Source organism: Paenibacillus anaericanus, assembly GCF_003994475.1.
Lineage (GTDB): Bacteria > Bacillota > Bacilli > Paenibacillales > Paenibacillaceae > Fontibacillus > Fontibacillus anaericanus.
Genome location: NZ_RZNY01000036.1, coordinates 1 through 41082, shown reverse-complemented (window position 1 = coordinate 41082; position 41082 = coordinate 1). Strand labels below are relative to the sequence as shown.

General features: G+C 42.9%; 33 protein-coding genes. 5 read left to right on the top strand and 28 right to left on the bottom strand.

Annotated features, from left to right (window positions below; all coding sequences use genetic code 11):
* Positions 1–148: 148 nt before the first annotated feature.
* Positions 149–703: a GNAT family N-acetyltransferase gene (locus tag EJP82_RS24975; protein WP_127194788.1), complete on the bottom strand. Its 555-nt coding sequence runs from the start codon at positions 701–703 to the stop codon at positions 149–151.
* Between the two features lie 108 nt (positions 704–811).
* Here EJP82_RS24975 and pdxR point away from each other — a divergent pair, with 108 nt between their 5' ends.
* Complete coding sequence (pdxR, locus tag EJP82_RS24970) at positions 812–2239, top strand: MocR-like pyridoxine biosynthesis transcription factor PdxR (protein ID WP_127194787.1); 1428 nt, start codon at positions 812–814, stop codon at positions 2237–2239.
* A gap of 60 nt (positions 2240–2299) precedes the next feature.
* On the opposite strand, the gene EJP82_RS24965 is transcribed toward pdxR, so the two are convergent.
* From EJP82_RS24965 to EJP82_RS24840, 26 genes are all read right to left on the bottom strand, one after another.
* Entirely contained in the window at positions 2300–2509 is a 210-nt protein-coding gene (locus tag EJP82_RS24965; RefSeq protein ID WP_211350293.1) for an NAD(P)/FAD-dependent oxidoreductase, read from the bottom strand.
* Between the two features lie 162 nt (positions 2510–2671).
* Positions 2672–3013, bottom strand: a complete 342-nt coding sequence (locus tag EJP82_RS24960) for a nitrous oxide-stimulated promoter family protein (RefSeq protein ID WP_127194785.1) — start codon at positions 3011–3013, stop codon at positions 2672–2674.
* Between the two features lie 342 nt (positions 3014–3355).
* Positions 3356–3766: a hypothetical protein gene (locus tag EJP82_RS24955; RefSeq protein ID WP_127194784.1), complete on the bottom strand. Its 411-nt coding sequence runs from the start codon at positions 3764–3766 to the stop codon at positions 3356–3358.
* Positions 3763–4206, bottom strand: a complete 444-nt coding sequence (locus tag EJP82_RS24950) for a LytTR family DNA-binding domain-containing protein (protein ID WP_127194783.1) — start codon at positions 4204–4206, stop codon at positions 3763–3765. Before EJP82_RS24950 ends, EJP82_RS24955 begins: the two co-directional genes overlap by 4 nt.
* Positions 4207–4413: 207 nt before the next feature.
* The gene (locus tag EJP82_RS24945; RefSeq protein ID WP_127194782.1) at positions 4414–5316 is read right to left on the bottom strand and encodes an alpha/beta fold hydrolase; all 903 of its coding nucleotides are present in this window, start codon (positions 5314–5316) and stop codon (positions 4414–4416) included.
* 23 nt (positions 5317–5339) lie between these two features.
* A complete protein-coding gene (locus EJP82_RS24940; RefSeq protein ID WP_127194781.1) occupies positions 5340–5954 on the bottom strand; it encodes a TetR/AcrR family transcriptional regulator in 615 nt (204 codons plus the stop codon).
* Between the two features lie 296 nt (positions 5955–6250).
* Entirely contained in the window at positions 6251–7891 is a 1641-nt protein-coding gene (locus tag EJP82_RS24935) for an extracellular solute-binding protein (RefSeq protein WP_127194780.1), read from the bottom strand.
* Entirely contained in the window at positions 7888–8628 is a 741-nt protein-coding gene (locus tag EJP82_RS24930; RefSeq protein ID WP_170220295.1) for a response regulator transcription factor, read from the bottom strand. Before EJP82_RS24930 ends, EJP82_RS24935 begins: the two co-directional genes overlap by 4 nt.
* Complete coding sequence (locus EJP82_RS24925) at positions 8621–10375, bottom strand: sensor histidine kinase (RefSeq protein ID WP_211350286.1); 1755 nt, start codon at positions 10373–10375, stop codon at positions 8621–8623. The genes EJP82_RS24930 and EJP82_RS24925 overlap by 8 nt, the downstream gene beginning before the upstream one ends.
* A gap of 131 nt (positions 10376–10506) precedes the next feature.
* Positions 10507–11427, bottom strand: coding sequence for a carbohydrate ABC transporter permease (locus tag EJP82_RS24920; RefSeq protein ID WP_127194777.1), 921 nt, complete (start codon positions 11425–11427; stop codon positions 10507–10509).
* Between the two features lie 17 nt (positions 11428–11444).
* The gene (locus EJP82_RS24915; RefSeq protein WP_127194776.1) at positions 11445–12407 is read right to left on the bottom strand and encodes an ABC transporter permease; all 963 of its coding nucleotides are present in this window, start codon (positions 12405–12407) and stop codon (positions 11445–11447) included.
* An 84-nt stretch (positions 12408–12491) separates the two neighbouring features.
* Complete coding sequence (locus EJP82_RS24910; RefSeq protein WP_127194775.1) at positions 12492–14183, bottom strand: extracellular solute-binding protein; 1692 nt, start codon at positions 14181–14183, stop codon at positions 12492–12494.
* Positions 14184–14622: 439 nt separating this feature from the next.
* On the bottom strand, positions 14623–17976 hold the full coding sequence (locus EJP82_RS24905) for a cadherin-like beta sandwich domain-containing protein (RefSeq protein WP_170220293.1): 3354 nt from the start codon (positions 17974–17976) through the stop codon (positions 14623–14625).
* 387 nt (positions 17977–18363) lie between these two features.
* Positions 18364–19107: a MerR family transcriptional regulator gene (locus EJP82_RS24900; RefSeq protein WP_127194773.1), complete on the bottom strand. Its 744-nt coding sequence runs from the start codon at positions 19105–19107 to the stop codon at positions 18364–18366.
* Between the two features lie 9 nt (positions 19108–19116).
* On the bottom strand, positions 19117–19851 hold the full coding sequence (locus tag EJP82_RS24895) for an ABC transporter permease (protein ID WP_127194772.1): 735 nt from the start codon (positions 19849–19851) through the stop codon (positions 19117–19119).
* A complete protein-coding gene (locus tag EJP82_RS24890; protein WP_127194771.1) occupies positions 19848–20567 on the bottom strand; it encodes an ABC transporter ATP-binding protein in 720 nt (239 codons plus the stop codon). The genes EJP82_RS24895 and EJP82_RS24890 overlap by 4 nt, the downstream gene beginning before the upstream one ends.
* A gap of 203 nt (positions 20568–20770) precedes the next feature.
* Entirely contained in the window at positions 20771–21856 is a 1086-nt protein-coding gene (locus EJP82_RS24885; protein ID WP_127194770.1) for a PD-(D/E)XK nuclease family protein, read from the bottom strand.
* Positions 21857–22290: 434 nt separating this feature from the next.
* On the bottom strand, positions 22291–22890 hold the full coding sequence (locus EJP82_RS28950; RefSeq protein ID WP_425464368.1) for an S-layer homology domain-containing protein: 600 nt from the start codon (positions 22888–22890) through the stop codon (positions 22291–22293).
* A 4572-nt stretch (positions 22891–27462) separates the two neighbouring features.
* A complete protein-coding gene (locus EJP82_RS28555) occupies positions 27463–27720 on the bottom strand; it encodes an EamA family transporter (protein ID WP_281278223.1) in 258 nt (85 codons plus the stop codon).
* Positions 27721–27750: 30 nt separating this feature from the next.
* A complete protein-coding gene (locus EJP82_RS24870) occupies positions 27751–28560 on the bottom strand; it encodes a stalk domain-containing protein (RefSeq protein ID WP_170220292.1) in 810 nt (269 codons plus the stop codon).
* A 4-nt stretch (positions 28561–28564) separates the two neighbouring features.
* Positions 28565–28804 carry a stalk domain-containing protein gene (locus EJP82_RS24865; RefSeq protein ID WP_127194767.1) on the bottom strand — a complete coding sequence of 80 codons (240 nt, stop codon included), beginning with the start codon at positions 28802–28804 and terminating at the stop codon, positions 28565–28567.
* 86 nt (positions 28805–28890) lie between these two features.
* Positions 28891–29682 carry a sensor domain-containing protein gene (locus tag EJP82_RS24860; RefSeq protein WP_127194766.1) on the bottom strand — a complete coding sequence of 264 codons (792 nt, stop codon included), beginning with the start codon at positions 29680–29682 and terminating at the stop codon, positions 28891–28893.
* Positions 29683–29834: 152 nt separating this feature from the next.
* The gene (locus EJP82_RS24855) at positions 29835–30689 is read right to left on the bottom strand and encodes a copper amine oxidase N-terminal domain-containing protein (RefSeq protein ID WP_127194765.1); all 855 of its coding nucleotides are present in this window, start codon (positions 30687–30689) and stop codon (positions 29835–29837) included.
* 103 nt (positions 30690–30792) lie between these two features.
* Positions 30793–31698, bottom strand: coding sequence for a M15 family metallopeptidase (locus EJP82_RS28225; RefSeq protein ID WP_211350284.1), 906 nt, complete (start codon positions 31696–31698; stop codon positions 30793–30795).
* Positions 31699–32010: 312 nt separating this feature from the next.
* Positions 32011–33327: a BaiN/RdsA family NAD(P)/FAD-dependent oxidoreductase gene (locus tag EJP82_RS24845; protein ID WP_127194764.1), complete on the bottom strand. Its 1317-nt coding sequence runs from the start codon at positions 33325–33327 to the stop codon at positions 32011–32013.
* Positions 33328–33360: 33 nt separating this feature from the next.
* Positions 33361–34665: an aminoacetone oxidase family FAD-binding enzyme gene (locus EJP82_RS24840; RefSeq protein WP_127194763.1), complete on the bottom strand. Its 1305-nt coding sequence runs from the start codon at positions 34663–34665 to the stop codon at positions 33361–33363.
* Positions 34666–35119: 454 nt separating this feature from the next.
* Between EJP82_RS24840 and EJP82_RS24835 the strand changes: the two genes are divergently transcribed.
* Together EJP82_RS24835 and EJP82_RS24830 are read left to right on the top strand one after the other, a co-directional pair.
* Positions 35120–36130 (top strand): AraC family transcriptional regulator, encoded by a 1011-nt coding sequence (locus EJP82_RS24835; protein ID WP_127194762.1) that lies wholly within the window; start codon positions 35120–35122, stop codon positions 36128–36130.
* A 136-nt stretch (positions 36131–36266) separates the two neighbouring features.
* Positions 36267–37061 (top strand): SDR family NAD(P)-dependent oxidoreductase, encoded by a 795-nt coding sequence (locus EJP82_RS24830; RefSeq protein ID WP_127194761.1) that lies wholly within the window; start codon positions 36267–36269, stop codon positions 37059–37061.
* 363 nt (positions 37062–37424) lie between these two features.
* Here EJP82_RS24830 and EJP82_RS24825 read toward each other — a convergent pair whose 3' ends face one another.
* Positions 37425–39680, bottom strand: coding sequence for a carbohydrate-binding domain-containing protein (locus tag EJP82_RS24825; RefSeq protein ID WP_127194760.1), 2256 nt, complete (start codon positions 39678–39680; stop codon positions 37425–37427).
* Positions 39681–39957: 277 nt separating this feature from the next.
* On the opposite strand from EJP82_RS24825, the gene EJP82_RS24820 reads away from it, so the two are divergent.
* Both EJP82_RS24820 and EJP82_RS24815 read left to right on the top strand, forming a co-directional pair.
* Positions 39958–40428 carry a DinB family protein gene (locus tag EJP82_RS24820; RefSeq protein WP_170220291.1) on the top strand — a complete coding sequence of 157 codons (471 nt, stop codon included), beginning with the start codon at positions 39958–39960 and terminating at the stop codon, positions 40426–40428.
* A 50-nt stretch (positions 40429–40478) separates the two neighbouring features.
* Positions 40479–40925: a YdeI/OmpD-associated family protein gene (locus EJP82_RS24815; protein WP_127194758.1), complete on the top strand. Its 447-nt coding sequence runs from the start codon at positions 40479–40481 to the stop codon at positions 40923–40925.
* Positions 40926–41082 lie beyond the last annotated feature (157 nt).

Below are 41082 nucleotides of genomic sequence, written 5' to 3'. Positions count from 1 at the left end.
TTAATTTTTGGACCTATGCTTTAACTTAATGACATTGCCCTCTCGGGTGTCTTTTCTTTGCTCCATATGGCGTCGTGGGAGTCCTTAAGCCTTCTGAAGGCAACGCCACAAAGGGTGATCCAACATACATTTTCACGAAGGTAACTACTCAGTTTAGCTGATGAATAGCACGGAATTCACTTTCCAGGATACTCATCAGAATAGAGTCATGATAAGCATGATCATAAAAAAGCATCTCTCGCTGCACGCCTTCTCTTTTGAACCCAAGCTTTTCATATACATGAATCGCCCTCTGGTTATAGGAATACACATTGAGCTCGATTCTATGTAGATTCAATACCCCAAAACCATAATTGAGCAACAAGAGCATTGCCTCCGTGCCGTAACCCATTCCCATATACGTACTATTATTAATCGCAATACGTATATAAGCGTTCCGATTCATCGGATCAATGTCTCCAAGCGCAATGTCACCGACCGGAATATCCGTCTCCCTTTCTGCGATCACCAACAGTACGCTGGACTCATCCTGTGCTTTCTTCTCGATATATTGAACAATTTGTTCCTTCGTGTGATGTTTCTGCGTCCCCGTCAGTTTACGTACTTCCGAGTCGTACAAGCTTTCAAAATACCACCCTGCATCCTCCACGTCTATTGGCCGAAGATACACCTTTTGCCCTTCCAGAAATCGAACTGCTTTCATTTTCATAACTCCTTTTCATCGCTAGTTGTTTCTCAATATAGCACCATATTGTATACTTTAAAATATACAGATTACATATATTTGAAATGACAGATGAAAGGACCCCCGATGAACTTATTGCCAAACAGTACACTGAGCAAATCATATCTGCATAAGGAAATTTATGAAAAAATAAAACAAGATATCATTTCCGGCAAACTTAGAGAGCAAACCCGCCTTGCGTCCATAAGGAAGCACGCGGAGTTTCTTGCCGTCAGCACGACCCCGGTCGAGATGGCCTATCGTCAGCTAATCGCTGAAGGGTTTATAGAAAGCAGACCACGCAGTGGTTTTTTCGTCGTCAAATTGTCAGATATGTATCGTAACCTTGATATGACCCAAGTGGTCCAAGGTCCTGATTCTTCCCTACCCACACTACAAGCACAGAAACCAGAATATATTTATGATTTTCACATGTCTAAAATTGACTTCACTTATTTCCCGGTTCAAGAATGGAAGAGACTTTTGAATCAAGTATTTAACCCAGAAAGTGTTGATATACTCTTCTATGGTGATCCACAGGGAGAGCCCGGCTTGCGTAAAGAGATTACGAACTATTTGTACCAATTCCGAGGTGTTAACTGTAAGACAGACAATATAGTGATTGGCGCTGAGCAACATTTACTCATTCACATCTTGGGACAAATCCTCAAGGATCATTCCGACTGCCTTGCTGTCGAGAATCCTGCCTACCCACTCGTATATAACACTTTCCAGACAACGGGCTATCAGATTTATCCGATGCCTATGGATGCAGGGGGGCTTGATCCTACTGCTCTCAAGGCGAGTCATGCTAGGATCGTCAGTATTTCTCCGTCACACCAATTTCCAGTTGGTACAGTTATGCCGGTCTCACGAAGACTGGAACTGCTGGAATGGGCCAAAGAGGTGGATGGGTTCATTATTGAGGATGATTATGGTGGGGAGTTCCGCTATCAGGACAAGCCTGTTCCATCACTGCAAGGTCTTCTTCCCAATGACAATGTCATCTATTTAGGTGGATTTTCTCAAGTGCTGGCACCAGACATTTGCATTCATTATATGGTACTTCCCGATAAACTGGTTCCTCTGTACCATCAATATAGAAGGAAGGTTATGATGGAAGGCTCTTCTTCGCGAATTCACCAGAACACGCTGGAATTGTTCATGAAGAATGGCTCTTTCGAAAGACATATTAGACGGATGAGGAATGTTTACCGCAAAAAAAACCGTGAACTTCTCACGGCCATTCAACAGCACTTCAACAACAAAGCAATAGTGATTGGAGCTAGTGCCGGCCTTCATGTCATCCTACAAATTCACTCTCATTGGTCAGAAGAGGATTTAACCGCTATAGCCAGGAAAGAAGGAATTCGCGTCTCCCCCGCTACTGGTTTTTATTTGGACGAGACACCAGGGCAGAAACAATTCATAGTCGGCTTCGGTGGCATCAAACTCAATTGTATCAATGAAGGGATAGGTCTACTTCACCATATTTGGACACCAATGCTACAGTGAGCGACACTACCCCACGTATCTTTATAATGTGTATTACCAACAGCTGACTGAAACATAGCTCTAAGTGGTCTGAGCCATATGATCGGCAAGCGCCTTTGCTGCAGCATAACCGGAACTCCAAGCCCATTGCAAATTGTACCCGCCGCAATCTCCATCTACATCCATAGCCTCACCGGCCAAATACAGTGCTGGAGATACATTCGGCCATCCTCCAAACTTGTCAACGGAAGTCCGAGCATACAGCTTATGGTGGGCCCAAATTATCCCCATTTCAGCGCGACTCATAGACACATTAGGTGAAATAATTTAGACGATTAGCATATATTCGAACTGGAGATTGGAATCGTGGATATACAAGACATTGCCTCTCCTAGTAAAATAACAGCTAATGCTAGAACTTAAAACGGACATCAAATGATGTCCGTTTTTCACTTATTTTCTCAACTTAGCTGGTAGTGGAATATGCCGAATCGACTCAATGGGATGATATAGTAGCATCCACGGACCAGAAAAACGCATGACTCCTTTAATTCTTTGACGATAATCCGGTTTATAACAATGGACAGGGCATTTTGCACAAGCTGTTTTCTCTTCACCGAACTTACAATAGGCTAGCCTCTTCAGAGCATACTCATTTAAATCCTGACATTCCTCGCAAAGTCCTTCATGACGATGTTGCTTCTTACAATATATACGAATCATTTTGGTAACAATATCTTGTTCTTTTTGAATTTTAGGACCATCATTTAACTTCCACTTTACCTTTGTTGTCATATATGAGCCCCCTTGTGACTTGATCTCATCTAATTATTAAGCATCCTGCCAAACTAGACATCTTCGTGGGAGTCGAATCATTCATAACGAATCATTAAAGCCGGAAAATTCCCAACACTGATCCAGCCTACAGCGACATCGAATACATCCGACCATCCTCCAAACCTGTCGACGGAAGCCCTAGCATGTTAAAAAAGTCGATAGTTTGACGATACCAAATTGCTGTAGGACTAGCAATGGAAAATCAGGCTGATTCAAAAAACGAAAAGAGCCAGCCTCCTTTTCAAGAGGTCATGGCTCTGTTGTTCTGTAAATCATCACGATCTTTAGAATTGGAAACCTCTACTTCAAAATCTTGTTCAACTCTTCAGCCTTCTTCTTGCTATCTATTCTAGCGTAAAAATAAAAGGCAATGGTATGCAATACAACGGATAACAACAACATTCCCGGAAACCAAGGTGCTATGAAATGAAACATCTCTTTTGAAAACAACCAAACAGCGAGGATTCCGCCTAAAGTATTCAAAGTTGAGGAGATAACAATATTCCAAATCGGTTTTAAAGTGAGGTAATTCCATAGGGCATTATAGATAACCCCAAATATTCCGGCTGAAATCAGTGCGATACCTACAACATTCCACATATATCCGATACTGATCGATTGATCCTTAAAAAAGACAGTTATAAGCAAGACTACCCACAATAATGTCACCGTAAATACTTGAAAGAATGAATGTTTTAATTGGTTTATCATGATAATTTCCCCCTGAAATTTTTAATGTAAAAGCGACTAACAAAGTAACTGGAATTGTCATTTAATATCACTTTGATTCGTGCATTATCTGTTGATGAGAACTCCTTTATGTAACTTGTATTAACGATGGTTTGATTATTGATTTTCAAAAAATGTGAATCCAAGCTTTCTTCGACAAACTTCAATCGTTTATTAAGAAGAAACATTTCCCCAGTAATAACACGCACACTACACATTCGATCTTCCGATTCTATAACTGCAATAGAACTTAACAAGATTTGCACGTTACGATTATTTTTGGCGTTGATGACTATAAGCTTTTTTTCAGTGGTGTTTAGTGCTTCTTCAATATGTATCCAATTTTCTTGTTCAGCAGGATTGGTTATGACTTTAGTAACACTTCGATCTATCCCTGCATCAGCTTCAAAAATAACCTTCAATTTGTTTCCCCCTCCCTCTCACAACTCATATTACAGGCCAATTAGAGTTAAAACTACTATAATACGTTTTCTTGCATTATCTTGTAAGTTTGTTACATTGGACGCCGAATTGTAAGTAAGAAGTGCAGCATAGTACACGCTATATGCCTAGTAACAGCAATGTTCTCTAAATAAAAAAGACACCCTCTCAGGTGTCATTTGGTTGCTCTATATGGAGGCGAGGGGTGTATGGTTTCCGTCTCCAAGATATTCAATCATCATGGTGTTGATTTCATTCGCAATCTCATGATTAATGCCGTGCCCGACTTGTTCAAAGAAACGCACGTTCATACCATACCGGATCAGTGCCTCTTTACCGCCCATTTGAGCAAAAGGATCCTCTTCCCCAATCAGATACAACGACTTATCACGTAAGCTAGCAATTTGATGGTCGCTCAGAGGAATAAACTTATGGTAAGACATCGCCATATTATTGAACCCTTTGAGGAGCCATTTGAAATGCTCCATGAGGTTATCATTTTTGAGAAAAGCATCCGAATTCGCACCTAACAACTTATGAACGAGCCTTTCAATATTCCGTTTTGTGGGGAACAACGCTTCGGGCAGAAAAATTCTAAACATCACTTTCATCACATTGCCACCACTTGCTGGCACGCTTCCAGCGAGACATACGATTCGCTTTACCCGCTCAGGACGCGCCACAGCGTAATATTGGATGAGATATGCTCCATTGGATGTACCCGCCATACTGACATCATCAACCGCCAGACCATCAAGCACTTCGTCGATCCAGATCGCACGATCAAAGCCCTTGCCATATTCGGAATTTGGCCGGCTTTTACCAGGACCACCCATAGTATCAATAGCGATAATACGAAAATGCTCCGCTAAGTACTTCGCGTTATAGACCCACATCATGGCACTGTCGTCTCCTACACCGTGAAATAACACTAGAATAGGCTTCTCAGATTCTCCGCATAGAATGACGTGGGTACTCCCATAACGCGTTTGGATATCACACTCCTCGTAATTAACCCCCCACATACCCAGCAATTGATCATAGGTGATAAGAAGGTGTTCCTCCGCTTTTTTGCTTCTGTATATCTTCATAAATCCGTACCTCCGCTCCTGGATTATGTCACGATATATCTGCGATAAAAACGTTGTATTAGCACGGCAAGCTCTCGATTAGCGCTGTCGATATCACTGGGCTGCACTTCACATCCCCCGCAATGCTTCTGAAAGATTGAATACACCAGGGAATGATACTCCATAGCCAACTGATCTGCATCATCCTCGCGAAAGAACCCCTTAACAACCATCTGTGTGAATACTTGGGACTGATGCTCTAACGGCATGGTAAATATCAAATTACGGTATAATTCCGCAGCCTTGGGATTCGATTGCTTCTCAATGAATAGCATGCGGATACATTTCAATACATGGTCTTCTAAAAAATATCGGTTCAAAAAATGTACTGCAGCGCCGACAAATTCCGTTTCCCCCACACTATCAATCTGTGAAAATTGGTTGTTGAAGGCAGCTTTCATAGTGGTGATTAACTCTTCTATCAGTCCTAACAGATGATTCAAAATATCCTGTTTGCTTTCAAAATGATAATAAATCGTACTTTCCTTGATCCCGATGATTTTCCCGATATCACGAATGGATACAGCATTGTATCCATGTACTGCAAATAGCTCCAGCGCCGTTTGCTGGATCATCAGTTTCGTTGGATTCACCTGCATCGTCAACGCTCCTTCCAGTCTATCTAACAGTTGTTAGATAGACTTTATCTAACAATCGTTAGATTGTCAATAGATGGAATGGATGTTGTAGCCATGTGTCGCCTTTTCGTACCATGAAACGCAAAAAAAGACACCCCTGAGGTGTCTATCAACAAATATATCTGGTAAGGATTGATCTATTTGAACACCACATCAAGCTCCTTACTAGGTTTCCATTCACAATACCCACCAAGGATGCTCAGATTTGGAGAATATGCTTGCACAGGAGTATACAGCTATAGAGGCGAGCATCAAGGCTACCACTTGCTTTCCCGTTCAGCAATCTTAGTTTCCAGCTCATTTAACCAGCCTTCAACATCAAGGTTGCTGACTTCGGATACGTATTCCTCCCAATACTTGTGGAACTCATCTTTCGTGTCCGCGACAACCATTTGCGGTGGAATTCTCTTATTAATAGCTTTCAGCTTTTGATCAAATTCTTTGGCGCTGTCAGACAACTCGATGCTCCAAGCGGGAAAATATTTGCGCTTATCGTTCGGCGGTTTAAATAAGTCTTCATAGGTTTGCACTCCGTACGCCTTCAATAATTCACGATCTATCTCGGAATACTCCGCTTCTATTTCTTCGGACTGCTGCATAGGATCGTAACTATTTCCATCGGGCATCGTCCCTATTGATCCAGGCCAGAAGTATAGGATATCTCCGCTCAGACGAACACGATTATCTTTATTCTTTAACCATTCGCGTTGCTCGGATGTACGGTAAAACCGCCCTTGTGCCGTTACGCTGTAATTTTCGTCTTTAAATCCCCAGAATCTCAATGTTTGAATTTCATCGCGCGTCATAAAGTCAGCCATTTCAATCGCACGTACCGGATCCTTGCAATTCACGGAAATGCTGAATCCGAAGCCATAGTTCATTATCGTATGGTCCATATATTCTTCTTCGATATCCTCATCGAAGGTTAACGGAAGCGGCGCGTATAAATCTTCAAATTTTCCTCGCTCCTTCAGAGCTAGCCCGGCCTCTTGAATTTGCCAGGATTGATCGAACATGCCGAGCACTCTGCCGCTCGACAGCTTCTCCAAATATTGCTCGTAATTCATGATGAAAGCTTCCCGATCTATCAGCCCTTCCCTATACATATCATTTAATTTATCGTAATACCGTTTGGTAATGTTCTCGTCCAATTGATAGAAATGAGCCTGATTCGAATTTGGATCGATCATGGCATAAGAATCGTTAGGCCCACCTGCTAGAAATTGCATCGGCGTCGTTAAAGTAAAGTTTCGAATGTCGTAGGTGAGGATTTCAAAAGGAATCGTCCGCTCCCCTTCGTAGTAAGGGTGCATGCGGTAATAATCCTTAAGCAGCTCTACATATTGATCGAAGGTACGAATGACCGGGTATCCTGCTTCCTTAAGCACCTTCTTCTGCACCCAGAACGCAGCATTAATCCATTTACTGCGCTTGCCCGTCGGTGCCGACAAAGGAATAGCATAGATATGTCCATCGGCAGCTTTCATGCGCTCCCAATACGGTTCATACAGCTTGAACAAATGGGGAGCATGCTCCTTGATTAAATCTTCCAACGGAATGAGCGCGCCTGCCTCCAATAACCGGAACGTTCTGTCTCCTCCGTAGATCAGATCTGGGTAATTCTTACTGCCAATCATCACTCCGAGTTTCTGATCGATCTCTCCAACAACTCGTTCATATTGCACCGAAACTCCCGTTTGCTCGGCAATGTAATCCCCGACAATCGAATGCTCAGGAACGATGTCCCCGGGTGAATTTACAAAATACGTAAAGGTAATCGGATCTTTCTTGCCGGAGTCCGCTTTCGAACCCATTTCCGAACAGGAGCTAACCATGCAGAGAGGCAGGCACAGAAGCCATATCAGCCAGCGACTTCTAAATACGGTACGCCGCTTCAAGTCATCCCTCTTGTGTTCATCCGGTATTGGGAAGGGGTCACTCCCGTTCGCTTCTTGAATTGTTGGACAAAATAATCGTTGTCTTTATAGCCGACCTCAAGCGCGATGACATATACTTTTTTCTCAGTTGTATTCAGCAGGCGCTGCGCTTCATCCAGTCGAATCTGATGAACGTAATCATTGAAATATTGACCCGTCGTTTTCTTGAATAATTGACCCAAATATACGGGATGCATGTAAAGTTTGCTTGCGATTTCTTTAATCGTAATACTGTATTGGTATTTTTCTTTGATATAGGCAATTACGTCCCCGACTGCGCCGTTAACTGACAGTTCGGGAGGAAGCGCTTTGGGGAGCAGGGCTTCCCGGTCCAGTCGATCTTTGGCTCGGATCAAAGCGACGATGAGTTGTTCCACATTAAGCGGCTTTAGTAAATAATCCACGGCGCCGTACTTAAGTGCGCTCAAGACATAATCTAATTCGCTGTATCCCGAGATAATGATAAACTGGCAATCGATCCGTCCCGAAACCTCCATCATGAGATCGAGCCCGCTAAGCAACGGCATTCGCACATCGGTAATCACCAAATCCGGCTTTACCTGCTCGATAAGAGTTACACCTTCCCGTCCGTTCTCCGCTTCCCCACAAAGGAGAAAACCATAGCTTTGCCACGAGATGATTTGCTTTAGTCCTTCGCGCATCTTGGGCTCGTCTTCCACAAGAAGGGTTTTATACACTAGTATCCCTCCATTCTGTTTTACTTTCCACATTAGTTATAGCTGGAATAAGCATCGTAACCAAGGTTCCTCTACCAGGCTCTGACCGATAGGTGAGGTCGAAGCCGTCACTATAGTAGAGCTTAAGGCGATTATAAACATTCCTGATTCCAATGTGGTTCCCTTGATTAAACACGTCGCCCTTCATGGCTTCTACGATGTCCTCCAGCTTTTCATCCGATATCCCGATTCCGTTGTCCGAAATCTCGATTTTCACCATGCCATTTTCTAGATGTCCCGTAATTCGAACCATTCCCACACCCGCTAATCGTTCGATCCCGTGAATACAGGCGTTCTCTACGATAGGGAGAATACTCATCTTCGGAATAGATATATCTTTAATCGCATCTTCGATATGAAACTCATAGAGCAAACGATGCTCGAAACGGAATTTCTGAATTTCAAGAAAGTCTATAATAATTTCCATTTCCTCGCTAATCGGCACAAAGTCGTTACCCCACGTAATCGATCTTCTGAAACTTCTTGCCAACCGACTAATCACAAGAGCCGTATCATGCTCATTCTTCACCATGCTGTTCATGCGGATTGTCTCAAGCGTATTGAACAAGAAGTGCGGATTAATCTGACTCTGAAGCGCATTTAGCTGTGCTTGCTTGCGCCCCAATTCCGCCTCGTACACATCTCGGATCAACAGGCTGATTTGACTCGTCAGTCGGTAAAACTCCTCGGTAAGTTGCCCGATTTCATCGTTGGCTTGATCCACTTTTACGAGGTCATAATGCTGGTTCTTTACTTGCTTCATTTGTTTCCATAACACGACAATCCGCGAATTGAGCGAGCTGGACAGCACGATAATGATCAAGCTAGGGAGCAAGAGATTGGCTAGCATTAAATAAATGAAAAGAAGCCTCGAATGATGCAACGCGCTAACGATCTGATCCTTCGGGTAAATGACGATCATCTTCCAACCTTGCAAGTAGCTTATATTATCAAAGGTACTGGTGAGAACCAGGTTCTTATCGCTCTTCATTTCTTCCTGTAAATCCATCGCCTTGTTGTGGGAGGAATATAGGAGGTCCCCGTTATCGTTAATCAGATACAGATCGCCGTTAGAGGAGTCGTCATCCAGCGTTTCCTTAACGAATTCCGGCATAATATCAATTTTAAGAATTTTCGTATAGGAACCGCTCTTCCGAAAATAATCAAGCTTGCGAATAATACTTAGATAAGGCTGATCCGGGCGCTTGATGTCTTTGTTCGTATGCAGATGAAGCTCGCCGATAACCGATTGATTGCGAACAAGATGATACCATTCCTCATTCTCCGTTTGCTTATCGATGAATCTAAGTACCCCTGAGCTGATTAGCGTTTCGTTATTTGAATAGAGGTAGGCATTGTAAAACTGCTTGCGAATCGAGACGAACTGATTGATAGAACTGTTCAATATGGAATCGTAGGCGATAAGCATTTCATTCGTTGTCGAATAATTGTTATCGAGTGCAGCGCTTAATTCACTATCCGTATACAATACAGAAGAAATCTCGACGACCGATTCGATCGCTTTACGATAGGTATCTTTGCTTTTGTCCAAGGCATGCGATAGATCCGTAATTTTCTGCGTACGAACATTATCCGCCGTAATGTTATAGAAGATAAGGTTCGTTATGATCATCGGAAAAAATATAGCAACAACGTATAAGATCAGCAGCTTATTTCGCAAACGAATGTCGTTCCAATGTTTTAACATTCTCCTAATCAATTTTGCCTCCTGCTGGCTTCCATGCCGATTGTATGCGTTTCCAATTATTGTATTGGGATTTAATAGAGATGTAAATAGACAACCTATGATCAGGCTGTCCATTTCATAACTTATATTTGTTATTCTTTCACCCCGCCAAGTGTCATTCCCTTAATAAAATACTTCTGAAGGAACGGATATACCAGAAGAATCGGAACCGTGGCCAACATCGTAATCGCCGCCCGCATGGAAACCGGGGTCACCATATTCGCCTGCGCATTCTGTTGATTGAGAAATGCCGAAGTCGCAGAACCTCCGATACTTAAGTTAGCGGATTGTATTTTCTTTAACAGCTCATACTGCAGCGTAGACAAATTACTGTTCGCCGAGTTGTATAGGAATGTGTCGATCCAGCTATTCCATTGACCGACGGCCACGAACAAAGATACCGTCGCGATTGCCGGCATACATAGCGGTAATACGACCCTTATGAATACCGTGAAATCGTTCGCTCCGTCAATCTTCGCCGATTCCACCAAATCTTCGGGCAGCCCGTCAATGAAAGATCGCATGATGATCAGGTTAAATGCGCTCACTAAGCCCGGAATAATATACACCCAGAACGAGTTTGTGAGACCTAAACTTTTAATCAGCATAAATACCGGAATGAGGCCTCCGCTGAAATACATCGTAAAGACGAAGATCATGGAAATCGGGCTGCGGAGGATGTATTCTTTGCGACTGAGTGTATAAGCAAGCATTGCCGTACAGAATACGCTCGTGAATGTACCGACGACGGTACGAAGCACCGAAATCATAAAAGCTTGATAGATGATTGAATCCTTCAATATGACTTTGTAGTTATATAACGTAAATTTCCGCGGCCAAATAAAATTGCTACCTAGCGTCGTGTCGACAGCTTGATTAAGAGATACTGCCGCCATGTTAACGAAAGGATAGAGAGTCACAACCATCAGTGCCAGCAAAGCTGTAATATTAAGGGTATCGAATACCGAGAAGCGCGATCTTCCCATTCTCCTGTTAAGCATAACCGACTTCATATCTCCACCTCCTGTTACTAATAAAGTCTGGATTGTCCCATCCGTTTGGCGAACTGATTAGCCATAACTAATAGAATGATGCTGATGACGGATTTGAAAATACCCGCCGCTGTAGCAAACGAATACCGTGACAAATTAATACCATATTTCAATACGAAAATATCTATCGTCTGGGCATAATCGACGACCATCGTGTTCATTAATAAATACTGTTGCTCGAATCCGGCATCGAGAATGCGACCGATGTTCATAATCAATAGAATAACGATCAGTGGAAGCATACTTGGTAGCGTAATGCTCCACATTTTGCGGAATCGCCCTGCCCCGTCCATTTCTGCCGCTTCGTACAGCGACGGATTGATCATAGCCATCGCCGCTAAATAGATAATGGCATTCCAACCGACTTCTTTCCAGACGTTGGTTAAGCCGATCATCCACCAGAAGGCCTTTGGTTCCGACATCAATAGGATCGGCTCCGAAATAAGATGAAGCTTTAGCAGGATGGTGTTGACGACTCCATCAAGAGAGAAGATCGTCATAATCAAATTAGCCGCGACCACCCATGAAATGAAGTGGGGCAAATAACTAACCGTCTGTACTATCCGCTTAAAGAAAACCTTGCGTACTTCGTTTAACATTAGAGCAAGCACAATCGAGCTTACAAAACCGAACACGAGGTTAATAATGCTCATCGCAAGCGTATTTCTTAATACGTGCATGAACATGTCATCCTGGAACAGCTCGCGAAAATATTTCAGACCTACCCATTCATTATTCATAATATTGGAGCCAAGCTTATATTTTTGAAAAGCCATCAGCCATCCCCATAAAGGCAAATAGCTAAAAACGATGACATAGATGACAAATGGAATGGACATGAGAAGAAGCAGCTTCTGTCTTCTTAATCTTTTAAGGTCCGCTACAAATTGAGATTGTTTTGGTTTATGTTTCATGCTTGCGCTTTCTATTTTCAGCTCCATGATACTCCTCCAATTGCTTGATCTCTTCGTAGAAGAGAAGAAGGCCAAGCCAAACTACCTGGCCTCCATCTAGTGAAATTTAATTTACCAGTTTTCTTGGCGTTTTTTCACTTCAGCGCTGTGATAATCCATCCATCCTTTTACGTCAAGCTTATTAACAGAAGTGACGTATTCGTCCCAATACTCGTTAAATTGTTCTTTGGATTTCGCGACTACCATTTGAGGCGGATATTTCTTGTTCAAATCGTTCAGCTTCTGATCAAATATTTTCAAATCTTCCGTCAGCTCAATGCTCCAGATCGGGAAATATTTGCGTTTCGTATTCCCAGGGTTAAACAGCTCGGGATAAGTCTTCACGCCGTATGCCTCGAGAATTTTCTTATCCGTTTCCGTGTAGTTTGCGACGATCTCTTCCGGTTGCTCACCAGGCCAGTAATTGTTGCCATCTGGAAGCGTACCTGACGCATTCGGGAAGAACCACATGATTTTGCCATCCCAGCCTAATGCATTCTCGTTCGATTCAAACCATTTGCGCTGCTCTGGAGTACGAATAAATCGACCGTTCTCATCAACCTTATAATCTTCGTCCTTAACACCCCAGCTTCTCAGAATTTGCATCTCATCCGAAGCCAAAGTATCAATGAATTTGATTGTGCGAACGGGGTCCTTGTTGTCAACGGACATGCTCCAGCCGTTACCGTAGTTAATCGACGGAACATCCATATAATCGGCTTTAATGCTCTCATCGAACGTCAATTGAAGCGGAGCGAACATCCGATCCAGCTTATCTTGTTGTTTCAAAGCTGCGGTCGCATCTTGGAACTGCCAGGTTTGATCATGCATACCGAGCACTCGTCCGCTAGACAATTTAGCCAAGTATTGATCGTAGTTCATGACGAAAGCTTCTTTATCGATCAATCCTTCGTTCCACATTTCGTTCAGCTTCTCATAGTAGCGCTTGGAGATTTTCTCATCCGTCTGATAAAACGTCAATTCGCCCGTTTCCGGATTTACCATCGCTCGTGAATCGTTAGGCCCGCCGGCCAAGAACTGCATCGCCGTCGTCAGTGTAAACAAGCGCCAATCATAAGTGAGAATTTCGAACGGAATCGTATCCTGGCCGTCGATTTGCGGATACTTCTGCACATAATTTTTCAGCACGTCAACATATTGGTCGAACGTAGTGATTTTCGGATATCCCGCATCCTTCAGTACTTCCTTCTGAATCCAGAACGCAGGGCTGATCGCTCTGTTCGGCTGCCCTGTTGGTACGGAATTCGGAAGCGAGTAAATATGGCCATCGGTAGCTTTCATGCGTTCCCAGTAATTCGCGTACAATTTCTTCAAATTTGGAGCATGCTCTTCGATGAGATCCTCCAGCGGAAGCAAGGCTCCTGCATCGATCAGCATATGAGCCTTGTCGCCCGGGTAGATCATGTCCGGATATTCTCCACCTGCGATCATGACGCCTAGCTTTTGTTCTATTTCTCCGACGAGCCTTTCATATTTAACGGTAACCCCTGTTTTCTCGGTAATGAGATCGGCAATTTTGAAATGCTCAGGAACGTTATCTCCCGGCGCATTCAGAAAGTAGGTGAGAGTAATCGGCTCTTCATTAGTTTTTACAGCATTTGTCTCCGTAACATTGGTGCTTGTGTTGCTGCTCTCGTTTGATTTAGCGGGTTCATTCCCGTTATTGCTTGCACACGCGCTAAGCAACGTAACGGACATTACTGCTGTCAGAAGTAATGATGTAAACGCTTTAAATTTACTCAAAGAAATGCCTCCCCTTGTTTTTTTACTTCCTTTTCATTATAAAAGGAGGGATTTATTAGCAGTACCCAACAATACTAATGAAAGTACGGGTCAAATCTAATACATTTGCCTGTTTCATGTACGCACAGAAAAAGAACGCCGAACGGCGCATGGAGGACTTAACTAAGACTATGTAGAGTTTTACAAAGTATGGCAAAGATAGTTCATACTTTATGATCCAAGGTAAGTTAAGAGCAGACAAAACTGGAATAATGCACTCCGATACTTGGTTCAGGAAAATATGGCTTCGTGTGTCAGAATAAAAAGTATGGACTTTCGATAGTTATCATTCGATTAAAGAATACCCCGACCTCAAGAGGTCGGGGTATTTACGGTGGCTGCGAGGGGAGCCTTTCCCCCTGTCCGAAGACAATGCCACGACTACGTGTTAATTCTCCCTTTAAATCAGATCAGACTTCTTCAACAATTGTTGCAGCATGATAGTTACTTCCGCTCTTGTGACGCTTACCTTCGCCGCAATGGCATCATCGCTTCTACCTGTGATGATCCCCGCCAGGATGCAAGCCGCTACGTCGCTTTGCGCCCACGATGCTACCTGTCCTCCATCCGCGAATGGTCGAAGTGTTACGATTGCGTCTTGAACCGGAAGCCGATCCTTTAATCCGGTAAGCGTCATCGCCTTAGAAATTATCATCATTGCTTGCTCGCGTGTAATCATCTCCATCGGTCGGAAGCTACCGTCTTCAAATCCGCTGATTAATTGATACTGTTTCGCAGTCCAAACTGCGTCGCTATACCAATCCGAAGCTTTCACATCCACAAAGCCTGTAACGTCGCTTTTCGGCTTTAATCCCAGGCCGCGTACAACAATTGCCGCAAATTCGGCACGAGTAATCGGTTTGTCAGGGCCGAAGATACCTTCTCCCGTACCTTGCACGACCAACCGCGAGCCCATGTCGTTAATCGCTTGCTTGCCCCAATGATGGGTGACATCGCTAAATTCCACATTGCTCCATATTACCGAATAAGTACTGTTCGATAAGCTATTGATGATTGCGAAATACTTGCCATCTTGTTGAACAACCTTCGTAGGCACCTGACGAATCGTTCCATTCGCATCGATAACTACGCCTGTTGTAATTCGGTTCGGATCGATGTTATCCGGTATAGCAATCGAACGTTCGATGAAGGCGTTAAACTCCGCTACTTCCACTTGTTGATTGCCATAGATGGCTCTCACGGTAAAATCAAGCGGCGGAACGATAAGGGTGATGTTCGAATTTCGTGCCGCATCTTCGACGAACTTGACGTTCTCCGCAGTGGGTGAGGCTATTTCCACCTGAACTGTAATGTCTTTAAGCGCCACCGACGTTCCAACTTGTCGCGAAATGGCATCGATATTAATTTGCTGAGCCGGAATCCTGTAACTGGCTTTTTCCGATTTGATTTCCAGATCGAAATGGTTGTCTTCCATCAATTTAATCATAAAGCCATTTAATTCAGCTATCACAACATCGGAATGGTTGTTGAACGGGATTGTCACAACGGAGTGTTCACCACCTAGTTTCAGCAACTCAACGAGCTTGTTCGGATCGGTGGTTATGGTAGTTACCGTTTGCCCATTCCTAAGTGAAGCTGTTATCGTTCCAATGTTCACTACTTTACCGTTGATCAAGATTCCCGTATACGTGTCGATTATTCCTTGCGTCCCGCTGCTGTTGCTGTCAACACCGTTATTTCCGTTACCGGTGTTGTTCGCCCGCGTTCTCGTTACTGTGACGGTGTAGCTTTTCTTCGTAATGCCGTCTTTCGCGGTGACCTGAACCGTCACCCGGTTGTCTCCAACGTTCAGCGCCGTTGCATAAGCTTGCCCATTCACGACGGCCGAACCGTTCACCGTCATCGTAGCGTCGGCATCCGCTGTGTTCGGCGTGACGTCGATGCTCGTCACTTCATTGCCGACGTTTGCCGCGTAGCTCGTTGTCGCCATGCTGAATGCTGGTGATAATGTACCCGCGCTCAGCGTCAGTCCACTCAAGTCGGCACTACCGTAGGTCGCTCGCGTTACCGTGACAGCGTAGCTCTTATTCGCGGTGCCGTCCTTTGCGGTGACCTGAACCGTCACCCGGTTGTCCCCAACGTTCAGCGCCATTGCTTGAGCTTGCCCGCTCGCGATACCCGAACCGTTAGCCGTCATCGTAGCGTCGGCATCCGCCGCCGTCAGCGTGACGTCGACGCTCTCCACCTCATTGCCGACGCTTGCCGAGTAGCTCGTTGTCGCCGCGTTGAATGCTGGCGACAGTGTACCCGCGCTCAGCGTCAGTCCACTCAAGTCGGCGTTCGTTGACGCCGCCTGCGTCACCGTGACGGTGTAAGTTTTCGTATTGCCGTTAATTGACGTAACCACGATCGTTACCGTGTTGTCCCCAACGTTCAGCGCCGTCACTTGGGCTTGCCCGTTTGTGACGGCTAAGCCGTTCACGGTCACCGTAGCATCGGCATCCGCTGTCGTCGGCGTAACATCAATACTCGTCACTTCATTGCCTACGTTTGCCGTGTAGCTCGTTGTCGCTGCGCTGAATGCTGGCGATAATGTGCCGCTACTCAGCGTCAATCCACTCAAGTCGGAGCTATCCCCGAATTTCATAAGACGGTCGGCCATAAACGGAATCATCCACACATTCTTTCCATCGTAAACGCCGCCCATGAACGCATTGTTACCTTTCGTAAAATCGCTAGGCCAATTGTTGAATCCTATCATTTCCCCGGTCACGGCATTGACCTTAATTAGCATATTAGCCGACTGTGGCACCAGCCATATATTCGTGCCATCATACACGCCGCCTGCAAAGCTGCTGCTCCCTTTTGTAAATCCGCTGGGCCAACCATTGTATCCAGTCATGACTCCAGTAGTCGTATTAATTTTAACCACATGAGTGGCATTATTCGGGATCAGCCATATATTTGTTCCATCGAAGACGCCTCCCCAAAATGCATCAGTGCTTTTGGTGAAACCGCTTGGCCAATTGGTGTAACCAGTCATTTCCCCAGTTGATGGATCAACCTTGATTAGACGATCGGCACTACTCGGAATCAGCCATATACTCGTGCCATCGAAAATAGAACCTATAAATGGATAACTACCAAGGACTGTTCCGCTTGGCCAACTATTGTAACTGGTCATTCCTCCTGTCGTTGCATCAACCTTAATTAAGCGACTGCCGGAATAGGGAGCTAGCCATATGTTAGTACCGTCAAAAGCGCCTCCGATAAATTGATCGCTTCCTCTCGATCCACCTGGCCAACTGCTATACCCCGTCATTACACCTGTAGTTGCGTTAACTTTGATAATCTGATCTGCACTATATGGAATTAGCCATATGTTGGTTCCGTCATAAACGCCTCCAGCAAATGCATTGCTCCCTTTAGTGAAGCCGGCGGGCCAATTGCTATATCCCGTCATTTCCCCGGTGGACGGATTAACCTTGAGTATTTCGTTGGCATTGTAAGGTATCATCCATATACTCGTGCCATCATAGACACCGCCGACAAAGGCACTAGATCCCTTTGAAAATCCGCTGGGCCAAGCCTGGTATCCCGTAAAAGTGGTCCCCACCACTTCATTCGCTGCAATAGGACCGCTATATCCAATCCCATCCTGACTAGTTATGTTTGTTGCCGCTGCAACAGCCGATATGCCTCCAATGTCTGCGCCGAACTTCCCCGGAATTATGCCTGTTGTAAAAAGTATAATCAAAACCATAACCGTTAATTTTCTACTTATTCTTGTCAACGTTCTTCCGCCCTTTCGCATAGAGAATCCTTCGATGACGGATACCGCCAACGGTTCACGATCAACTTCTAAATTAGCCGACTATTTCGGCTGTCTGCCATTCAGACTACTATATTACAAAAAAGGACAGTCAAATAGTGAGTGTTGTCATCAGTTTTGTCATATTACAAAATAGTATTTTATGTAAAAAAATAGAGACAACGAAGCACCACGTGCTTCGGCCCGAGGCAACAACAGAAAAAAGCAGCCATCACAGAGGAATCTCTACAACAACTGCTTTCTCAGTTCGGAACCCACATCGCAAACCGCACACTTAAAACACAACACTCAAACCGTAGTTATGCAAAATCACAATTCGCCAAAAATGCTAGGCTATGAGCTGAAATGTTACTTCTCTAATTGCAGCTTTTCCCATAGTAACAATATAAGCTCCTTTGCAGACTCGATGGCTTGTTCCAATGAATAGATTAATCGATCTGTCACTGAAATAATGTCTTCATGATCTTCAGGAGTGTCGAGCACTTGCTTAATATTAAGATCAGTCCCGCTCATGTTCTCTGTTTGATTCATCAGCCGAAGGATCGCACTCATTGAATAATGTGCCGCCCTTAGAGTACGAATAATTTTCAAGCGTTTTATTTCATTTTCTGTATATGTACGGGATCCATTTGAAAGTCTAGGGACTGTTATTAATCCATTTCGCTCCCAATTTCGAACGACTTCAGGTGAAAGATCTAGAATCTGAGCTACCTCTTTTCGTGTATAGGTCCCCGTAGATGTAGATTTTATTCCACTCATCCACTGCTCCGAGAGTTCAATAGCTTCTAGCGCTCGGTTATATTCTTGTTGTAGATGGGATAGATAGCTTTGCGCATATTCTAGTGCTTGAGTGAAATGCTCTTTGCCGCTAGCTTCAATAATGGCTCTAGCTTTTGCCCGAATGAGTCCTTGAACAATTTCACAACGAAAAGCGACTCTAGCTATTTTTAGTTGAAATAGATGCATGTCGGAATACATGCGGTAGCCATTTTCACTTCTCGGAACAGATGAGATATATCTCCATTCTTCATAAATCCGTACGGTGTTGGAATGTACCCCAACAATTGCTGCGATTTCTTTGGTTTTGTACATCCCACACCCCTACTTCCACTTAAAAAATTTGAATGCCCCAAACAAGCTGATCACAGTAACACTACCTAATATCAAAATCGGCACCGTCATACCCGCCGTTTCTCCACCTGTACTTACCAACTTCAATAAATGAATCCCATGAGACAAAGGTAATATATCCATGATCCATTGAAAAAACCGCGGCATCACTTCATATGGAATCGTCGCACCTGAGAACAATAACATCGTAAAGTAGGCGATAGAACTCCACATATTCGCTGCCTTTTGATCCGGTACGACACTGCCAATAAAAGTGCCAATACTGTACATGGCTAAAATAACAAAAGCATATACGCTCAAAAACATAAGCCAGGAACCTGCTATTTGATAATCAAAAAATAAATAGTATACGAGAGTAACGCCAATAAATGAAACAAGAGCGGAGGAAAGCTGAATTATACCTTGAGCAAATAAAATTTGTAAAGGTGATACCGGCGTCACTTGGAATCTTTTCAGAATACCGCGGTGTCGATAATCAGCAATGGTTAGTGGTAGTCCCATTACACCCGTTGCAAGTACACCAATAGTTATAACAGCTGCGTAGGATAATTCAAAGTTAGATGAACCTGCCGATGCGTCTTTACTAAGCACGTAACCAAACAGGGTCGCCAAAATGATCGGAAAACATATACCGAAAATTAAAATATCAATACCTTTCCACACCAATTTACCTTCTATTTTTAAAAGTGCAAACATATTACTCATCCCCAGTATTCCTCCTCACCAGCAAAATGTAAATATGCATCTTCAAGCGCTGTTTGCCCACTAGCGACTAATACTTCCTGAATGGTTCCATGAAAGGCGGTTTGACCTTCACGTAGAATTAATATCTCATCACATAACGCTTCAACCTCATCCATGTAATGTGATGTCAAAACAATCGCCAAACCGTTTTCTTTCATTGTTAAGAGCTCCTTCCACAGCATACGACGGGCTTTGGTATCAAGCCCTGTTGTCAGTTCATCTAGAAACACAAGCTTCGGTTCAGGAATTAAGGCAAGGAGTACGGCCAGTCGCTGACGCTCCCCACCCGAAAGTGATTTAACCAGTTGCTTTGCCTTATCTGCAAGCCCAAAGGTTTGTAGTAAAGCAGGTACGTCAGCCGTTTTTTTGTAGAGTGATCTCCACTGTTCACATGCCTCAGAAACGGTTAGTTTATCTTGGAAGTTAGTCTCTTGAAACTGCACCCCTACTTGTTTAAATATCTCCTTTCGATGGCGTATTGGTGATTTACCAACGATACCAAGCTCATCATGAGTGCTCTTTTCAATACCAAGCACTGCAGCAATGGTTGAAGATTTCCCCGCCCCATTTGCACCTAGTAATCCAAATACTTGCCCAGCCTTTACCTCAAAACTAATGCGATCAACTGCTTTTTTCTGACCATATGTAACGGACAAATTTCCAACCTTTAATACCATCTTCTAACCTCCTAAATAAATCTTAGGACGTAACTATAACAAAAGATCCATGGGGTGGTGGCTTAATGGAGGGTTTGAAGGAGTTGCAATCTTGAAGAATTGTTTATTATTAACCTATAACTAACCAAGAAGAAGAAAAAGCGACCTCACAAGGTCGCTTTAATAGAACTATTATAGAAGTGAATCATTCACCTCTTATTCCCTCATGTACTTACACCAATCTCTTTTGATTTCCAATTGAATTCGGGATGCTGTTGTTTTAACTTGTATAACTCATTCAATCTATCAATAAAGAACGCCTGAATACTCTCGATATGATCATCTGTAGACAAAAAATTCAATAGGCTCTTTTCATAATAGATATTCGACCAGGCAGTATTATCATCCATATCTTCTGATGACCAGCCTTCATTGCTTACAATAAACTCCCTCATCGCTTTTATTAATCCAGGCCTATTTGGGCATTTAGGATTAATCTCAAACATAATACACGCTGTAGGGTATTCTTCGTCTGTAATATAGAATCCAAAGTTAATGACACTGTAATTGCCCTGATCGTTCTGTTTCATGTAGCGATAGGACTCTTTTAATTGTGCAAATCGGTTTGTCCAACCTGTCGATCTATTAAAGAGCTTTGTGACAATATCCTCAACAGGACCATCCATACAAGCATCCATCATTCTAATTAGCCTCTCCATGTGTTGGATGGCGTACATATCTTGTGGTAAGAAACGTCTGCTATCGTTCAATTGTATCTCCTCCATATATTCCAAGATAATATTAATAAGTTCACTTTGATGTCCTTTTAACCAGTTGTAGATTTGATACCAACGAACTTGATCAAAGGATGCGTTATTTCCGTTCTGTACAATTTCACTTTTCTTCTTAGGCTCATAGGCCTTTGTTATGTATACAAGATGCGTCCTGCAACCATCGGCTTCGTAACTACGTAAATGATCAGCGTATCTTTGGAGTTGCTGATGCCCCTCTCCTGTCCCTAACTTATTCTCAATAAATAGGACATGATGCTTATCACCCTCTGAGAAACGAATCATCATATCAGGTCGGCTATCCGTTAAATGGGCATCCTTCTTGGCATATGTCTTCTGTGTTGTTACCTCACGAAGGTTCGTTGGGCTTACATTTATATCTGTAAGTTTATTTAAGAAATCTCCTAACATTCCTTCCTTTACAAGTACTTCAGCAAAGATTTCCGTTAAATAATCTTCCTGCTGGTTTCTATCCTTGCTGCTAAGCAACTGATAAAGACGTTGGAACAATGAATTCATAATTACCCACCCATTCCTAGATGTGCTAATAGTTCTCAACCATATATCGGTTAATATTTATGAAAATAAGACGTCGGTTATACGCACCCTGAAATTGATTCAACACTTTTTTGTGAATTCCTTTATTGTTGATCGAAACGACTACCAGAATTGTGTATATACAGAGACTATTGAGAGAAATTCGAGAATATTAGCCACTTTGATTGAAACAAACATTATAAACATTAATAGTACTTTCTATTCTTACGAACTTGGCTACAAGTCCTTACACAAGAAAGCCTAGTCCACGTGAGGACTAGGCTTTCTTGGTGGAGGCGAACCGTGGCTTTGCAAATCCACAATTCGCCGGAGTGTGGTAATTTGGGCGAGGTTTATGTTTTAAGAGGAGCTCCCTCAATCCGACTTCGAGAGCTCCGTATTTTAATAGCAATTTATTAAATGAGTTTGGCTTTTTGAAGAAATCGCTGAATGATTACTGCAGTTTCTGCTCTCGTAATGTTATGCATAGGACGCAGTTCGCCTTGGTAACCTCCTATAATGCCGGTTTCAATGGTTAATGCTGCAGCTTGGAGAGCCCAAGAGGCCAATTGTTCGCTATCCGTAAAATGGTTAATTAGCTCTTGCTGCTCCGCATTATCTATCTCCTTGTTCAGCTCTGCAAGCTTCATCGCTCTAGATAGAATAACCATCGCTTCCTGTCTAGTAATCTTCTCATTAGGCTTGAAGGAGCCATCGCTAAGTCCATCGACCAGCCCATAAGAATATCCGATCTGAACTGCTTGATGATACCATGCTTTCTCCTCTATATCCTTGAAATCAAACGTCTTGTTAGCAGAGCTTAGACCTAATGCTCTAATCATAATAGCCATAAATTCTGCGCGCGTAATTTCGCTATTCGGCACAAACCGCTGCTCGTTTGCTCCATTAATAACTAGTCTTGATGCCAAGTCATTGATACTTTCTTGAGCCCAATGTCCGGATATATCAGTAAAGGTTTTTTTATTATAAATAAGTCCATAAATGCTATTCGTCATACTATGAAGGATAGCGTAATCTCGCCCTCCTTCATGTACTATCTTCGTCGGGATATGAACAATCGTACCATCCGACATAAGCTTAATTCCCGTCGTAATACGTGTAGGATCTATCCCTTCGGGTATTGCAAAGTGCCTTTCTACAAACGCATCGAATTGATTTAATTCTATTTCCTTGTTTCCATACAAACCTTTTATAGAAAAACTTACCGGTTGGACAACAAGTGAAACCTGTCCATCTCCCAAATTCTCAAATGTCGACATAGGTAGATTGATCATTTCCACCTTGATCTTCATATCCCCCAAAGGGATATCGGCCCCTAATTGATTACGCCATTTATTAACGCTAACTTGATCTAAGGGAAGTGTATATATAATGTTTTCTGTATACACTTGAACGATTGCATTGTTGTTCTCTAATCTTTGCAGGAGCGTAGCATCCATCTGCCAATTGACGATATCGGAATTGTTGCGGACCGTAATGGTAATTAGCGGTTTGTTACTCGATTCATTCAGCATCCCTTTAAGTTGAGCTTCTTCCAAAAAGACCGTTGTTACTTTTTTTCCTTCTACCGTTTTAATATCCACTTTAGCTGCATTCTCTGACTTACTTCCAATACTAATAACAACATCAAGATTTGAAGCGACTTCTGTGCTCCCTGTACTTCCAGAATTGAATTCTATGCCCCCTGTACCTCCAGAAGCGCCGCCGTTAGAACCAGAGCTTTCTTGGTAGGTAATTGAAGCCTTGTTTGCCACACTAACATTACCCGCAGCATCTCGGAATTGGACATAAAGATCCTTTAATCCCGAGCTACCCTTAAAACTCCAATTTTTTGTAGACAATACATTCTCCCAATTCAACCATGTTAGATTATCTTCGGAAAAACGCATTTCTGTAACGCCGCTTCCCACGCCATCTGTAGAAGTCAAAGTTAATGTCACTAACTTGCTGCTTGTCGTGGCTGCACCACTATTTATGACGATTGTTCCAGTAGGAATCGTTTGATCTAACGTAATAACATTATGGATTGTCCCACTCACATTGCCAACCTTGTCTTTAAACTGTACATATACCGCCTGCTCGCCGTCACCCGGTTCAAGACTCCAAAGCTTTGTTGTCGCTACTGGTTCCCAGCTTCCCCAGTTACTTCCGTTACTAGAAAAGCGCATCTCCACGACACCACTGCCATTATTTCCGTCATTGCTAGTCAGAGTGAGTTCAGCATCCGTCACATTTGTCCATTCTGCACCCGCTTGAATAATTACCGTACCTGTTGGCGCAGTTGCATCGATTTGGAATTGAATGGTGGCTACATTCCCTGCCGCATCCGTTACAACTAGTGTGTATGCACCTTCCTGATCAACTACTGTTCCTGTAGTAAAAGTAGCACCATTCACCTNTGCCGCATCCGTTACGACCAGAGTATAGCTGCCATCCTGATCAATATCCGTCCCGCTGGCAAACGCCACACCATTCAACGTCGCTGTTCCTTCATTAAATTCAGGAGTTGCCGACTGATAAACCCCGCCCTCCGTTACTCCTGTAACAGTAGGTGCCACATTGTCGATCTTGAAGTTAATGGTCGTTATATTGCCTGCCGCATCTGTTACGACCAGAGTATAGCTGCCATCCTGATCAATATCCGTCCCGCTGGCAAACGCCATACCATTCAACGTCGCTGTTCCTTCGTTAAATTCAGGAGTTGCCGACTGATAAACCCCGCCCTCCGTTACTCCCGTAACAGTAGGTGCCACATTGTCGATCTTGAAGTTAATGATCGTCACATTGCCTGCCGCATCCGTTACGACCAGAGTATAGCTGCCATCCTGATCAATATCCGTCCCGCTGGCAAACGCCACACCATTCAACGTCGCTGTTCCTTCATTAAATTCAGGAGTTGCCGACTGATAAACCCCGCCCTCCGTTACTCCTGTAACAGTAGGTGCCACATTGTCGATCTTGAAGTTAATGGTCGTTATATTGCCTGCCGCATCTGTTACGACCAGAGTATAGCTGCCATCCTGATCAATATCCGTCCCGCTGGCAAACGCCACATCATTCAATTTTGCTGTTCCTTCGTTAAAAGTAACATGAACAGCCACTTTATAATTTCCATTGTTCGTAATCCCTGTCACTGTAGGTGCTACCTTATCGATCTCGAAAGTAACCGTTGTTGTATTGCCTGCCGCATCCGTTACGACCAGGGTATACACACCATCTAGAGAAACCTGTGTACCACTAACAAAAGCTGCTCCATTTAAGGTCGCTGTTCCTTCATTAAAGGTAATCGTTTTGCTCATGTTGTATACCCCACCGTTTGTTACCCCACTCACAGTAGGCGGCGGCGTATCAATTTTGAAGACCACCGTCGCACTATTGCCTGCTGGATCGGTGACGACAAGCACATACGCTCCATCTTGCGTGATATCTGTGCCACTGGTATAAGGACTCCCATTAAGCAATCCGCTGCCTTCGCTGAATAGAGGATTAACTTTGCTGTTATATGCTTTGTTATTCACTACATTCGTAATCTCAGGAGCTATTGTATCTACTGTAATTGTGTTGCTAATAGTCGAACTGCTCGAATTTCCGACTTTATCTTTATACTGAACATATACTGTTTTAGCGCCTTCACCAGCTGGAAGGACCCATGATCTCCCGTTCAAGTCAGCTATATTGAACCAACTGGTCTGCCAAGTACCATTAATATTGGAGAGCCGCGCCTGATCAACTCCTGAGCCGCTTCCATCCGTATAAGTTCCTTTCAATGTGACTGTAGCCGAATTCGTCCATGCAGATCCATCATTAATAGCGATTGTCCCTGTTGGGGATGTCAGATCCAATAGAATGGTTTGAGAAGAAATGGTTGAGACCCCATTGTTGGAATCACGCAGTTGCATATAGATCGTCTTCGCCCCTTCTCCTCCACTTAGACCGAATGTTGCTGTATTGCTGAAAGGCAACCAAGAAGCCGCTGATAGATTGGCGACGCTATCGGCAAATCTCATATGAGTAACACTATCACCTGCATCAGGATCAGATCCTGTTACAGATAGATTGACGGTGCTGACGTTCGTTGCTGCTCCGTCCGCAATTATGAAAGTGCCCGTTGGCGGGCTATTAACCGGTCCAGTCTCATAAGTAACTACTAGCTTCGGACGGAATGCAGCATTCGAAGCTTCTGAGGAGTAAAATAAGAATCTTCCGCTGTCTGCATCTACTTCATTGCCGTTAAGTGTAAAAGTTACTTTGCGGTCAGAATCATCCGTAAAGGCATCGACAGCACTCTTAACGTTGAGTGTAATCGTTTGATCCTGAAGATAAGTACCGATCGGCACCTCCGCAGTGCTTTTCGCCGTACATTTATCTGCATAGAGGCTATTCGTATCTACAAATGGAAAGGTTACCAAATTCAAATCATTCGTAGCAGAGCCTCTTGCCTCTATGTACAGATTGTGGTTTGGAACTCTTAATACAGTAGCAACCGTCATGACCAGCTCTGCTGATACAACGGTCCCTTCTGGAGCACCTAGATTGAAAGATACGGCCATTCTATTGCGCACATTGACGAAGCCGTCATTATTGCTCATGCCGACATAGAGAAAACCATCGCCGTCATTATCATAGATTCCGTTATATTCCGCTTGACCATTTAATTCCATCGTATCCATCATGGCTGCATAGGTCTTTGTAACCATTCCTCCTGCCGCTTCAGCTCTTGATACCAACCCGGGTGTGATTGTCGTGAATATAATAATAATGGTCATTAATAGAATTAAAATTCTTTCTTTCACTATTTCTCCCCCTCATTTCATCAAAAAACACTAATAAACTACATATAGCATATAATTCCATTTATGACGAGTCGTTTTTCATCAAATTCCACAATAATATATGATTAATTTCACACTTGGCGATGACCCTGATTACATTTTTCAAACATTTTACCTCAAATTACGTCGAAAAGATCCAAAAAACACAATTGTGAAATGCACCTCGACTTTTTACACAATCTAACAAGTGGAACCGCTCCCTACAACCACAGGAAAAGGGATGATCATCCACAAATTACAAATTATTATAAACACAAGTGCATTAAGGCAACAATCGAGTAGAAAACTACTCATTAATTGAGTAGCCGACCTCTCACACTACCGTAAGTACCGTTCGGTATACGGCGGTTCAACCGCTTAAGTGCATTTTATGGAGAAGCTCGTATTTCGCAGGAAAGTAAAAGGTCTGAGTTCGGTACAGTACCGGACTCAGACCTTTTAGGTGCCTGATTATATTACCTGTTTAACTTTAAGGGGTCACTTCACTTGCGGATGTGGTTTTACATGGTGGAGGCGAGGGAAGTAGAACCCCTATCCGAATAAATCACTCCATATCTAGCGATATTACCATGAAGACTTACTAAAGAATCAGCCCATCTTTCGCTTAATTCCCATTCTCCTTTGATATGTAGATAGCATTACCCCAGCTAGAATGAACAGAGACCCTAGTATTTCTACACCTGTAATTGGTTTGGATAGTAATATTAATCCCATAACCATTGCCACAAAAGGCTCTTAATTAGATAATACCGATGCTTTTGATGCATCGACATGTCGAATATTGTTATTCCAAATAAGTGTAGCTACGCCATGTATAACTACGGCAGTTCCGATCAGCAGCGCCCAATCCGTAATATCCGAACTCATTCGGAGAGGTGTATCGAGCGCAAATGCAAATGGAATCGATACGATAGAGCCCACTAGATTCGAATATAAAGTTATCGTGAGCGGATCTATTCTTTGCGAGAGTACCCTCGTTATAATAATCATAATTGCGAATGTTAATATCCATGCCCCCCTGTATTACTCTTTAATTTCAAAAAACATAATGGCATTGTCATTCAGCGCCACTACCTCGGTTGCGGACAGCGGGAGCACTTCCGTCGAAGAAAAAATGCGGTGGTTGAATACCAGCTTGAATTTCAAACTTCCGTCAGCGGAATCCAGAGCATGCAGTGTACCGCCTTGGGTTGATATGTAGACAGTTCCGTATGGATCCAGATACACGGTGAAATCAAGGAAACTATATCCCATCTTTTCCTCAGAGACCGGTAAACGATAAGTCCACAGTGCTTTTCCGGTTTTCTGGTCTACTTTTTCTAAAGTTTTATTATCTTTGGTGACATGAAACGATTGTGTCGATTCCGATCCAGATTCCTTTAACCCCTTATTGATAATCGCATTGATCTTCGCCGGGATGTCCTTATGCTTGAACGGCCATTCATTCTGAATATTTCCATCACGGTCCATCACTTTGATCGTATCGAAATTTGAAAAAATCAGAGTATCCGTCAGTCCCTTATACCCTCTGTACCTTTGATATGGACTTTCATCTTGAAACGACCACTTCAATATCATATTTCCACTGTGCTCTAGAACAGCTGGGTTGCCGCGATCATTGAGCACCGGAAGCTCGGTAATGGCCGTCAATTGCGGTGTTTCGATCACCACGACATGGATGTCCGATTTCCAAAATACCGATGCCCCTAGGGATTCGCTGACAAAACGGATCGGTACATAGACGCTGTTGTTTACCATCATTGGAGGTCCGGACAAAAGAAGCGGTTGACTATTTTTATAAGCCGTCGTTTTGCCGAGCTGAAGCTCGATCATAATGTCACCTTTTTTTGCCGATGACCTTTCCTTCTTCGGGAACATAAGTCACTTCGGCGTGCAGCGACTCGAAGATTAAGCGCATCGGAACATAGATACTTCCGTTATTATTGATTGGCGCCAATTCTGTATTCAAATATTCGCCATCCAACATGATCCGATATTGATTGGAGTCAGCGTGTGCCGGCTGATGCAACGTTATAGTCATGAGTACAAGAAATAAAACTGCGATGATTCTCTTCATATCCGGCCCCCTAATTTTAGGAATTCTCCCAAATATTCTACATCATTGCATGTTTTCCTTCCTCTGATCATAAAAAAAGAGAGCTTCTAAAGCTCTCTGTAAGATGGCTGCATCATCCCTTGAGTGGACTGATCCTCTTGGTACTCATAATATTGCGACTGAACCGATGCATGTATTGGGGCTTCCACTGGCATTGACGGCTGCTGATATGGCTCATCCACATACATGATTCTGCGCTGAATTTGCATGAGCCCATTCACTACGCGAAGCGCGATCCAAAAAAGTACAAGTCCAACGCCTACGTACAACATATATTGCTGATTATAGGTCCAATCTATATGAAAATAACTAAACAAGGTATTTTCTAAAATATCAAGCTTCAACTCATTCATCAAAATGATATGCACGGCTGGAAGAGCAATAAATCCAAGTCCTAGTGAAATCACCGTTACCATAATAACAAAGAATACAATGCCAGTTACAAATCTTTGAAATATGAGCAGCAGATTTCGAATGAATAGCCCACCATCAAAACCTCTCACCATTCGCATCAACCAGTTTCGACCAGCTTCAGACTGTTGATTGTTTGTATACGAAACAGGAGATGTCGGTAAACCCAATATTTGTCTAATCATGTTTTGTTCAAAATTCACAATCCCATGAAGCAGCTTAGCTACTCCAAAAAACAACGGTATTCCGATAAATATTGGAGTTAAACCAATGGATAGTGCAATTCCCGTTATCGCTACTGTAAAATAGATAATCCCTAATGGGAGAGATAACAATAAATAGAGAATCGTAACATAGGTTTTTGGATTAAAAAGCACCCAACTCACCTTTCCTGTCGGCTCCTTTGCAGTCGTTTCTATTGCCTTCATATTCAAACACTCCTTTAGGTTCATAAGTCACGCTCCGAGTTATAAATCCATTATAACCGCCTTATTTACCTGACATAACCGTCTTAGGGGGTGTCTGGACACTAGACTTTAGACTAGTACTGGTCCTGTTCAAATGAACATTGAAGCAAAATTTATACAATTGTATTACTTATTACCGTCTGAAAACCGTTATTTACAGCGGTATCCATTAACTTATTGATAGACTTTAGTGCAGTATCACTAAACAAATACCACTCATCTTTAAGTGCGTCATGAACCAAAATCTCCGGGTATCCTGATAAAAGTTCAGATGGAAAAGAACCAATTAAAGAATATATATCAAAACGAACTAAGCTATCCCCTTTTTGATCTAGAAAATCATATTGTGCATTTTTATAGTATGATCCAAGTGTGTCAATGGTGGGAGTCCAAGAGTAGTTTGCTGGAGCTTCGACCTTTTCACCTTTGTTTTTCATAAAAATATTATATATTGCCTCGTTATATGCATTTCCGGAAAATTGCGAGATGATGCCCCCCATAGTCATATGAAATTCCTGTTGCAATGCTTGTACTTGTACACCATCTATGACCAATGGTTCGGTTTCGACAGTTACTACATCGTTGCTATAATTGACATTACAATCAAGCGCCTCCGTAACAAAACGAAGTGGAACAAACAGGCGATTATTCTTTAAGTACGGTTTCACATCAAGTTGTATCTTTTCACCGTTTTTCTCCGCTACAGCACTGTTTAGTTTTAATGTCACCTTCAGATCGCCTTTAGTAAGAATAACCTCGGAATTGGACCATTTGACGCTAGCTCCCAAATTCTCGCTAACCACACGTAAAGGAACCATTATACGATTGTTCTTACTCTCAGGCTTAACCTCGGATGTAATAGCAACACCATCAACTTTAAGTTGAATCCCTGCTCCTGCTGCATAAGTAGTTGACGACAATATTAATAGACAGAATGCAAGAAAAGTCCCTAATAATACTTTTTTCATAAGCTAGCTCCTTTTTTGAGTAAATTGAGCGAACATAAACTCACCTACATATTTAGACGTGACTGGATAAAATTTGTTGCCCATTTCTGCCCGTGGGCGCTAGCTACTCGACATCAAAATCAAAATACTCATTAGGATATGGCTCGTCCTTTAACGTATAATGCCACCATTCCTTACTATACGACTTAAAATTGTGCTTGGTCATAAGCTGCTTAAGAATCTGTCTGTTTGCAGCTTGTTCTTGAGTAATTTGTTTGGTATTAAAGTTAGAAATGACATCCAGCATATCGACCGGACTTCCCATATCTAGCTCTTCCCCTGTATCCGCATGAGCGAGTGTCACGTCCACGGTGCTTCCCCGGGAATGTCCAGACCGTTTGGACAAGTATCCTTTTTTAAACAAGGTGCTTTTCTCTTCACGGGGGTAAAAGCTTTCTTTCATCAATAAGTCTTCTTCATCAAGCGACCAACGGATGAAATGATTAACCGCTTTCTGAGGACGATATGCATCATAGAAAACTAAAATAAGTTCCTGTTGCTCCAGTTCATCACTAATCGCCTGCAGGGCTAGAGCCGCTTCTTCTGTAGCGATCGCAAATGGAGCCAGATAGCCGTCAATCGGCATACCCACAAAATTTATCTCACCACTATAACCCATAACCTGCTGCGCAGACGGAATATATTCATCCAAATAAACAAACCCTTGAGGCAGATGTCCTTTTTTCTCCAGTTCTTCTGTAATTAGCTGCTCAGAAGTGTGCTTATCGGGGAGATTTGAGTCTGTTGGCTCTGTTAGGTCTGTTAGGTCTGTTAGGTCTGTTAGGTCTGTTAGGTCTGTTAGGTCTGTTGCATCTGTTGCGTCTGTTGGCGTTGCTTGATCTATTGTCACTTCATTTGTCTGCAAGATCAAATCAGCCTTATCTACTGAATTTGTACTTGTAGCTGACGAACAAGCAGTTATTAATACGAAAATTAGAGCTACAAACATAAGAATGGTACCTTTTTTCACTTGTTGCCCCCCTCTGTCTAGCTGCTCAATGCTTTGGACGATAATCATACTCAGTACCACAACCTGATTGGAAAATAGACAGCTTAAGCTCGACATCAAAAATAAACTTCTACTATTATATCATTCAACTACTAGTGGCTGAATGTTTCTACTACTATTTAAGGTAAAATGATATGGTTACATCACAATCCCACCTAGAATGGTGGTGAACATAAGAAAAACACCCTCTCGGGTGTCTTTCTATATGCTCCATATGGAGGGCATGCAAGTGTTCCATCCCAACGTGACAAGAGTCAGCAACCATCTATCCCCTTACGTGGTGCCGGCACGTCGATTAGCAAGCGCCATCGCGGCCGCATAGCCGGAGCTCCAGGCCCATTGCAGGTTATAGCCGCCGCAATCTCCATCCACATCCATCACTTCACCTGCCAAATAGAGCCCAGGTACTAACTTAGATTCCAACGTTCCTTCGATTAGCTCAGTCGTATCGATACCGCCGGCTGTTGTTTGCGCATTCGTGAAGCTATTGGTATCGGTCACTTTAAACTCCCAACGCTTCATGATTCGATAAAATATTTTCTTGGTTTTCCACGATAGATCCTGACAAAGCAGGTGAAGCTGTTGATCAATTCCTGCCTCTTTCAGCAGGACAGGGATCAGCTTCTTGTTTATGATTCCGATAAGGGAATCCGCAACAGTCCTGTGTCCGAAGATCCCCCAGTGCGTTTCCAGAAACTCAACTATCTCGTCCTCCGTGCGGCCCGGCATCAATTCAACCGATAATGTCACAGATTCTCCTCTACCGAGATTATACGCAGCCTTCCTGCTTAGCTGGAGTATTGGCGGGCCAGAAATACCATAGTCCGTAAAAAGAATTTCGCCATATTCGCTGCGAATGATTTCACCATTTACGATAATATGAGCATGTCCCTCGAATTTGATGCCGGATAGTTCCTTCAAATACGGATAATCTAGCTTCAATTGCACAATACCCGGCACAGGATCGATCAGAGTGTGTCCTAGACGTTGGACAAGCGTATAACCGGATCCATCCGTTCCCGTTTTCGGAGCGGTAAGACCACCCGCACACAGAAAAAGGTATTCGCTGGTATATACGACTTGCTCATCGAGCTCCGTCTGGCATTTAACCGTGAAGCGCGGATGTTCCGTCGAAACGGTAATATCCAACACTTTATTCTTGAAATATATCGGAACATTCCGATCCTCCAGCGCAAGCCGAAAAACACCCGGAACTGAAGCTGCTTGCAACGACATTGGGTACATCCGACCATCCTCCAAGCTTATAAGAGGAAGCCCGAGCGAAGAGAAAAAATCGATAGTTTGGCGAATACCAAATTGCTGCAGCACATGTACTGGAAATCCATCTTGATTGCTGTGATACTTGTGCGATAAAGCAACCGCTTCATCCGTACCCGTCGCAGTGGATTCGTTCGTAATGTTGCAACGCCCATTGCCTGTCGTTAATATTTTCTTCCCAATCCGGTCATTGCTTTCAATAATTGCTGTATCAATACCTTGGTCCCTTGCAGTAACAGCAGCCATTATACCTGCAGCACCTGCACCGATAATTAATAGCTCGTGGTACTTAGAACTCTGATCCTCATACATGTTGATCGATGCATCCCTTTTCCTATGAATTCATTACATTTGCTTAGCAAGCGCCATCGCGGCCACATAACCGGAACTCCAAGCCCATTGTAAGTTATAGCCGCCGAAATCCCCGTCCACATCCATCACCTCACCAGCCAAATAAAGCCCTGGTACTAGCTTGGATTCCAGCGTTCCCTCGTTTAGCTCAGTCGTATCGATGCCACCGGCTGTTACTTGCGCGTTCTCGAAGCCTTTGGTATCGATCACTTTAAATTCCCAACGCTTTAATATTCGATAAAATATTATCTTGGTTTTCCTCGAAAGGTTCTGGCAAAGCAAGTCCGGCTGTTGATCAATGCCTGCCTCCTTCAGCAAGACAGGAACCAACTTTTTATTGAAGATGCCAAGTAGAGAATCAGCAACAGTCCGATGTCCGAAGGTCCCCCAGTGCATTTCCAAAAACTCAACTAACTCTTCCTCTGTGCGGCCCGGCATCAAATCAACCGATACGGTCACAGATTCTCCTCTTGCAAGATGATACGCAGCCTTCCTACTTAGCTGGAGAATTGGCGGGCCCGAAATGCCATAGTCCGTGAAGCCAATTTCACCATATTCACTGCGGATGGTTTTACCGTTTACAATGATATGAGCTTGTCCCTGAAATTTGATACTGGACAGTGCCTTCATATTGGGATACTGCAACTTCAATTGCACAATGGCCGGCAATGGCTCGATCATGGTGTGCCCCAGACGTTCAGCAAGCGTATAACCAGGATTATCTTTGTCCGCATTCGGACCGGTAAGGCCACCGGAACATAGAAAAAGGTATTCGCTGGTATAAACAACCTGCCCATCGAGCTCCGTTTGGCATTTTATCGTGAAGCGCGGATGCTTCGTCGAAACAGTAACATCCAACACTTTGTTGTTGAGGTATACCGGAACATTCCGATCCTCCAGCGCAAGTTCGAAAATCTCCAGCACCGCTGCAGCTTGTAGCGACATCGGATACATCAAGCCCTCCTTCAATCTTGTAAGCGGAAGCCCGAGAAGGGAGAAAAAATCAATAGTTTGACGGATGCCAAATTGCTGCAATACCGTCAATGGAAATTCGGCCTGATTACTGTGATACTTGCGCGATAAAGCGACCGCTTCATCCGTACCCGTCGCAGTGGATTCATTCGTAATGTTACAGCGACCATCACCTGTCATTAATATCTTCTTTCCAATCCGGTCGTTACTCTCCAGAATGGCAGTATCTATACCCAGATCCCGCGCAGTAACAGCGGCCATTAGTCCGGCAGCACCTGCGCCGATAATTAACAGCTTGTGATGCATAGAAGTCTGATTCTCATACATGGTTGGTCAATGCACCCTTTATCCAATATTCTAAAAGCACAGAAGCGCTTTATTAAATTATAGCATAAGTGTAAGCACCACTGAATTCCGGTTGGAATTCCTGATTTCGTCCCATTACATTAATAAACCTCTACCGCGCTACAATTTATAGAAACATTAACCGTTCCAAAATTAGCAATAATCCACAACCTCATTCGGTTGTGGATTTACTAATGGAGGAGAGCCGCATGCCAAATCCATAATGAATGATGATAACGAAAAATAAACACAGATGCAAATGTGAAACCTCCGGTAATGTATATCTTCAACGCGATACATAACGAATCGGCGGAGTAGACTTTTGAACAGACTAGAGAGTATGCTTTGTGTACATATGTTCGCATAAGGCTATTTCATTTTTCTTCATTTTTATATTCAACAGCACATCCGTGTAATCTGCAAAGGAGATCTATATATGAAGTTACATACCACGAAATGCATTAAATTCCCTTCTGGCTTTTGGTCCGGATTACAGCAATTAGGGGTTTCTCCAAGGGATGTAGCTCGGCAAGCCCGGCTGCCAATTACCGAAATTACTGAACCTAAAGTCACCGCTGCAGAGTACTTTGCGATCTGGCAGGCTTTTTCGGATCTCATAGGTGATATTGCCAAAGCAATCATTGGACTTGTAACTGTCTTTGAAACGACACAATACCCACCTGACATCTTAGCCACTTATCACGCTCGTGATTATAGAGATGCTCTTTACCGCATGGCTAGGTATAAACAAATGTGTCCTCCCGAAAGGTTGCTTATAACGGAGGAGGGTGAGGATTGCACCATCGAGTTGGAGTGGCAGCATACGGAGGAGTCCGGTCCAAAGGTATTGGTTGGGATCACGCTGGCGTATCTTCTGGAACTAGGGCGCCGGGGAACAGGCCAAGCTTTGAATGCACGAAGGGTCGAGTTTTCACATCCCATGGGTGATGTGCAGGCGCTGGAGGCTTATTTCGGTTGTCCTATCCAAATCGGTACCATCAGGAACCGGCTCACGTTGCGGCGCCGAGATTTGGACATTCCGTTTGCAACGTATAACGAGGAGCTGCTGGAAATTTTGACACCTGTCTTAGACCGGACGCTGAATGAAAAGCAAAGCACTTCTTCCATCACCGAGACAGTGAAATGGATCATCAAGCGGAGCCTTATGGGGGGGCATCTTGACATACATTCTGTCGCAAAGGAGCTTAATATGAGCGATCGAACGCTGCAGCGGCGGCTAACTGAAGAAGACACGAGCTTCAAACATCTGATAACGCAGGCTAGGCATGAACAGGCAAGGGAGTATTTAGTCAACCCATCACTGGACATTAAAGAAGTGGCTTGCCTAGTGGGATACGAGAACCTGAATTCGTTTTACCGCGCATTCCGCATATGGGAAGGAGATACGCCTTCTCATTGGCGTTCGGAGAATATAGGCAAAGTTTAAATGATTGGCGCGTGTTGCAAGAAGAATGGCGCCGTGAGCTAGTTACTGAGCAGCCCAGACAAGGTATTATAATCCCTATCGGGAACACAAAAATATTCTTGAGGTTCTATAAAACTTCATTTAGGGGAAATGTATCATGGATATGGGATTACACAATAAAACAGCTTTAGTTACAGGTTCAACGAAGGGTATCGGTAAAGCCATTGCTATTGAACTAGCCAAAGAAGGCGTGAATGTACTTATTAATGGAAGAAATAACGAAGAAGTAGAACAAACGGTAAACGAAATTCGTTCGAATTTTCCGGCTACTTCTCCTCAAAATGCCGCTGCAGATATTGTGGATATTAAACAGAGAGAAGCTTTGTTTGAAAAATATCCTCATGTGGACATTTTGATTAACAATACAGGCATATATGAAATTATGAGTTACGATGAAGTAACCGATGAAATATGGGATAAATACTTCCGTACGAATGTACTTGCTGCAAACGGATTATGTAAATTCTATCTGCCTAAAATGCTGGACAACAATTATGGACGCATGATTTTTATTGCAAGCGAAGAAGCTGTAATGCCTTCAGGTCAAATGCCGCAATATTGTATGACCAAATCGATGCTGCTTTCACTTTCAAAAAGCTTATCTAAATTAACCATAGGGACTGAAGTGACCGTCAATACGATAATGCCTGGACCAACACTTTCTGAAAATGTTCATCAGATCATTGAGGGAATCTACGCTGATAATAATTTAACGTTCCCCGAAAAAGAGAAAAAATTTATGGCCGCAAACTTGCCTCAGTCTGAGATTCAGCGTTTTATCAGACCGATCGAAATCGGAAGACTGGCAGCTTTTATATGTAGCCCTTACGCTTCAGCATTTAAGGGTTCTCCAATCCGTATGGACGGGGGAATGGTGCCGACGATTTATTAATAGATCACTGGCGATTCTGAGCAGGAAGAAGAAAAAATTATTAATACTGGTTATTTTAATGTTACAACGAGCAGCTAGACAAAACGATCTGCTGCTCGTTGTAAACTAAACGGAATTCTTATAGTCGAAAACAACTGATGAAATGAAAAAAGACACCCCTAAAGGTGTCTTCTACTTTACTCCATATGGAGCATCATTACCTAAATACGTACTCTCAAATTCCTTGTTGCTGGCTTCAAATTCATCAATCAAAGATTGTGCCACAGTGACAGATTATTGGAACCGTGTGTACTATACGAGGAAGGCGCATACGCCCATCAACGAACTGATAAATTATAAAATATGGGGATTTGAACCTCCCGATTATAGTAACTTACTTAATATAGTCGCAAGCTCTGCACGAGTCATTGTACCAGTAAGAGTATTTGGGAAGAGATCGTCTACCGAAATATCTAATCCGCTCAATTCTACATATCTCGATATAATAAGCTTCATCTGCTCAGCAGTCAGATTGTCATTTGGCATAAAGTTCCCATTTCCATCACCAATAACAATTCCATTTTCCACAGCCCAGCCAACATATCCACTATACCAGCTATTTATCACAACATCATTGAAAGAGCTAGTTTCAGTTTGCTCTATATCGAGAAGTCTACCCAGAGTTGTAATCGCAGTTGCACGTGTTACTGGTGAATTTGGTGAAAACTGAGTCGAGCTCGTTCCAATCATAATTCCCTTTTCATATAAAGCCTTAATGGCATTATAAGAAGCGTAGTTTGACTTCACATCCGTGAAAGGTAACACACCAATTGCAAATTGCAATTGTGATACCCCAGTGTATGTTTCGTTAGAGGACACTACCGCAATGGTAAGACGGTATTGCCCATCCTCCTTAGGCATAATTTTGGAATAATCACCTTTCAACTCAGATAAAAGATATGTTTCAGAATAGTTCTCTGAAGGCACATCTGTTACTGTTAGCTGAATATCACTGTCAGGAACATCTGCACTTGCTGTAACTCCCTCAAATACAATACTTTCACCAGAAGCTACACTTTGAATGCCAGCACCATTATTGACAGTAAAGGTAACTTTTGTTTTATCGTTATTGTCAGTTGCCTCGGAAATACCTGAAAAGCTATGAACAGAATCCGTTATTACGAATGCTGTAGAGCCTTCACCGCTTACTGTTGTGTCTTGTCCACCTGGATTAAAGCCACCTTCTGGCATTCCCTGCATACCATCAGGAATTTCTGGAGGTGTACCTTCTGGCATTTCGGGAGGTGTACCCTCTGGTTTTTCTGGACGCTCACCTGTCGGAGGAGTACCTTGTCCAGCTTGTCCGTTATCACCGTCAGGACGGTTGCCACCAAAGCCGCCACCCATCATGCCAAAAGAATTTCCTGTATATTGCTGCTGTACTCCATTAATATACAGTTGATATTCAGTATTGAGCTTAAGGTCGGCAGATGAAAATGTTAAGCTTTGAAAGTTCTTATCCGCAGTATGGCTTAGCAATTCATTTCCTGCCGAGTCTTTTAATGAAATTTTACTCCCCTTCGCTTGTGTTGTAGCAAAAGATAGCTCAATAAAGGACTGTTTAGATGCAGAAGAAGACGCATCATTACGTGTTCCTAGTGCAATCACTGTACCGCCATTAATGGTAATATCACTATCGGCATCAATACCACCGTCAGGACTACGGTCATTAGCCATAGTAACAATAGTTCCGCCGTTAATCGTTAAGTAGCCATTGGAGTCAATCCCATCACCTTCGGCTCCTAGACCTGCATTTACGTAAAGATATCCACTATTGATACTTGTAACTGAAATCCCATCTTCATTCGTATTGATACCATCATCCTGAGATTTAATATAAACCTTTCCACCATTGAGAGCCAAGTGCAGCTCAGAATCGAGCCCTTCGTTAGTAGCAGTAATGTGTAGCTCTCCCGTTCCTTTAGCTTCTCCAGAAATGTTCATAGACATTTTAGAATAGAAGGCTCCATCATATTTATGCAGTTTTTTCGTTGTGCCCTCTTTATAAATTCGTGCGACATAAGCGCCGTTTACAGTGTTGACAGAACCATCTGCTAATATAACCTGTGCGCCTGCATCAGTAAGATCAACAATTCCTTTTGTGTCCTCTGTATTGGAGTATGGCTCATACACATTGTAGAAAATAACTGCCGGAGCAACTGTATTCGTAATATCTACTCCGTCTAAAATAAGTGTCACGACCGCTGTAGGGTCAGAAGCCGCATCCTCACCAAGATCAATTGCAAGCTGTCCTTTCGATAACTTGCCCGATACACGATAAGTTCCAGGCTTCGTAATGGTCACAACTTTATGCTCGGCTGCTTCCTCCGCACTGTGCGCATCTGAATCTGTACCTTCTCCATAGCTACTGTCATGTCCGTCCTCATAATATACAACGCTAGCTCCTACATATACAGCCGCCGATGAACTCGTTGACGCCTCTTGTCCATCAACTGTTACTGCTGTATCAGAAAGTTTAATAACCGTTTCCTTCGTAGTTGTACTAGCAGAAGCAATCCCCACTACACTAGTCATGGTCAAGATTAAGACAAGCAAAAGAGACATTGTACGTTTCAGCATAGTATATCACTTCCTTCAATAGATTTAATATACGATTAGTATAGATTACTTTTCTTAAACAAAACTGATCTGAAACTTAAAGTTAGCTGAAAATAGCACTGAGCGCTCTGCTAGTTATATACTCCAAAATTCTATATCAATTTCATCAATAAATAATTCTCCGAATCTCCCATATTTCACAAACTTTCCAAAAATACAACCAATAAAAGGAAGGTTTTGGTTATTGAGAACAAGAATAAATGTAAGATTCTAAATTCCGAGAAGTGAGTTGATGGGCATGAGTGACAAGATGGTAACTGTCTTAAGAAGACAGTTTGAACCGACAGTAGAAATGTTGAAGAATCTTATCGAAGTATGTCCTGATGATTTTTGGTTTGATGCCAAGCACAAATACTGGAAGCAAATATTCCATGCTACAACCAGTATGAAATTTTGGTTTAGGCAGCAGAAAGATGAAGAATTCATAATACCTGACTTCGGTAAGGATGTAACAGAAGACCTAGATAAGGAGTGCTCTGACTACCCTACTAAAGAGGAAATGAAGAATTACGTAGAGGAAATATCGAGTGTGGCTCGTAAGTTTTTTGATGAACTAACTGACGACAAATTATTGGAACCATGTGTACTATACGAGGAAATAACTAGAACTGACGTAATCCTAATGCAGATAAGGCATGTTCAACATCATATAGGTTATTGCAACAACATATTGAATTCGAATCACCTAGAAGCAGCAAAGTGGCTTTGATAAGTTAATAATCGAATTTAGCTTCTTTATAATGAGGAGTGTTATTCAATATGGTTTATGAGTTTGATAGTGAGATAAAGATGCTGGAAGGTAAAATGAAATGGAAAGTAGTTTATTTCCCATATTCAGTAAGGGAGATATTCAATACTAATGGTAAAGTATCTATTCAAATCCTCGTTGACGGGCACGAGTTTGACCATACGTTGTTGCCGTCAAAGAATGGGCATTATTTTGTTTATAATGAGTTTATTCGAAGAGCAGTACAAAAAGAGCTCGGCGATACACTCCATGTAACACTTAAGAAATGTGAGGAAAATCGTATAATTACTGTTCCAGATTACATAACTAAAATCCTTGAAGAGCACCACATTTTGAATACATTCCTAAAGCAGCCTGACTACATTAAGCGAGAACAGATTAATCATATCGAACTTGCTAAAAAGGAAGAAACAAAGAATAACCGAATACTAGCTCTAATTAATAAACTTAAAGATTAAAGAACCCGCTTATTGATTACCTATTAACAGCAAGCTCCTGTAACCCGTCATAACAAGCCTCTTTATCCTCCTTGAACAGTCCAAAATTACCATGAAACAAAAAAAGACACCCTCTTGGGCAATGTCATTAAGTTAAAGCATAGGTCCAAAAATTAAG

What these genes read in the sequence shown, in the direction of transcription:
- EJP82_RS24975 (WP_127194788.1), bottom strand. Translation starts at nt 703, where the DNA reads ATGAAAGCAGTTCGATTTCTGGAAGGGCAAAAGGTGTATCTTCGGCCA.
- pdxR (WP_127194787.1), top strand. Translation starts at nt 812, where the DNA reads ATGAACTTATTGCCAAACAGTACACTGAGCAAATCATATCTGCATAAG.
- EJP82_RS24965 (WP_211350293.1), bottom strand. Translation starts at nt 2,509, where the DNA reads ATGGGGATAATTTGGGCCCACCATAAGCTGTATGCTCGGACTTCCGTT.
- EJP82_RS24960 (WP_127194785.1), bottom strand. Translation starts at nt 3,013, where the DNA reads ATGACAACAAAGGTAAAGTGGAAGTTAAATGATGGTCCTAAAATTCAA.
- EJP82_RS24955 (WP_127194784.1), bottom strand. Translation starts at nt 3,766, where the DNA reads ATGATAAACCAATTAAAACATTCATTCTTTCAAGTATTTACGGTGACA.
- EJP82_RS24945 (WP_127194782.1), bottom strand. Translation starts at nt 5,316, where the DNA reads ATGAAGATATACAGAAGCAAAAAAGCGGAGGAACACCTTCTTATCACC.
- EJP82_RS24940 (WP_127194781.1), bottom strand. Translation starts at nt 5,954, where the DNA reads ATGCAGGTGAATCCAACGAAACTGATGATCCAGCAAACGGCGCTGGAG.
- EJP82_RS24925 (WP_211350286.1), bottom strand. Translation starts at nt 10,375, where the DNA reads ATGTTAAAACATTGGAACGACATTCGTTTGCGAAATAAGCTGCTGATC.
- EJP82_RS24920 (WP_127194777.1), bottom strand. Translation starts at nt 11,427, where the DNA reads ATGAAGTCGGTTATGCTTAACAGGAGAATGGGAAGATCGCGCTTCTCG.
- EJP82_RS24915 (WP_127194776.1), bottom strand. Translation starts at nt 12,407, where the DNA reads ATGGAGCTGAAAATAGAAAGCGCAAGCATGAAACATAAACCAAAACAA.
- EJP82_RS24900 (WP_127194773.1), bottom strand. Translation starts at nt 19,107, where the DNA reads ATGTACAAAACCAAAGAAATCGCAGCAATTGTTGGGGTACATTCCAAC.
- EJP82_RS24895 (WP_127194772.1), bottom strand. Translation starts at nt 19,851, where the DNA reads ATGAGTAATATGTTTGCACTTTTAAAAATAGAAGGTAAATTGGTGTGG.
- EJP82_RS24890 (WP_127194771.1), bottom strand. Translation starts at nt 20,567, where the DNA reads ATGGTATTAAAGGTTGGAAATTTGTCCGTTACATATGGTCAGAAAAAA.
- EJP82_RS24885 (WP_127194770.1), bottom strand. Translation starts at nt 21,856, where the DNA reads ATGAATTCATTGTTCCAACGTCTTTATCAGTTGCTTAGCAGCAAGGAT.
- EJP82_RS28950 (WP_425464368.1), bottom strand. Translation starts at nt 22,890, where the DNA reads ATGACGAATAGCATTTATGGACTTATTTATAATAAAAAAACCTTTACT.
- EJP82_RS24870 (WP_170220292.1), bottom strand. Translation starts at nt 28,560, where the DNA reads ATGATCGAGCTTCAGCTCGGCAAAACGACGGCTTATAAAAATAGTCAA.
- EJP82_RS24865 (WP_127194767.1), bottom strand. Translation starts at nt 28,804, where the DNA reads ATGAAGAGAATCATCGCAGTTTTATTTCTTGTACTCATGACTATAACG.
- EJP82_RS24860 (WP_127194766.1), bottom strand. Translation starts at nt 29,682, where the DNA reads ATGAAGGCAATAGAAACGACTGCAAAGGAGCCGACAGGAAAGGTGAGT.
- EJP82_RS24855 (WP_127194765.1), bottom strand. Translation starts at nt 30,689, where the DNA reads ATGAAAAAAGTATTATTAGGGACTTTTCTTGCATTCTGTCTATTAATA.
- EJP82_RS24845 (WP_127194764.1), bottom strand. Translation starts at nt 33,327, where the DNA reads ATGTATGAGGATCAGAGTTCTAAGTACCACGAGCTATTAATTATCGGT.
- EJP82_RS24840 (WP_127194763.1), bottom strand. Translation starts at nt 34,665, where the DNA reads ATGTATGAGAATCAGACTTCTATGCATCACAAGCTGTTAATTATCGGC.
- EJP82_RS24835 (WP_127194762.1), top strand. Translation starts at nt 35,120, where the DNA reads ATGAAGTTACATACCACGAAATGCATTAAATTCCCTTCTGGCTTTTGG.
- EJP82_RS24830 (WP_127194761.1), top strand. Translation starts at nt 36,267, where the DNA reads ATGGATATGGGATTACACAATAAAACAGCTTTAGTTACAGGTTCAACG.
- EJP82_RS24825 (WP_127194760.1), bottom strand. Translation starts at nt 39,680, where the DNA reads ATGCTGAAACGTACAATGTCTCTTTTGCTTGTCTTAATCTTGACCATG.
- EJP82_RS24820 (WP_170220291.1), top strand. Translation starts at nt 39,958, where the DNA reads ATGAGTGACAAGATGGTAACTGTCTTAAGAAGACAGTTTGAACCGACA.
- EJP82_RS24815 (WP_127194758.1), top strand. Translation starts at nt 40,479, where the DNA reads ATGGTTTATGAGTTTGATAGTGAGATAAAGATGCTGGAAGGTAAAATG.